This is a genomic window from Agrobacterium sp., from assembly GCF_059499945.1.
Window position 1 is genome coordinate 109771 of record NZ_JCABZP010000002.1, and the last position, 53175, is coordinate 162945.

At 56.5% G+C, this 53175-nt stretch carries 74 protein-coding genes (2 of these 74 cut by a window edge); 42 read left to right on the forward strand and 32 right to left on the reverse strand.

Features of this window, described 5'->3' with window-relative positions:
* Window positions 1–892, reverse strand: partial view of an efflux RND transporter periplasmic adaptor subunit gene (locus AC5I5B_RS01555; protein WP_060723292.1) — the 5' portion only. It extends 407 nt beyond the left edge of the window; the window shows 892 of its 1299 coding nt (coding positions 1–892); the start codon lies at window positions 890–892; the stop codon falls past the left edge of the window.
* A gap of 237 nt (window positions 893–1129) precedes the next feature.
* On the opposite strand from AC5I5B_RS01555, the gene AC5I5B_RS01560 reads away from it, so the two are divergent.
* On the forward strand, window positions 1130–1285 hold the full coding sequence (locus tag AC5I5B_RS01560) for a hypothetical protein (protein ID WP_003507979.1): 156 nt from the start codon (window positions 1130–1132) through the stop codon (window positions 1283–1285).
* A gap of 71 nt (window positions 1286–1356) precedes the next feature.
* On the forward strand, window positions 1357–1854 hold the full coding sequence (locus tag AC5I5B_RS01565) for a VOC family protein (protein ID WP_236775570.1): 498 nt from the start codon (window positions 1357–1359) through the stop codon (window positions 1852–1854).
* Window positions 1855–1995: 141 nt separating this feature from the next.
* Here AC5I5B_RS01565 and AC5I5B_RS01570 read toward each other — a convergent pair whose 3' ends face one another.
* From AC5I5B_RS01570 to AC5I5B_RS01610, 9 genes are all read right to left on the reverse strand, one after another.
* Window positions 1996–3840: a TniQ family protein gene (locus AC5I5B_RS01570; RefSeq protein WP_111834495.1), complete on the reverse strand. Its 1845-nt coding sequence runs from the start codon at window positions 3838–3840 to the stop codon at window positions 1996–1998.
* On the reverse strand, window positions 3840–4829 hold the full coding sequence (locus AC5I5B_RS01575) for an ATP-binding protein (RefSeq protein WP_111834494.1): 990 nt from the start codon (window positions 4827–4829) through the stop codon (window positions 3840–3842). The genes AC5I5B_RS01570 and AC5I5B_RS01575 overlap by 1 nt, the downstream gene beginning before the upstream one ends.
* Window position 4830: 1 nt before the next feature.
* On the reverse strand, window positions 4831–7056 hold the full coding sequence (locus AC5I5B_RS01580; protein WP_111834493.1) for a TnsB C-terminal domain-containing protein: 2226 nt from the start codon (window positions 7054–7056) through the stop codon (window positions 4831–4833).
* Window positions 7057–7102: 46 nt separating this feature from the next.
* A complete protein-coding gene (locus AC5I5B_RS01585; protein ID WP_111785026.1) occupies window positions 7103–7741 on the reverse strand; it encodes a hypothetical protein in 639 nt (212 codons plus the stop codon).
* Window positions 7742–7778: 37 nt separating this feature from the next.
* Window positions 7779–7958: a hypothetical protein gene (locus AC5I5B_RS01590; protein WP_080834807.1), complete on the reverse strand. Its 180-nt coding sequence runs from the start codon at window positions 7956–7958 to the stop codon at window positions 7779–7781.
* Between the two features lie 293 nt (window positions 7959–8251).
* Window positions 8252–9949 (reverse strand): COG3904 family protein, encoded by a 1698-nt coding sequence (locus AC5I5B_RS01595; RefSeq protein WP_236775569.1) that lies wholly within the window; start codon window positions 9947–9949, stop codon window positions 8252–8254.
* A 369-nt stretch (window positions 9950–10318) separates the two neighbouring features.
* Window positions 10319–10957: a CatB-related O-acetyltransferase gene (locus tag AC5I5B_RS01600; RefSeq protein WP_111834491.1), complete on the reverse strand. Its 639-nt coding sequence runs from the start codon at window positions 10955–10957 to the stop codon at window positions 10319–10321.
* Window positions 10958–11242: 285 nt separating this feature from the next.
* Window positions 11243–12232, reverse strand: a complete 990-nt coding sequence (locus tag AC5I5B_RS01605; RefSeq protein ID WP_111834490.1) for a carbon-nitrogen hydrolase family protein — start codon at window positions 12230–12232, stop codon at window positions 11243–11245.
* Window positions 12233–12567: 335 nt separating this feature from the next.
* Entirely contained in the window at window positions 12568–13092 is a 525-nt protein-coding gene (locus tag AC5I5B_RS01610) for a GNAT family N-acetyltransferase (protein ID WP_111834489.1), read from the reverse strand.
* 680 nt (window positions 13093–13772) lie between these two features.
* Here AC5I5B_RS01610 and AC5I5B_RS01615 point away from each other — a divergent pair.
* The 6 genes from AC5I5B_RS01615 to AC5I5B_RS01640 all read left to right on the forward strand — a co-directional run bounded on the left by AC5I5B_RS01615 (window position 13773) and on the right by AC5I5B_RS01640 (window position 20627).
* A complete protein-coding gene (locus AC5I5B_RS01615) occupies window positions 13773–14264 on the forward strand; it encodes a hypothetical protein (protein ID WP_111834488.1) in 492 nt (163 codons plus the stop codon).
* 322 nt (window positions 14265–14586) lie between these two features.
* Window positions 14587–15909 (forward strand): DUF4365 domain-containing protein, encoded by a 1323-nt coding sequence (locus AC5I5B_RS01620; protein ID WP_111834543.1) that lies wholly within the window; start codon window positions 14587–14589, stop codon window positions 15907–15909.
* Window positions 15906–17360 (forward strand): argonaute/piwi family protein, encoded by a 1455-nt coding sequence (locus AC5I5B_RS01625; RefSeq protein ID WP_111834487.1) that lies wholly within the window; start codon window positions 15906–15908, stop codon window positions 17358–17360. The genes AC5I5B_RS01620 and AC5I5B_RS01625 overlap by 4 nt, the downstream gene beginning before the upstream one ends.
* 45 nt (window positions 17361–17405) lie before the next feature.
* Window positions 17406–17600: a phosphotransferase-like protein gene (locus tag AC5I5B_RS01630; RefSeq protein WP_111834486.1), complete on the forward strand. Its 195-nt coding sequence runs from the start codon at window positions 17406–17408 to the stop codon at window positions 17598–17600.
* Window positions 17601–17991: 391 nt separating this feature from the next.
* Complete coding sequence (locus AC5I5B_RS01635) at window positions 17992–18609, forward strand: hypothetical protein (protein ID WP_111834485.1); 618 nt, start codon at window positions 17992–17994, stop codon at window positions 18607–18609.
* Window positions 18610–18653: 44 nt separating this feature from the next.
* Window positions 18654–20627 carry an AAA family ATPase gene (locus AC5I5B_RS01640; RefSeq protein WP_111834484.1) on the forward strand — a complete coding sequence of 658 codons (1974 nt, stop codon included), beginning with the start codon at window positions 18654–18656 and terminating at the stop codon, window positions 20625–20627.
* On the opposite strand, the gene AC5I5B_RS01645 is transcribed toward AC5I5B_RS01640, so the two are convergent.
* Window positions 20583–21158 carry a PIN domain-containing protein gene (locus AC5I5B_RS01645; protein ID WP_162695536.1) on the reverse strand — a complete coding sequence of 192 codons (576 nt, stop codon included), beginning with the start codon at window positions 21156–21158 and terminating at the stop codon, window positions 20583–20585. The genes AC5I5B_RS01640 and AC5I5B_RS01645 overlap by 45 nt on opposite strands.
* A gap of 108 nt (window positions 21159–21266) precedes the next feature.
* On the opposite strand from AC5I5B_RS01645, the gene AC5I5B_RS01650 reads away from it, so the two are divergent.
* From AC5I5B_RS01650 to AC5I5B_RS01690, 9 genes are all read left to right on the forward strand, one after another.
* A complete protein-coding gene (locus AC5I5B_RS01650) occupies window positions 21267–21470 on the forward strand; it encodes a hypothetical protein (protein WP_162695535.1) in 204 nt (67 codons plus the stop codon).
* A gap of 587 nt (window positions 21471–22057) precedes the next feature.
* The gene (locus tag AC5I5B_RS01655; protein WP_111834481.1) at window positions 22058–22900 is read left to right on the forward strand and encodes a glycoside hydrolase family protein; all 843 of its coding nucleotides are present in this window, start codon (window positions 22058–22060) and stop codon (window positions 22898–22900) included.
* Window positions 22901–23096: 196 nt separating this feature from the next.
* The gene (locus AC5I5B_RS01660; protein WP_111834480.1) at window positions 23097–24236 is read left to right on the forward strand and encodes a RelA/SpoT-related domain-containing protein; all 1140 of its coding nucleotides are present in this window, start codon (window positions 23097–23099) and stop codon (window positions 24234–24236) included.
* A gap of 29 nt (window positions 24237–24265) precedes the next feature.
* Window positions 24266–25036 carry a hypothetical protein gene (locus tag AC5I5B_RS01665; RefSeq protein ID WP_162695533.1) on the forward strand — a complete coding sequence of 257 codons (771 nt, stop codon included), beginning with the start codon at window positions 24266–24268 and terminating at the stop codon, window positions 25034–25036.
* 55 nt (window positions 25037–25091) lie between these two features.
* Window positions 25092–25727 (forward strand): hypothetical protein, encoded by a 636-nt coding sequence (locus tag AC5I5B_RS01670; RefSeq protein WP_111834478.1) that lies wholly within the window; start codon window positions 25092–25094, stop codon window positions 25725–25727.
* Between the two features lie 12 nt (window positions 25728–25739).
* Window positions 25740–26426: a DUF2971 domain-containing protein gene (locus AC5I5B_RS01675; RefSeq protein ID WP_111834477.1), complete on the forward strand. Its 687-nt coding sequence runs from the start codon at window positions 25740–25742 to the stop codon at window positions 26424–26426.
* Between the two features lie 169 nt (window positions 26427–26595).
* Complete coding sequence (locus tag AC5I5B_RS01680; protein WP_336377077.1) at window positions 26596–26754, forward strand: LexA family protein; 159 nt, start codon at window positions 26596–26598, stop codon at window positions 26752–26754.
* 144 nt (window positions 26755–26898) lie between these two features.
* Window positions 26899–27063, forward strand: a complete 165-nt coding sequence (locus tag AC5I5B_RS01685; RefSeq protein ID WP_423753528.1) for a Y-family DNA polymerase — start codon at window positions 26899–26901, stop codon at window positions 27061–27063.
* The gene (locus tag AC5I5B_RS01690; protein ID WP_111834476.1) at window positions 27056–27409 is read left to right on the forward strand and encodes a Y-family DNA polymerase; all 354 of its coding nucleotides are present in this window, start codon (window positions 27056–27058) and stop codon (window positions 27407–27409) included. Before AC5I5B_RS01685 ends, AC5I5B_RS01690 begins: the two co-directional genes overlap by 8 nt.
* A 247-nt stretch (window positions 27410–27656) precedes the next feature.
* On the opposite strand, the gene AC5I5B_RS01695 is transcribed toward AC5I5B_RS01690, so the two are convergent.
* The 20 genes from AC5I5B_RS01695 to AC5I5B_RS01790 form a co-directional block, all read right to left on the reverse strand.
* Complete coding sequence (locus AC5I5B_RS01695) at window positions 27657–28706, reverse strand: tyrosine-type recombinase/integrase (RefSeq protein ID WP_495752201.1); 1050 nt, start codon at window positions 28704–28706, stop codon at window positions 27657–27659.
* A gap of 333 nt (window positions 28707–29039) precedes the next feature.
* A complete protein-coding gene (locus tag AC5I5B_RS01700) occupies window positions 29040–29390 on the reverse strand; it encodes a hypothetical protein (protein WP_495752202.1) in 351 nt (116 codons plus the stop codon).
* Window positions 29383–30174 (reverse strand): hypothetical protein, encoded by a 792-nt coding sequence (locus AC5I5B_RS01705; RefSeq protein ID WP_495752203.1) that lies wholly within the window; start codon window positions 30172–30174, stop codon window positions 29383–29385. The genes AC5I5B_RS01700 and AC5I5B_RS01705 overlap by 8 nt, the downstream gene beginning before the upstream one ends.
* On the reverse strand, window positions 30164–30682 hold the full coding sequence (locus tag AC5I5B_RS01710; RefSeq protein WP_495752204.1) for a hypothetical protein: 519 nt from the start codon (window positions 30680–30682) through the stop codon (window positions 30164–30166). The genes AC5I5B_RS01705 and AC5I5B_RS01710 overlap by 11 nt, the downstream gene beginning before the upstream one ends.
* Window positions 30679–31074, reverse strand: coding sequence for an HNH endonuclease (locus AC5I5B_RS01715; RefSeq protein ID WP_495752205.1), 396 nt, complete (start codon window positions 31072–31074; stop codon window positions 30679–30681). The genes AC5I5B_RS01710 and AC5I5B_RS01715 overlap by 4 nt, the downstream gene beginning before the upstream one ends.
* Window positions 31071–31247, reverse strand: coding sequence for a hypothetical protein (locus AC5I5B_RS01720; RefSeq protein WP_495752206.1), 177 nt, complete (start codon window positions 31245–31247; stop codon window positions 31071–31073). The genes AC5I5B_RS01715 and AC5I5B_RS01720 overlap by 4 nt, the downstream gene beginning before the upstream one ends.
* Window positions 31247–31450, reverse strand: a complete 204-nt coding sequence (locus AC5I5B_RS01725) for a hypothetical protein (RefSeq protein WP_495752207.1) — start codon at window positions 31448–31450, stop codon at window positions 31247–31249. Before AC5I5B_RS01725 ends, AC5I5B_RS01720 begins: the two co-directional genes overlap by 1 nt.
* Window positions 31447–31662: a hypothetical protein gene (locus tag AC5I5B_RS01730; RefSeq protein WP_495752208.1), complete on the reverse strand. Its 216-nt coding sequence runs from the start codon at window positions 31660–31662 to the stop codon at window positions 31447–31449. The genes AC5I5B_RS01725 and AC5I5B_RS01730 overlap by 4 nt, the downstream gene beginning before the upstream one ends.
* Complete coding sequence (locus AC5I5B_RS01735; protein WP_495752209.1) at window positions 31659–31856, reverse strand: hypothetical protein; 198 nt, start codon at window positions 31854–31856, stop codon at window positions 31659–31661. Before AC5I5B_RS01735 ends, AC5I5B_RS01730 begins: the two co-directional genes overlap by 4 nt.
* Entirely contained in the window at window positions 31853–33076 is a 1224-nt protein-coding gene (locus tag AC5I5B_RS01740) for a recombinase family protein (RefSeq protein WP_495752210.1), read from the reverse strand. Before AC5I5B_RS01740 ends, AC5I5B_RS01735 begins: the two co-directional genes overlap by 4 nt.
* A gap of 2 nt (window positions 33077–33078) precedes the next feature.
* Entirely contained in the window at window positions 33079–34182 is a 1104-nt protein-coding gene (locus AC5I5B_RS01745; RefSeq protein ID WP_495752211.1) for a PD-(D/E)XK nuclease-like domain-containing protein, read from the reverse strand.
* On the reverse strand, window positions 34170–34400 hold the full coding sequence (locus tag AC5I5B_RS01750) for a hypothetical protein (RefSeq protein ID WP_495752212.1): 231 nt from the start codon (window positions 34398–34400) through the stop codon (window positions 34170–34172). The genes AC5I5B_RS01745 and AC5I5B_RS01750 overlap by 13 nt, the downstream gene beginning before the upstream one ends.
* Window positions 34400–34666, reverse strand: coding sequence for a hypothetical protein (locus tag AC5I5B_RS01755; protein WP_495752213.1), 267 nt, complete (start codon window positions 34664–34666; stop codon window positions 34400–34402). The genes AC5I5B_RS01750 and AC5I5B_RS01755 overlap by 1 nt, the downstream gene beginning before the upstream one ends.
* A 23-nt stretch (window positions 34667–34689) precedes the next feature.
* Window positions 34690–34947 (reverse strand): transcriptional regulator, encoded by a 258-nt coding sequence (locus tag AC5I5B_RS01760; RefSeq protein WP_495752214.1) that lies wholly within the window; start codon window positions 34945–34947, stop codon window positions 34690–34692.
* Between the two features lies 1 nt (window position 34948).
* Entirely contained in the window at window positions 34949–35287 is a 339-nt protein-coding gene (locus tag AC5I5B_RS01765) for a DUF551 domain-containing protein (protein WP_495752215.1), read from the reverse strand.
* A 23-nt stretch (window positions 35288–35310) separates the two neighbouring features.
* The gene (locus tag AC5I5B_RS01770) at window positions 35311–36117 is read right to left on the reverse strand and encodes a hypothetical protein (RefSeq protein WP_495752216.1); all 807 of its coding nucleotides are present in this window, start codon (window positions 36115–36117) and stop codon (window positions 35311–35313) included.
* A gap of 152 nt (window positions 36118–36269) precedes the next feature.
* Window positions 36270–36548 (reverse strand): hypothetical protein, encoded by a 279-nt coding sequence (locus AC5I5B_RS01775; protein ID WP_495752217.1) that lies wholly within the window; start codon window positions 36546–36548, stop codon window positions 36270–36272.
* Between the two features lie 56 nt (window positions 36549–36604).
* Entirely contained in the window at window positions 36605–37120 is a 516-nt protein-coding gene (locus AC5I5B_RS01780) for a hypothetical protein (protein WP_495752218.1), read from the reverse strand.
* A gap of 420 nt (window positions 37121–37540) precedes the next feature.
* Entirely contained in the window at window positions 37541–37768 is a 228-nt protein-coding gene (locus AC5I5B_RS01785; protein WP_495752219.1) for a hypothetical protein, read from the reverse strand.
* Between the two features lie 9 nt (window positions 37769–37777).
* Entirely contained in the window at window positions 37778–38479 is a 702-nt protein-coding gene (locus AC5I5B_RS01790; RefSeq protein WP_495752220.1) for a helix-turn-helix domain-containing protein, read from the reverse strand.
* 138 nt (window positions 38480–38617) lie between these two features.
* Between AC5I5B_RS01790 and AC5I5B_RS01795 the strand changes: the two genes are divergently transcribed.
* From AC5I5B_RS01795 to AC5I5B_RS01845, 11 genes are all read left to right on the forward strand, one after another.
* The gene (locus AC5I5B_RS01795; protein ID WP_495752221.1) at window positions 38618–38803 is read left to right on the forward strand and encodes a YdaS family helix-turn-helix protein; all 186 of its coding nucleotides are present in this window, start codon (window positions 38618–38620) and stop codon (window positions 38801–38803) included.
* A complete protein-coding gene (locus tag AC5I5B_RS01800) occupies window positions 38803–39756 on the forward strand; it encodes a DUF3102 domain-containing protein (protein ID WP_495752270.1) in 954 nt (317 codons plus the stop codon). Before AC5I5B_RS01795 ends, AC5I5B_RS01800 begins: the two co-directional genes overlap by 1 nt.
* The gene (locus tag AC5I5B_RS01805; RefSeq protein ID WP_495752222.1) at window positions 39749–40324 is read left to right on the forward strand and encodes a hypothetical protein; all 576 of its coding nucleotides are present in this window, start codon (window positions 39749–39751) and stop codon (window positions 40322–40324) included. The genes AC5I5B_RS01800 and AC5I5B_RS01805 overlap by 8 nt, the downstream gene beginning before the upstream one ends.
* A gap of 223 nt (window positions 40325–40547) precedes the next feature.
* The gene (locus AC5I5B_RS01810) at window positions 40548–40868 is read left to right on the forward strand and encodes a hypothetical protein (RefSeq protein ID WP_495752223.1); all 321 of its coding nucleotides are present in this window, start codon (window positions 40548–40550) and stop codon (window positions 40866–40868) included.
* A complete protein-coding gene (locus tag AC5I5B_RS01815; protein WP_495752224.1) occupies window positions 40865–41032 on the forward strand; it encodes a hypothetical protein in 168 nt (55 codons plus the stop codon). The genes AC5I5B_RS01810 and AC5I5B_RS01815 overlap by 4 nt, the downstream gene beginning before the upstream one ends.
* Window positions 41029–41265, forward strand: coding sequence for an acyl carrier protein (gene acpP / locus AC5I5B_RS01820; protein ID WP_495752225.1), 237 nt, complete (start codon window positions 41029–41031; stop codon window positions 41263–41265). Before AC5I5B_RS01815 ends, acpP begins: the two co-directional genes overlap by 4 nt.
* Before the next feature lie 112 nt (window positions 41266–41377).
* Window positions 41378–41671 (forward strand): hypothetical protein, encoded by a 294-nt coding sequence (locus tag AC5I5B_RS01825; RefSeq protein ID WP_495752226.1) that lies wholly within the window; start codon window positions 41378–41380, stop codon window positions 41669–41671.
* A 60-nt stretch (window positions 41672–41731) separates the two neighbouring features.
* The gene (locus tag AC5I5B_RS01830; protein ID WP_495752227.1) at window positions 41732–42106 is read left to right on the forward strand and encodes a hypothetical protein; all 375 of its coding nucleotides are present in this window, start codon (window positions 41732–41734) and stop codon (window positions 42104–42106) included.
* 92 nt (window positions 42107–42198) lie between these two features.
* Window positions 42199–42753 (forward strand): hypothetical protein, encoded by a 555-nt coding sequence (locus AC5I5B_RS01835; RefSeq protein WP_495752228.1) that lies wholly within the window; start codon window positions 42199–42201, stop codon window positions 42751–42753.
* Between the two features lie 101 nt (window positions 42754–42854).
* On the forward strand, window positions 42855–43208 hold the full coding sequence (locus AC5I5B_RS01840) for a winged helix-turn-helix domain-containing protein (RefSeq protein WP_495752229.1): 354 nt from the start codon (window positions 42855–42857) through the stop codon (window positions 43206–43208).
* Window positions 43205–43804: a hypothetical protein gene (locus AC5I5B_RS01845; protein ID WP_111791173.1), complete on the forward strand. Its 600-nt coding sequence runs from the start codon at window positions 43205–43207 to the stop codon at window positions 43802–43804. Before AC5I5B_RS01840 ends, AC5I5B_RS01845 begins: the two co-directional genes overlap by 4 nt.
* A gap of 2 nt (window positions 43805–43806) precedes the next feature.
* Here the strand turns inward: AC5I5B_RS01845 and AC5I5B_RS01850 are convergent, their stop codons facing one another.
* Window positions 43807–44058, reverse strand: a complete 252-nt coding sequence (locus AC5I5B_RS01850) for a DUF982 domain-containing protein (RefSeq protein ID WP_262512228.1) — start codon at window positions 44056–44058, stop codon at window positions 43807–43809.
* Window positions 44059–44122: 64 nt separating this feature from the next.
* Between AC5I5B_RS01850 and AC5I5B_RS01855 the strand changes: the two genes are divergently transcribed.
* From AC5I5B_RS01855 to AC5I5B_RS01920, 14 genes are all read left to right on the forward strand, one after another.
* Window positions 44123–44644 (forward strand): hypothetical protein, encoded by a 522-nt coding sequence (locus AC5I5B_RS01855; protein ID WP_495752230.1) that lies wholly within the window; start codon window positions 44123–44125, stop codon window positions 44642–44644.
* A gap of 5 nt (window positions 44645–44649) precedes the next feature.
* The gene (locus AC5I5B_RS01860) at window positions 44650–46089 is read left to right on the forward strand and encodes a DnaB-like helicase C-terminal domain-containing protein (RefSeq protein WP_495752231.1); all 1440 of its coding nucleotides are present in this window, start codon (window positions 44650–44652) and stop codon (window positions 46087–46089) included.
* Entirely contained in the window at window positions 46089–47138 is a 1050-nt protein-coding gene (locus AC5I5B_RS01865) for a DNA cytosine methyltransferase (protein WP_495752232.1), read from the forward strand. Before AC5I5B_RS01860 ends, AC5I5B_RS01865 begins: the two co-directional genes overlap by 1 nt.
* Window positions 47135–47488: a hypothetical protein gene (locus AC5I5B_RS01870; protein ID WP_495752233.1), complete on the forward strand. Its 354-nt coding sequence runs from the start codon at window positions 47135–47137 to the stop codon at window positions 47486–47488. Before AC5I5B_RS01865 ends, AC5I5B_RS01870 begins: the two co-directional genes overlap by 4 nt.
* Complete coding sequence (locus AC5I5B_RS01875) at window positions 47485–47823, forward strand: hypothetical protein (protein ID WP_495752234.1); 339 nt, start codon at window positions 47485–47487, stop codon at window positions 47821–47823. The genes AC5I5B_RS01870 and AC5I5B_RS01875 overlap by 4 nt, the downstream gene beginning before the upstream one ends.
* A gap of 35 nt (window positions 47824–47858) precedes the next feature.
* Window positions 47859–48308: a 5' nucleotidase, NT5C type gene (locus tag AC5I5B_RS01880; protein WP_495752235.1), complete on the forward strand. Its 450-nt coding sequence runs from the start codon at window positions 47859–47861 to the stop codon at window positions 48306–48308.
* Window positions 48305–48637, forward strand: a complete 333-nt coding sequence (locus AC5I5B_RS01885; RefSeq protein ID WP_495752236.1) for a GcrA cell cycle regulator — start codon at window positions 48305–48307, stop codon at window positions 48635–48637. The genes AC5I5B_RS01880 and AC5I5B_RS01885 overlap by 4 nt, the downstream gene beginning before the upstream one ends.
* Complete coding sequence (locus AC5I5B_RS01890; protein ID WP_495752237.1) at window positions 48634–49143, forward strand: hypothetical protein; 510 nt, start codon at window positions 48634–48636, stop codon at window positions 49141–49143. The genes AC5I5B_RS01885 and AC5I5B_RS01890 overlap by 4 nt, the downstream gene beginning before the upstream one ends.
* On the forward strand, window positions 49140–49589 hold the full coding sequence (locus AC5I5B_RS01895; RefSeq protein WP_495752238.1) for a hypothetical protein: 450 nt from the start codon (window positions 49140–49142) through the stop codon (window positions 49587–49589). Before AC5I5B_RS01890 ends, AC5I5B_RS01895 begins: the two co-directional genes overlap by 4 nt.
* Window positions 49586–50212 (forward strand): hypothetical protein, encoded by a 627-nt coding sequence (locus tag AC5I5B_RS01900; protein ID WP_495752239.1) that lies wholly within the window; start codon window positions 49586–49588, stop codon window positions 50210–50212. The genes AC5I5B_RS01895 and AC5I5B_RS01900 overlap by 4 nt, the downstream gene beginning before the upstream one ends.
* 454 nt (window positions 50213–50666) lie before the next feature.
* A complete protein-coding gene (locus tag AC5I5B_RS01905; RefSeq protein ID WP_495752240.1) occupies window positions 50667–50921 on the forward strand; it encodes a hypothetical protein in 255 nt (84 codons plus the stop codon).
* A 9-nt stretch (window positions 50922–50930) separates the two neighbouring features.
* The gene (locus tag AC5I5B_RS01910) at window positions 50931–51425 is read left to right on the forward strand and encodes a hypothetical protein (RefSeq protein ID WP_495752241.1); all 495 of its coding nucleotides are present in this window, start codon (window positions 50931–50933) and stop codon (window positions 51423–51425) included.
* Window positions 51316–52983, forward strand: a complete 1668-nt coding sequence (terL, locus tag AC5I5B_RS01915; RefSeq protein ID WP_495752242.1) for a phage terminase large subunit — start codon at window positions 51316–51318, stop codon at window positions 52981–52983. Before AC5I5B_RS01910 ends, terL begins: the two co-directional genes overlap by 110 nt.
* A 9-nt stretch (window positions 52984–52992) precedes the next feature.
* Window positions 52993–53175 carry the 5' portion of an anti-CBASS protein Acb1 family protein gene (locus AC5I5B_RS01920; RefSeq protein WP_495752243.1) on the forward strand. It continues 1188 nt past the right edge of the window, so only the first 183 of its 1371 coding nucleotides appear in the window; it begins with the start codon at window positions 52993–52995; its stop codon lies beyond the right edge, outside the window.

Genomic DNA, 53175 nt, shown 5'->3' on the forward strand with positions numbered 1-53175 from the left:
TTTCGGACGCGAAGCGCACGGTCTCGATCTCGGCCGGGAAACTGCGGTCGGGATAGGCATCGACGTTAAAATTGGCCTTCTGGCCGGTTTCGACCTTGCCGACATCGGCCTCATCCACTGAGACCTGCAATTCCATGTGGCGCAGATCACCGGCGATGGTGAAGAGAACAGGGGCGTTGAGCGAGGAGGCGACGGTGGCGCCGGGATCGACGCTGCGGGTGAGGATGACGCCATCGATGGGCGAGACGATCTTTGCCTTGCCGAGATTGACCTCGGCGAGCCTCAGATCCGCCTCCGCTGACAGCACCGTTGCCTCGTTGACCTGCAGCGTGGCGGCGGCGGCATCATGGGTGAACTGCGCCGCATCCAGATCCTGCTGGCTGGACACCCGGTTCTGCACCAGCGATCTCAGGCGCTCCATCGAGGTTTTTGCCGAGCCGAGATCGGCGCGCGCCTTCAGCACATTGGCCTTGGCGGAGGCAAGCTTGGCGCGGGCGCTCTGCACATCGGCCTCCAGCTTGTTGGTATCCAGTTCCGCCAACACGTCTCCGGCCTTGACCGGCGTATTATAGGTGACGTTGACCTTGCGCACCGTGCCGGACAGTTCGCTCGATATATCGACCTGATCCGTCGGCTGAACCGAGCCCGTGGAGGTGACGATGACCGAGAGATCGCCCTGACGCGCGGCCTCCGTGGTGTAGCTATAGGCGACGCCGGCTGCGCGTGACTGGTAATAATAACCAAGGCCCCCGCCAATCAGCACAATGGCTGCTGCGGCATAGAGATATCGGCGCGACTTTTTCTTGCGGCCGTTTCTGTTTGTTCCCAGAATCTCGCGCAGATCGGGCTGGCTGTTTTTTGTATCGCTGCCACTCGTATTGGCGTCATTCATTCTCATCACCCGCAAAGTTCAAAATACCACAGAGGGTTGTTTCCGCTCTCCGGTTTGTCCGTCCATCTGTCGCCGTTGTATTCCTCTGATTGTGGGAAGTGACATAGCTTGCCCTGAGGGTGAAGTGAAAACTTGGTAATATTTATGATAGTTCTGGTCTGTTAGAGATAAATCCGGAAATATCGATGCCATAAACGCGGCTGAGCTTTCAGCGGCGACATTCAGGACGATGATGAAATGAACGACAATGTGGTGAAGTTCCGCAAACCGGTGCCGCCGAAGAAGCCACGCGAACCGCTGGGGCCGAAAGCCAGGAAGGCCTTGACGATTGCGGCTGTCATCGCGTTTTTTGTGGCGGTGTGGGGGTATTTCACACTGTTTGGGCAGGGGTAGGGCTGTGAGGGCCTGTTTATGACGGCTATGGCCTAAGCGGACTTTGTTCGGTGAGCGTGGGAAGCCTCGGAATGGTCACCCTGGAGACGAGGACGCCGAATGCCATGAGACTTGCTCACATCAATCTTGTTGCCCGCAATGTGGAAGCACTTGCCACGTTTTACGTGAACGTCATGAAATGCGATGTTCTTCGCGAACCGAGGACATTATCCGGCGAAAAGGTTTCCCGGGGAAACGGGCTTTCAAACTCAGAAATTCGTACAGTCTGGCTTAGATTCCCAGAACTGGAGCAGCCTTTTCTGGAGATTCACGAACACAGGGTCACCCATCCCCGTGAACAGCCAAGGGTTAATGAACCCGGCTTTGGGCACTTAGCTTTCCAGATGGAAGATATTAGTGCGACCCTCTCCAGCATCATCGAAGCCGGCGGCGCACAGATCGGGCAGATTACTGATTTCGGGACGCCGGAGATGCCCTATCTGATCGCTTATGCACGCGATCCGGAAGGAAATGTGCTTGAGCTTGAACAGACTGATTACGCGGTCTTGGTTTGTCCATTTTGCAAATAGACCCATTGAATTCACATGGGAATTTTTTGACCTTCCAAACAGATGCGGGCATTCCGCTGCGTTTGATTTGGGCACATTTCCAGATAGGGCGCAAAAAAGCCCGCCGGAGCGGGCCTCAAAGAGTCAAAATGTAAGACTTCGCTAGAGACGAATGCCAGCCTGGATCAGGTCCGACCTTCTGTAGAAACGGGCGATGAATCCTTCGGGTTCGAAGATCGGCGAAAGGCCGACGTCCTCCAATTCAACCTTGATTGCGGCCCTGTAACCTTGGCGAGATTTGGCGATCTCCGTCAGGGAAGCATGCGCCGCATGGAACTCTGCCAAGGACTGCCGCTCAATGAACTTCACAACATGCCCCGTTTTCCGGCGGACGGTCCGCTGACGGAGGTAACCGCGCTTGATGAGGTCCGCGACCGTGATGGTCGTTGTGCCGAGCGCGAGTTCAGCCTCCTTGAGCCGCATCAGTTCGGCGTCGCCTCCCGCCAGGGGGGTGCCTTTTTTCTGCTCTTTTCGGGCCTCTGCGGACGCGGGCGTCGGTGAAGCAATATGGACCCGTTCGAAGACTGGTCCGTCGCCGGAAACGATGAACGCCTCGACACCCCCGTCCAAGACCATTTCCACAAGTCGGTTGAACGGCTGACGAAATGCAGGAGCCGCTGAGGCAAGCGACACCAAACCCTCCGTGAATGCTACAACGGTCGATTTGTTCTCGAGAGATTGAACCAGAGCGTCCAACGCACCAATTTCGATTCTGACGAAGGCTCGCTCGCCGTCGACCCGCTTCTCGACTTGCGTCAGGACACCGACGCTCAAAAGACCGTGTACCATTTCTTCGCTGACACCCAACACGTCTCCTGCCTCCCTGCTGTTCAGCGTGTCGCGTGCCGCTTGAAGGATCGGCCGCAAGGTGGCAGCATCGAAGTATGTAGAGGCGTCAGAGAGGCCGTCACGAAAGCTAGGATCGTTTGCCTTCATCAAGGCCCTGATCCGATCGTGGGGAAGACCATACTCGGCGTGTGCGGAGCTCACACTGTGAAAGTGTCTGGTCCGCACGGGCTTGAAGATGGTCTGCCCCTCACCGAATGGCATGTTGCGCTCGAGGATATCCTGCATGAGATCGATTACAGGCCCATACGCTTCTTTGACGAGGTTGCGGCGCAGCCACCTCACCATCGGCCCGAGAACCAACTCGACATACTGCATTTTCGGGCGCTTATCATCGATGACTTTCCCGATGACGCGACGGATTTCACCTTCGCCCGATACTGCGAGATTGAATCCCCATTCGCGAAGGTCGGTCTCGTCGTGCATCCACGCCTTGATGTCGTGAAGGACCAGGAAGTCACCGAGATAGCGGGTGAACTCGGCAGCGACATGTGCGTCGAGCCTGCCGAGGAAGCCATCCCCTCCAACCAGGAACACCCTGTCGCGCATATACGCATCCAGTCGAGGCTGGCGGCTCGGCGCATAAGCCGCCGCGGCGTCCTCGATAAATTCGAGATTGGCATTCACGAATTGCGGGAAATCGTGAATGCCGCCAGCGGCATCCACTGCCACTTCCGTTAGCCGGCAGCCGTGAACTGGACATCCTTCGATCCCGCGAATGGTCCACCACGCACGGCGATAGGCACGGGACGCCAAACGTCCCGCCTCCCTTTCTCGGTCTTCCAGCACGCATTGGGCACAGAAGCGATGCATTCGGCCCGGACGCATGTCCTTGCTGAGGGTTGCACATCCCATCTGCCAGGTGCCGCCAGCCCCAGACGCCCTCGCGGTCAGTTTTCCCAGCGCAGCGACGGGCACCCCAGACCACTCGCTGACCAACGACAGGGCATCCATCTCTCCGTGGACGATGGCATTGGCCGTGGTGTCCGTGTGTGCGAGAAACTCCCGCAGAGACGGATATCCGTTGGCGGCGGCAAGACGGGCGACCAGATCGATCGCCGCCTCGTCCTCGTGATGGGCAAGCGTTACGGGCAGAACCATCACTTGCCTCCCTTGCCAGCGGTGGCCAAGTCGGCCAGCGCGTTGCCAGGATCGATTTCGCTCCAGCGCGCGGCGGTGAACACGTTATCGCTCGGAAGGCAACCGGTGTCCCGCTGGTAGTTGTAAGCGAAGGCGCGGCGATCTACTGTACCCTTGCCCTTGTGCATGACGAGGAAGCACGCCGCTTGGACTGCCTCGATGATCTTCCCGTAGCACCCGCTGTTGGCGGCGCACAGACGGCCGAGGAAATCGTCGGTACGGAGTTCCTCGGGGAGGCTCAGGCCGCACTTGCCTTCAACGATGTCGGCCAACACCTGCACGATGCTGGCCTTGTCTCCGTGCAGGCTCAGCGGGATGAAGCGCATGACCATTGAACGGTTGGCCAGTTGCTGATCGCCCGTAAGCAGCTCCGCGAGCTCCGGCATTCCGGAATAGATCGTGTGCAACGGCCAGTCATCGATCTGCATCAGGCTCTTGAGACGATCCTGGACGTCGAGGATCGCGCGGCTGCGGCTGTGGCGCAGCAGGTGCTGTGCTTCGTCCACGTGGAGATAGATGATCCCGCGCTCGCGCAACTGGGCCTTCACGGTCGCGAAGAGCTGGCCTTCCGTCATCCTCGCCTTAGACGGTACTCCGATGGCATCCAGGATCGCCATGGCGAAGTCTTTCGTCGTGCACGGCTTCGGTGCCTCGATGCTCAGCAGCGGCCGCACGGTCTCACCGAACTCGTTCTTCCGCGGCTGGAATTCGGGAATGCGGCTGAAGTGATGACGGAGCGCGAAGGACTTACCGCTGCCCGAGGCCCCGATGAGGAACAGAGCGCGCCGGCGCGATCCTACGCCGCGACGGCAAGCTTCTACATTGTCGGCTAGGTCGTGCAGCATCGTGTCCAGCCGCGTGTCGCGTGCGTGTTCGATGTAGCCGCTGTAGACTTCGGCCTTCTTGTCGTTGATCGCGTCGAAAGCGATGACGTTCGTAGCGTTTTCCATATCAGTACTCCTCATAGTAGTTGTCAGTGGTTTCGGCAGGAGTCGGCGTTTCGGCCGGCGTCTGCTCAACGGCGGCGGCACGCTTCTTCTTCCGCGCATCGCGTTCGCGTTCTGCGTGGAATTCGGGGATCAAACGGGAATCGGAGACCGATCCGTCACGGAGAGGGTCCGAGGGAAGCGCGAAGGCAGTCGTAAGGGTTGGTGTGTCCGCCGACTTCACGGCGACCCACGCGCCGAACAACTCGGCCTCGAGGGCTTCATAGTGTTCGGCCGTCATGTTGCGCGGGGTCAGGTTCGCGCGGAGCGCTGCGGCCCTTCCGCTCTCGGCAAGGCGGTTGATAGTTCGGTTCATCGCAGCGAGACCAGCCTCCGCCTCGGCGGCGTGCTGTGTCCGGAGGTCATGGCGGGCGACAATCCACTCTGCCAGAGACAGGTTGCGCGCGATATCGACCTTGTTCTCGACGACGAACCACCCCTTGTCACCCCGGACCGCGATGTGCTCCAGATTCTCGGGATCGACCTTGATCTCGAATTCCATCTGTCCGTACTTCTTGCGCTGGCGGTCCAGCTCCTCGTTGGCGTACGGGATGCCCATGAATGGTATGCCGTATTGCCCGATGCGGCGCTTGAACTTCGTACCGAAGACATGCAGCATGAATTCGGGGTCTTGGCTCGGGAACTCGATGTCGTGTTCTTGGGTGGCGCGAACCCAGGCGTTATGCGGAGACGCCCCACCAAGGCCACTGTGCGGCTTGTTGTGGTAGATGTCGCAGATCGCCAGGGTGAAGAGCTGGATCATCTCGTCGACCTGCAGACTGATCTGATGTTCCGGGTTGTAATCACCCTTCTCGGCGATCGACCCGAACGTTCTGCCGTCGAAGAACGACGCGATCAGCGGGCCGATCGAGTGGAACAGGCTCTCGATGAAGGGACGAGCTTTGGGATTGCCCGCCTGCGGCCGGTTAAACGTGATCTTCGCCGCGCGCATGATGCCTTCGACAAGCGCGTTGGCGAATTCCGTGCCGTTGTCGCTGAAGATGTTGCGCGGCTGGACCATCCCGATCCACGGCGTCTCCGCCCCGACGAAGTCGGAAATGTGCCGCTTGTCGGACATGATCATACGGATGGCCGCCGCTGCCGAAACGGCGTTCGGGTTGACGCTCGCCCTGAACGCAAGAATGTAGCGTGTGGCAACATCGATCGCCGCCACAAACCAGATGCGCTTACCGACCATCGCCTCTTTGTACGATGGCGGAAGGATGTCCCACATCCCGGTTTCAACGAAGAGGGCCATGAGATCGACGTTCCAGAAGTCGATCTCGATGCGCTCGCCGACGAACAACGCGGGGATGCCACCTCTCTTCGACATCCCGAAGCGCTTGAGCGCCGAGGCACGACCGTGGCGGCCGTCCCATTTGTCGAACTCGTCGAATTTCGAGATCATAGTCTCGAACTTGTGGCGGGTGACCTTCAGGAGCGGCGTGGTGCGCTCTGCATTCACCTTCTCCAGTGCTGCCAGATAGTCACGGTAGACCTGCGCCATTGTGGGCTTACGGTCCGTCATGTAATTGAGGGCTTGCTTGTGGGCGAACGCCGTTGAATCCGCGTCAACCTTGCGAAGGTGCAGGCCAGGACCGTGATGGCGGTGGACGATTCCGAGGGTATCGCCACCGCAGGCGTGATAACGCTTGTAGTCGCGGCGGAACGTCTTCACCGACGGTGTCGGAAAGGTCTTTACTTCGACCATCGCGTCGGCGCGGACGTCTGTATCCTCGTCATCGAGACCTAGCATCTCGGCGATGATTTCTCTGCGCCAGGCTCTGAGCTTGGCCTCGAACATCTCCTTCGACCATCGCGGCTTTTTGCCGAGAGTCAGCCATTCTGCATCGAAGCGCTTGATGAGCTTTTCGCGAAACAACGCGAGGTCACGGCGCTTGCCGACAATGTCTGAGAACGTGTTGTCGCCGAAAATCGCGCGCAGACGCTGGTTTTCAGGATCGTTGTAGCCATAGCGGATTTTGGCAACTCCGCCGGCGAGTTTCGAATAGACCTCACCGTGCAACACGAAGCGTTCGTCGCTGACGTTCGCCTCGTTGCTAAAGGTCCACCCGTCGGCGTCTCGTTTCTTGGGTTTCCAGTTAACGTCGTCATCGGTGAAGCGATCGGCGTGACGCATTCTGACGATGGCGTGGCGGAAGAGGCTGGGTCTCTGGAAGTCGGTCAGCATCGCAGGCTCCTTTTAGGGCGATCGGAAGTCGGGTGATGGGTGGGGGTTATCGGCGGACCATCAGCATGGTCAGATCGTCGATCCGGCCGGGTGTCTCGGTCAGAAGGACACACTCGTCGATCAGCAACAGGAGTGCCGTGCGACGAGCTGCCCGGTTCTCACACCCGCGGAGAAGTTCACCGAAGCGAAAGGGGCCATGAAACTTCTGGACGGCTTCAAAAGCTCGGTCGTATTCGGCGTCGACACGCATTCGACGGGCGCGCAGGATGCGTTCCGCGTTTTCATAAGCACCGTATGTCGCCTCCCGTTCGGTCATGAGACGGATGCCGTGGACCGCGCCAAGCGTCGTCGAGCCGTTCCGGTTCTTCCGGAGGAAGCCTTCCGCCTTGATACGCTTCAGCAAGTCCGCCATCGCATCCGACTTGCGGGCGTGCTTCACCGCGACGGCTACAATCTCGCCATCGTCGAAAACCACGCAGAAGTCACAGATATGCTCGCGCCATACTCCGTCGGCATCGCGATACAGCAGCACCGGGAATTGCGAGTAGATAGCCTTTACGTCTTTGCGGAGCTGGAGGACCTTCGAGACGCGGCGCTCGAGATCGCTCTCGTGATAGACCACCGTTTCCTTGAAGACCGAGAAACCGCGCAGAGTCTTGGCGTGCGTAGCCGGCGGCTTGCGCACGGCACGTTCGGCTACCGGCTCGTTCCAGAACTTGGTTTCAGTCGTCGTTCCGACGACGATTCCGCGTTATTCCGCATTCCACGGCATCGGATGGCCCGTTCTCGGCCATACGGTTGGCATAACCGAAGGTGCGCGGCTGGATTGGAGGCATGCTCAGGAAGCCGAGACCTGCCTTGTGAAGCGCAATGTGTTTGGAAACCTGACGTGCAAAATGCATGAAGCCCTCCTTAGGCTCGAACAAGATGACGACATACGGTGCCTCCAGACGGAATTGTCCGCCCGAATGATCACTTTGTTCGTATGCCTATCTCGTTCATGCTTGGCTCCTTGCGTCAGCGATTTCCCAATACCGATTTTTTCGGCACTGCATAGAGTATCAGAGCCGGATCGGGGCATTTTGTGCCCCGGATTGGTGCACTTCTTTGATCTTGGTTAATGGGGTCCTTCGAAAAAATCCTTACTTTTAACCTCTAAGATGACCTAAGGCCCATACCGAATCCGCCATCCTATTTATTTCAGGTTTTCAGCGATCGTCCGAGTACAGGTTTCATCGTTTCCGACGTTAGTTGTAGCAACCGGCTTCCACGTGTCTCGATCAAAATCGAAGAACTCGACGACGCAGGTGTTGGTTTCGTAGTTCAACCATTGGGCAGCGACCAGTCGGCTATCGCGACGAAAGTCCAAACTCAGATACATGTGCTCTTCCCCGCCACGGGGGAATGAACCCGGGCGGCCCGTTTGATTGTTGGCGACGATAACGAATGAGCACCCCGTACCGCACCCGATCTGGATAAGGGTATATTGGCCAGCGAAATTTGGCCCTTGACGCATACCGTCGCGAATACGAGTTCTGAAACTGTTGAATTCGCGATCACGCCCCTTGAAGTCGGGCATGACGGTCTTTCCGGAAAGACGACCTCGAGCAGGATAGCTGGAAAGGTCTGGCCTCCTGAACGTCGCGCTTGGAGCAATCCCTACGGCCCTTTCCTGTTTATAGGATGTTACTTCACACGCGTGCCAGCGCATTTGATAGCCGTATTCCCCCTCACGACCGTAACACCATCCTACGGCCTCAAGCTTGTTGCCAATGGCTTCGCGCCGTTCACAGGCCACATTTGTTTCTGGCAAATCACCGCGGTCTCCGCGGCAGGCAGAATTCTGTTCCGCCCACTGGGATATTAGACGTACGGGTTGAGAGACCCCCTTGTCGGTCTGGATAACCTTGCCCATTTCCGAGAGGATTACGCCCGCCCTCTGGTCCCAAACCAGAGAAAACTCGGCGGAGCCGGATGAGGTCCGGTTCCCGACATCACGTTTCGTGAACCAGTCAACGATGCCGTCAACCTTGCAGGTTTCCGCGCAAGTCACCTTCGTTGCACTCGCATTCACGCTGTATGCGCGGACCGGCCATCTATTCGCGAAGTTCCGTTTTTCGTTAACGACAGCGGATTTCGGCGTGGCTTTACCGTAGAAATCGACGGTCTCCGCGTAAGCCTTTTCCATAAAGCTCAACGCTTCCTCATTCCCCCTGGACCAGGCATCATGGTACGCCGTTATGAACGCCAATGCCTTTTCCTCAGTTGTGGCCGGAGATGCGTCAGTGGTTTGCGCGGTTGCAGGCACCGCCGCTGGGGCGACCTTGGACGCATCAACGGATTTAGTCAGATCGGCCATACTTCCCCAGGTCACTTTATAGCTCTGCATCTCGCTAGCCGTGAGATACCGCATGTCGTCACTGGGAACCGACAGGCTAAGTTGGAGCAGTTTGGGGTCGACGTCCATTTCGACAAGGTACGTCATGATCTGGGCGGTCAGCGCTTGAACCGCTGCGACCGCAGTATGTCCCTCGATAGTGGTTTCCGGAGAGAAGGAAGACTGGTGTACACCGATCGCGCCGGGCTCTGCTTGGCGATTCACGCCTCCGACAAAAGCGAGTGCGCAAGCCGAAGCGCATTCGGCAGACCGAAGCTGGAGCGTCGATAGCCCGAGCGACCTGATCATCCTCCCATAAGCCATCGCCGTCATGACGTTGCCGCCGTTGCTGTTGAAGGTGATCAGTTTGGCACCGCTTGCGGCGACTTCACGTGCAAGTTGGTCAGGATGGTCCGATGTGGTGAACTCACCCTTGAGTAGGAGAACAGGCGAAGAGTTGTCGATTGGAACACGCTCAAGGGTGATGTCCGCAAGTGCGGCTCCGACCCAGGTCATCGACACTGTTGTCGATACCAATAGTATACGCTGAAACACGACTTCTGCCCCCGTTCGCCTCGAGACGCATGCTATCGTGTCAATCACTACGTGCAATATCGAAAGCGGCTAAACTGCGCTCAATGACGGCCTCGAGTAGATCAGGCGAGCCGAAATGTCGGCGAAGCAGTCAGGATAGGCGAGCAGGCCGCCGTCGTTCAATATTCTTGCCATCATCGAAGCTCCAGTTTCAGCCAGTTTGCAACCTGAACCCGTCTTGAGGTCAATAGGTATGGGTAGTTTGAATCGCTGTCGCCGCAACGTCTGGTGTACGGCGCAATCCAGTCGGGACAGAATGAGCCGTTTGCGGGTGGTGGAAATGCCGAACATTCACCCGTAGGCCAGCCGGAGCGCAGCCATGTCACCGCTGCTGAGCGCCGCCAGGTTGGCTTCGATTTTCTCGATAGGCCAGTCCCACCAGGCGAGACGAAGCAGTTCGTCGATGACTTCGCTGGGATAACGCATTCGGATAATAGATGCTGGATTTCCGCCGACAACTGCGTAGGGCGGTACATCTCGTGCGACGACCGAAGCGGCAGCGACAATCGCACCCGTTCCTATGTGAACGCCTGGCATGATTGCCGCGTTCTGGCCAATCCAGACGTCGTGGTCCACGATCGTGTCCTTGACGGGCAGGTCTTTGTAACCAAAGGTCTCCGGCTTGAAGATACGAAACGGGTAGGTGGTGAAGCCGGTCATCGGGTGGTTCGCCGAACTGGTAATGAAGTAGCTTCCTCTCGCGATCTGCACGAACTTGCCGATTACCAGTCGTTCGCGCACACCGTGACCGAGATAAGGAGCTAGGATCAGGGCAGTGTCTTCGGGCTTTCCGGCATGCGTATAATAGCTGAAATCACCGATCTCCATCCGCGGATGATCTATGACGTTCTTCAGGTACACCGTGTCCCGATAGATAGTCCCGTCGGGCAGCGTAATCGGATGGATGGCATTTGCGTCGAGAAGAGCCATACAGAACCTTTCGAATGCCAGCCGGCCAGAAACGGCATCCTGTTTAACCTCGTGGGTGATTTTGTCGCTGTCAGGCTATTTTCTCCCGACCGAGAAATCCATCACGGGTGGTGTATCGTTCCAATGAATAGTTTTGATGGCCAACGTCGGGGTTGAACACATCTACCTTCTACGACGTCTCCGATAGGGCGCTTCCGTGCAAGCGAGTATATGGAAGCCCGGAGGTGATCCGATGTGATTATCTGTGTGGTCAGTGGCGGGTGTTCCGTTGACCACACAAAGTCTTCAGAACAGATTGCGAGTGTCGCTCCTCGGGTCGTTTGCCACCTGATGAGGAACGTAAAGTTGGGCACGCGCCTTTCGCCGCCACGGTCGAGCCGGATTTTCCGGGTCAATCACAATGTCCGCAACAGTGATCGCGGCTCCGCCATCTGCCGTGCACAGTGCTTTCCATTGACCATTCGGCGCAGCAATTCCCGAAGGGGCCAGCATGCTTTGCGGCGCGTGAGCGGCATAGCTGATCCAGTACGTATTGCTGGCCGCATGTCCCAATACCTCGGCGGCAAAACCTGATGCAGCGGACGGCGTTTCGCCCGTGGTCGAAAACAGGACGCAATCTACCTCAAGCCGCTCATATTCGGTGAATATCTCTGGATAATGCGTTTCCATTCCAAGCGCGCAGCCGAAGCGGACGCCACCAACGTCAAATGTCACAGGAGTTCTTCCTGGCGAATACATGAATGAGACTTTTGTGTTCGACAACATTCGCTCGTCGTAACGTGTCACCAGTTCCCCCTGATCAGAGATGACGTACAGACTGTTATGTGGCCGATGTGGAGCGGTGAGCTGATGAACTGAACCAAACACCGTCCATAGCTGAAGCTCCTTCGCGAGCTGGCTGGTCAGATTGAGTTCGTCACGCAAGGTCGCCCATTCGAATTTGGCCCAGGCAGAAGGACCAATTTCTCTAGGTCCATTTGCGGACATGATCCGCTTATTGGGCGAGCAGATTGCCCCCTCAGGGAAATGCACAAGACGCGCACCCGCGTTATGCGCCTCTTCCATCAGGCTGCGCATTTCCCGCCCACCGGCCCGAAGCGCCGAAATGTCACGGGGATCATCGAACAACGATGTTTGCCCGACAGCTAATCGTATCGAACGGATCGCGGAGGTATCCGTTGGCTGCCGAATATGTCGGAGTGCTGAGGTATAGGATTCGCCGGTTTTCGCGGCACGAGCACGCACACGGCGCTTGAGATTACCGTTTTTCGTCATCTTGGAGCCTTCCACGTCCCGGACCCAGTTCCCCAGCAACCCGCCCGAAACGCTCGGACCAAGATAATGACCTGAGACGGAAGTCCCTTTGCCTCCGTTCAAGACCCTGCTGGGGAGAGTCTGGGAGGTTTGGCGCAGGTCACGCCAAGACCAGGATGGTAGCGGAATGATGATTCGTCAATGTGGTTCGATGCCAGGGTGAGCGAGATGCCGATGGCGATTGGAAATTTTACACGGGTGGAAAATCGGAGTTCGCTGCTCGTGCTGTTGAACAGGCGGCTGCCCAAGCAGCGGCGAGAGCTTGCAATTCGATGAGTGTTCTTCTGCTGAACCAATCACCGTTTCTCGCTGATGTAGAGGTAACGGTCGACAAAGACGCCGCTTTCCCGGAGCTGTTTCCGATAAACTTCTTTTCTGTCGTGCACTTGTTGTGCGACTTTTTGCGATGGTGTGTTTTCGGGGCTGGTGATGCTGACCACTCTCGGTAAACCGAGGCTGTGAAATGCATAGTCGCGGCACGCAATTGCTGCCTCGGTTGCGAAACCGTTTCCCCAGAAATCACGCCACAGATGGTAACCTATTTCAGGCTCGGGACCCGCGGGGGTTTCCTGTAGTGTAATACCACAATCGCCAATGACTTCTCCTGAGGACGCATCGATGACGGCCCAAAGGCCGAAGCCATGTCGGTCGTAGGTATCGAACGCGAGTTTTTGAAACCATGTGCGGATTTCTGAGGGTGACTTGGTACCCGGATAAAACCGCATACATTCGGGGTCGGCGTATATCCTCCCAAGCGAAACGAGATCGGTCTCCTCGATCCTGCGTAGACACAGTCGCTCCGTTGTCAGAATGATCGACACGCTACCTCCATTTCTCCTGCCCATATTACCCCCTTGGTGGACAGAACGCGGCATTGACCAGGGTTTCAAATCGGAACGAACGCAAACGTTCATTTACCACGAGGTGGATTGCCAGATTCGACGGCGCGTATATGTCGTCTTTGCCATTATGTATCCGACGAGAACAACAACCGATGAGGTGACATGATGTCAATCAACTCGGGTCATGCCAGACATTTCCCGCGACCCACACCAACTACCGTTAGCCCATTGGAACGGGCTATCCTGCAGCTAGAGACGATGATCGATGAGCAAAGACTGAGTGCGCTACCGGCACCGTTTGCACTTCACAAAGCTAAACGCATTCTCGAACGATGCCACCAAAGTAAGCCGTCGCCAGACGTTGACAACAACATTGGTAGCATCGGTTTCGATGACGGCCGCAAATCCACTTGATGGTCAGCGTGGAGGTTTGAACCAGTACAACTCGTCCCGAGCCTCGCCAATGTATACATATCTGCTTAGGATAAGTGGTCACGCACCCTGTCACGGCCCAGAAGTGATACACGGTGATGGCGGAGTCAAGGTTTTCTCAGGCTGACGCTCACGACCGTAGGGTGATCACTGATTCGTTCTACATCCCAACGGCTTGTTAGGATTTCTGCGATACTGCACCACCGTCAGAGAATTTGGTGCTTGGAATGAACATAGACGAAGTTATGGAGTTCGCTCCGTACATTCAGATCATGCTGGATCGGTATGCCGAGAATAATCCGGTCGCAACTCAGTGTCTTGTTGTTTCGGCGAAACTCGCTTCTGGCGTCGAAATGCTGATCAAAGAGCGATTGCCTCGGTTCAGAGCTAACTCCTTAACTCTCGAAATTGGCAACCTGCTTGTGGATGGCGTCTTGCAATTCGATGAAGGTGTCGCGAGGAGGCATGCAGAAGACCTTCCTCCCCCAGCTTTGACCCCAGAACACGTGGAGGCCTACCACGCTTGGCTTCAGTTCGATCGGGCAATTATTGACCTCACGATCATCTACACGGCGTTCGCCGCGAAGGACATAACTCACCTCGAGCCAGGTGCTGTCTTCATATCTTCCGATGGGGTATGGGCACCGCAGGACTACGGCTTCCAGTATCGGTCTTACCGAAGCTGGTCCTTGGAGGAACTTAGGGTGATAGGATACTGACTGCCATGGCTCTGTGTGTGTTCAGCTGCACGCACAATTCGATCCAATAGCGCGGTGTATTCAGGGCCGATGAAGTTCGATCCCTGAGCTCGACACCGCAGGCTTTTATTTCCTGTGACATGCGGTTCCTTGAGGGAGTCATATGGGTCCGTATGCACGGGGACGGTGGTTTCTGTGGCTAGCAAAGGCGACTCCAAACTGTTCGTTAATCGTGCGATCTAAACGTTGTCGGCGCAATAGTCAGGCCGATTGAAGTAAAAATAACCGGTATACTCGGTTGCAAGCATTGGCATTCTACAGTTTGTCTGCCTATGATTCCGATATGGCGAAGAACGTTACGCAGAATCAGCTTGTTGGCGAGATCGGTGAAACGGCCGCGAAGCTGCAGTTTCTAAAGATTGGCTTCCAATTCGACCCCCGGTCGCGGCTCGAGGCGGGTATCGATGCTATTGTTGAAGTCATGGATCACGGCAAGCCGCTGGCTAAGATGATCGCGGTCCAGGTAAAGACAACGGCGGCAGGAAAGTATGCCGGCGAGGACGACAACGGCTTCCACTATCTTTTGAAGAGCGAAGACCTTGCTTACTGGCGGGGCAGCAATCTACCGATCATCATTGTCCTGCACCGACAGGCGGACAACTCGTTCTTCTGGAAAGAAATCCCACGTGGCGAAGAGTTCCAAGATCGGCGCTTGAATTTTAGTAAGCGGGACGACGTGCTCGACACGGACGCCGTTGATCGCTTGGCGGCACTCACAGTTCCAAAAGCGGGCTTCGGATATTATGTTCCGCCTTTAGGGGGAGGCGAGGAGGCCCTGGTTAACATCCTTCCCGTCAAGCTGCCGTCCGAGGTTTATGTCTCCACCACTTCGTATTCGCGAAGGCAGGCCGTAGCGATATTGCTGGATGCGGATGAGCCGGCGCGATTCGACTGGGTCATCAAGGGCGATGCGTTCTGGTCATTTCATGACCCGAGGACTTCCGTCTGCAGGCACATCGTCGATCTCGATCAAGTCGAAGCGATCGATGTCGAATCCCTAGCGTTTCACGATGACGTCGATGAACGCAACAACTTTGCCTACCTACTGAAGCAGGCGCTGTCCCACCAAGTCCGACAGGACCTTTCCTGGGACAAAGAGAAAAAGCTCTATTACTTCAAGGCCAAGGCCCAGAACACAGCGCGCACCTTTAAATACGAATCCGCGAAAAAGGCCACCGAAGCCGACGTCGTAAACGTGGTGACCAGCAAGAGCGAGAAGGGCAGGGTCGAGTTCGTTCGGCATCATTCCTTCGTCCCTCGGTTCGAAAGCTTCTACGACGAATGGTTCCTGGTCATCGAGCCGACCTATCACTTCACGACCGATGGGTTCACGCCGCACACCTATCCCGATGCGCTTTTGGCCGGGAAGAAGCGATTGGACAAGAGTGCGGCGCTGCGAGGTCAGGTCATCATGTGGCATCGTTTTCTGGCCAGCATCGAGCCGAAGTCCGACGATCTCTTCGCGGTCACTTCGGGCGACCCTTGGCTCGCTTTTGGGCCTCCGCCGACGCTGGAACTGCCTACAAGAGTTCCCGAAGATGTCTGGGGATCGCCGAAGAAGGACGACCACACCGACGAAGAGAGGGACTTGCTGAACTGGGCATGAAGTTTACATCCACCATCTTCAAAGAGCCTCAGCTCGAGTTCGGCGACAAGCATCAGGACCCCGATCCCCGGCGGGGCCTCTTCCTCGCTGGTCCGTTGCAGACTGCGAGCGGCGACGCCATCAAGATTGCGGTTGTCGGAAGTGCGAAGACCGTCGAAGACACGGAGAAGTTTCTCGCTGCCGCATCAGTCGGTTTCCTCGGCAAGTCCGAAAAGCATCCGAACATGCATCCTGATTTCCCGGGCCTCGGCAATCAGAACCCATATCGGTGCAAGTTCGAGATTGCCCAGGATGCGACGGCCGCCATCCCACAGGCAAAGATAGAAAAGATCAGGAAGGAGCCTCACCACGGCAAGGCCGTGGAGATGGCAGTCGACGAAGTCATGGAACTGCTTACCGCTATCGAGGAAGGCAGTAGCCGCCCCGACGTTGCAATCGTCGCGCTTCCCGTCGCCCTGATTGAACGAGTCTGGAATGCCAAAGTCGATTCCGACGGCACGGTCGAAAAAGAGGACGACGGCGGCTCCGATGCGCCGAACTTCCGTGGATTGCTAAAGGCGAGGGCAATGCACCTGAGGTTCCCGATCCAGATCGTGTGGGAAGACGTCCTCGACGAGAGGGCCGTCATCCCACGTAAGGTGAAGGAAAGCAGCGCGCGTAAAATCCAGGACGAGGCAGGCCGAAGCTGGAACATTATGACGTCGCTCTACTACAAGGGGTCTGGACGCATTCCGTGGCGGCGGATGCCTCAGGAAGGCGAATTCTCTGCGTGTTACATCGGCATCAGTTTTTACCGTGAAGTAGGCGGGCAACAACTGTTCACCAGCGCCGCCCAAATGTTCGACGAGCGCGGGCGCGGCTTCATCCTAAAGGGACGGCGAGCCCAAACCGAAACAAGGGGCCGCCACCCCTACATGATTCAGGACGACGCCAAGGCGCTGGTTGCCGAAGTCCTCGCCGCTTACAAGAGCCATCATAAGCACTTTCCTGCGCGCGTCATCGTTCTGAAGACGTCACGGTTCCGGGACGACGAAGCTGACGGCATCATGGAGGCCCTTGAAGAAGTCGGCACCGAGATGAAGGACCTCGTGTGGGTGCAGGAAACGTCATCCATCAAAGTACTGCGGGACGGCAATTATCCCGTGCTGCGCGGGACTTTCGTCGAACTGGATGGAAAAGGGCTTCTCTACACCAACGGCAGCATCCCCTACTACGGTACATATCCCGGGATGTACGATCCTCGGCCATTGCTGCTGTGTCCGCACAAGACCAGCGATAGCACCGTTGCGCAGATCGCCAAGGAGGTCTTGTCGATGACGAAAATCAATTGGAACTCGACCCAGATGAACCAGAAGCTGCCAATCCCGATCCGGGCCGCGCGCAAGGTGGGGGAAGTCCTGAAGTATGTAGGCGACGGCAAGGTGAGTTCCGATTACACGCGGTACATGTAACCCGTCATCTCGGCAACCGCCTCGATTCTAGTCTAACGATCGTCGATTGAGCGCGAAACCGCGCGTGGAGACAGGCCGGTCGGCAGTGCCCAGCGGGATTATGAGACGATACACGTCGGCAAGACGTATGACATCGAGTTGGAATCCACGGATGGCGCTGATGTGAACGTGGAAAGGCTGCTCTGCGCTTGGCGAAGCTGTTGTCGCTCCTCAAGTTTCGTTGTCTCGACCGCTGATTGAAGTCCGGTCGGGCCAAATTGCTGCCCCTCCGCTGGTGGTGATTGCTCCTTAACTCCGAAAACATCTGTGGACCAATCGACCATTGCTGCGTCCTGACGGGACATACCCTGGCGAATCTGACCTGCTTCAGAGCTGTTGAGTCCTGGGCCCTCTGCGGCCACTGGACCGCTTTTACTTCGATTTGGGAATAGAGTTTCATCTCCTGCGGTGACATGGTCGATTTTTGGAGAAAGCAGTGTTTAAAAAAGGATCAAATTCGTCGTTGACAGCACTGAATTTGTTCTCTATTTGTTCGATCATGAAAAATTCGGCCCGCCTCATACGAATAGGATGATCCCGACCTGCCGCGACGCTCGCGGTCACGATCATCCGTGTTTCTTTGAGGTTTCAAATGGGTATCGCACAGCGCGCGAAGTCTCTTCGCGCAAGCCGCAGTTCAGCATCTATTCGCACATTTTATCCAACGGCCACCGTCAAATGCGACGGTCCGCCAATCTACCGCTCCCAGATGGCTCGAGATGCAGCGTGCCTGTTTGACTTCAACCCTTCGATCTCTTTGTGGCACTGCATGCCACTCTCACTTGATTACGGGGAAGGTGTCCACGTCCCTGATTTTGGTGTCCTGGATGATGAGGGTACACGGCTATTGGTCGACGCACCGGATCGAGTAGTGTCAGCCCAAGCCGACGAAATTGAAGTCATCGCTTCTCGGCAAGGGTACAGATATCGACGTCTGGTCGCCGATGAAGTCTACGACGGTCCGCGTCTTCAGAATGCCAAAGACCTGCTTCGGTATGGCGGTACGGTTCTAGCGCTCGGTGACCGTTTGCGGTTACTCGCCGTCTTGGAAGAGCACGGCACTCTAACGGTCGCCGAATGCCTGACAGTTTTTACCGAAACCAAGCCAGTCGCCGGACTGGCCCAGATGATCTTGCGCGGTTTCGTCGAAGTCGATCTCGATACGGAATTACTCGGCCCCGAGACAATGGTGCGGCGGATACGGACCTGAACGGCCGTCAGCGTCATCATCATTCCCCGTGTTCCGAGGCATACATGCAGTCTTATAGCGATAACCTGATCGCCAATCGCGATCCGTTCCATAGCTCGAAGTACGAGCTTACCTTGCCAACCCATCTAGCCATCATCGCAATGTCGAGATCGATCCGCCAGTTGCTGAAAAGGCGATCTTCGTTCGTCGCGGCTTTCGTCATGCCGCCGAAGGCAGACATCTACGCCCACAAGATGGCCGCCAAATGGTTGCTTGAGGGGACTGTGCCGGTTGGTGGCGAACAAGGCAACAACTACGTTGTCGTCATCGGCGAAGAGACTGAACTTGCCGACGATTTCCAGGCGTTCAGGAAACTTCGAGAACTCAAGCGGGCGATCATTCTTCTCCAGGACGAGGAGCTTCTATCTGACGAGGTCCGCATCGTCGCCGATATCGTGGTCTCTTTGGCCCTACCGGCTCCGAACGATTATCGGATCGCGGCGCAGCGGATGAGGCTCGGGACTATCACGAATGCCGATGCCGATTTTTTGGCGCACCAATCTCCCAAACGGGTCGAACTCGGTTGGCGGCGCGGACGATCCGTAGCTGTGAGCATCGGGCGTCTCCGTCGGTATCCCCATATCGAAAAAGGAAAACGTCCCTCCAACCCCTCGTCGGCGGGGCCGGCACTGCACGACCTGTCCGGATATGGTGAGGCCAAAGCCTGGGGTCTCGAACTTGCCGAGGACATCACGGCATGGAAGGCGGGAGTTCTCACGTGGGATGATGTCGATTGCGGCGTCCTGCTTTCCGGCCCTCCGGGGTCGGGTAAGACATCTTACGCAGCTGCGTTGGCGAGGACCTGCGACGTACCGCTCGTATTAGGTTCGGCAGCACGTTGGCAGGCGACGGGCCACCTCGGCGATATGCTGAAGGCAATGCGCAAGGCGTTTGTCGAGGCTGCGCGGCAGGCACCGTCGATCCTCCTGATTGATGAATTCGACAGTTTCACTAGCCGCGACGACAGAACCGGCAGTAGCAACGACAACTACCATCGTCAGGTGATCAACGGTCTTCTGGAACTTTTGGACGGGGCACAATCACACGAAGGCGTTATTGTGATCGGTGCGACGAACCACCCGGAGATTATCGATCCGGCGCTTCTTCGAGCAGGACGCCTAGAGCGCCATTTCTGCATTCCTCTCCCGGATGACACAGCGCGCCACGACATCTACCGTTTCTATCTCCGGGGAGACCTTGCAGACGAAGCGCTGGACGACGTGGTGTCGGCGAGCGAGGGCTGGTCTGGTGCCGACATCGAACGATGTGTCCGTGATGCCCGACGCCATGCGAGAAGAGCAAAACGCTCGATGTTGCTCAGTGATCTCGCCACTGCCATGCCACCAGTCATCCCAGTTCCAATGGCCGTACAGCGCTGTGTCGCTGCCCACGAACTCGGACATGCCATTCTCGGTGTTTTGCTCGAGGCCGATCCGTTGGTGTCGGTTTCGATTCAGAGAAGCATTCAAGTCGGCCGGTCCTCGCAATCTCTGGGCCACACGGAATTCGAAGAGCGGCTGTTTAGTCGGAAGACTTCGACGCACCTCCGAAACAAGATTGCTACATTGCTTGGCGGTATCGCCGCAGAAGAGCTGCTATTCGGCGAATTTGGGAATGGAGCCGGTGGCGATCCCTCCGCAGACCTCAATCGCGCGACAGACTTGGCAACAATGGTGGAAATCAAGTGGGGTCTTGGGAAAACCCTGTCTGTCGAGCCTGGCGACAGTCCACGTGAATTGTCGGCATTCCGTCACCGCCGCAAGGCTCTCAGCAAATCAGTCGAGGCGACATTACAAGCGGAGTTTCGGCGCGCGAAATCCCTGCTCGAAGAACATAGGGATTCCCTTCTCGATCTTCATGCCGGTCTTTTGCGGGAGGGCAGTTTGGCCGCCGCGGAGGTGAGAGCTGCCGTAGAAAGGAACGAGAGCGCCGGTCTACCTCATAAAGCCAAAACCGCTGGATACGAACTCGGGCAATGAAGGCAGCGTCATTCCGTAATCGTCGTCGTGTATCACAGCGCGGCATGGAACGTGCCATTGAACTTCAACAGGATGAAAAACGCCCGGTAAGGGGAAATACTTGTCGATCAGGATGAAATCTTTCACGTTGAACGACGCAATCGGCATTTGATGGGCGATCGACAGGGCCGCGAACAGGAGATCATGCCCAATCTTATCCTTCTTCTGCTCCGGGCTTGGTACATAGAGATGTCGGAGGGGTCCGACGGTGGTCATTTCGGCATAGAGATTGGCGGCTTTGGCTGTGAGTTCGGCGAACTGGAAGTCGACGGAGAGGATGTCATCAATCCAGTTGTGGAGTCGTTGCGCTTTTTGTGGATCGTGTTTCGAGGCCAGATGGGCACCCCGCCTCAACTCTGCTATAGCGGGGAAGGAGATGGCGAGTGAATCCGCTCCCATGGCTTTCATCCAGGCACGCAACCCTGGCGGAGGTCGTTGCAAACCGGCATTGCTCAGGATGTTCGTATCCAGCAAAAAAATGGGGCCTGCCATTTCGAAACCCTCGGATGTAAACGGAATCACCAAAGGTCGTAGCCGGCATGTGCCGGTTTTCCGTAAACGTCGACGTATAGAAGTCGTAATTCGAAAATTGGAGAGACGGTGACGATGTCACGAACCTGGACGATCGATGAAGCATCTGCCGACCTGCCGAGCCTTCTGGAAGCGGCACGCACGTCGTCGCAATACATCATTGTCCCCGATGGCAAGTTCGAGGTGTCGTTCAGACAAACAGGGCGGAAATCCCTAGACGATATCTTGGATAATGACGGGCCGCTGAAAGCAAGCGATATTCGCGACCTGTGAACAAGCAACTCCTCACCAAACGCATACACTTGGAGGAGGGAAAACTCGTGTGGACGGCCGACATGGCGGGGAAGCAGTTTTAGCTTCTCGACAACCTCATTCTGGCCAAAGCATTGTTTTCCAGCAAGCCGACTCTTGAGGACAATCCAAGTCCGTGCTTCAGACCCAATAGGCACTCAAGAACGATGTATGGAAGTTCGTCCTCAACTAGGTACTGTGGACGGCGCTCATCTACGGCGGAAACGGCATCCGATTTGGTAGAGAGTTACTGTGCCGGGGGCATGGGAGAGCTTCCCAGTGTTGATCTCGACTACGAATTACTCTCCGACATTGCCGAACATTTGCGTGCGCGCATGTGTCTGGGTGACTTTGTCGATATTGAATAGATCGTCGATCATGTTTCCGTACGGCCTCAATCCGATACGGAAATAGTAGAAACAGGCGCTGCAAAAGGGAAATACGTAGGTTCCGGATACCTGCAAGGCTTCCATGTCGACAGCCAGACCATAGTGCTCTGAACGACGCCATGAAACTCGATATTAACTTCCAGTTGCGATAGCGGACGTGGGCGAAGTAGGGGAATTCCAATGACATTGTTGCTTCTATGGAAGAACGGAGACGAGATCACCGTTATTGCGGACACGCTGTTTGGCGGCGGACACGGTGAAGGCTCCGCGATCGGCCCAAAGATTTTCCCTGTCCCGATCGCGATCTCTGACCTTGGTGAGGCAAAAAAGGAAACGCTACCCAATATGGGATTTGCGTTTGCCGGCAACGTCCTCTCAGGCCAATTCGCGCACGCGCTTGCGTCAACCTGCCTCCAAAACCTTGCCGCGCCAACCACGACTATGAAGCCGGACGTGGCCGATGTCGCGCGATACTACGCCGACTGTGGACTGCGAATCGTCGAAGAGAGAAGACGGCACAAGGCTTTGGATGGATATGGTTTCGAGGGCGTTGTGTTCGGCTACTCCGACAAGAACTCGACTTCAAAAGCCTATCATTTCAACGTTCACGTTAATTCAGAAGGCAACTGTGTTGCTCCTCTTGACGAACTCTCGCTGCCAGAAGGAAAAGTCCATCCATTTGGTAGCGGGGCCTCGTACGCGCGCGAGGTAATCGCACACCTAGAGAAGAACGATGCGCCGATAGACCCCTGGGAACTCATGGATTTCATCATAGCGAGCGAAGAAGTTCCGTCTGTTGGTGGTGAAATCCAGGCGGCAACGTCACAGACTGATGGAGTCGAGCTTCGCCCTGTGCAACGGTTCTTTCGCAAGAGAGATTCGGGCGAACTCGACGTCGATTTCGCGGTAATGGGAATTAATATCCACCGCATGGGGATGGTGGCCGGCTATGTCCCGATCGGCACTCCTTTACAGGGTGACTCCGCGGAGCGGCTGAATCGAATGATGAACGATATCGAGTAATTCCGATCGCAGTCGCATCGAGATAATGCCGGACACCGAGGCGTCGCCAAATAGCCGGCCGACCATCCCGTCAATCAACGGGGGATCGCTTGGAAGCCGAGTTGTAAAACGATCCTGAACTCTACTATTGTCTGCGTGAACAAAATCAGATTCACGGTGACGAACGTTGTCGAGTTATCCGGTCTATGAATACAGCATGCATGATGTAGCGAGGGCGGGACAGCGTCTGAAAGACGTTATTCCTTGGGAGGACTATGATGATGAGGTTCGTCGGGTCTTCTCAGTAGCGAATAGTTGGCGTGACAGTCACGTGCTTCCGATGAAAAGCATTCGTCTTTCCATCGCGCACCGGATGCGTCATCTCAAGCTTTCGGGCGACGTAGTGGCGCGCGCGAAGAGAATGTCGTCAATCCGTGGAAAGCTGAGACGGCATCCAGGTAAGCTGGACCAAATGCAGGACCTGGGAGGGTGCCGCGCGATTATGGACGATATCAACGGCGTCAACGCGCTTGTGGCCGAGTGCCAGCGGATGCCTCACGAGGTTCGCAACCACAAGAATTATGTCGATCATGCCAAGGCGGACGGATACCGCAGTCATCACGTTATCTTCCGGTTCGATGGCGAGGCGGATCGAGCTATGTACCGTGGGCGTCGCGTGGAACTCCAAATCCGCACGAAGCTCCAGCATTCTTGGGCCACAGCTGTCGAAGTTGTCGGTCAAACGCGGCTCGAGGAACTGAAGTCCGGTAAGGGCAGCGCCGAGTGGTTACGCTTCTTTCGCTTGATGTCCGACGAGTTTTCCTTTGAGGAAGGTTGTGAGCTTGACCGCGTCGCACCCGAACGACGACACAGGCTTACTGAAATCCGAGAATGCAATAACGCTCTTCGTGCAATGGAAGTGCTTGAGAATCACCGCACAACGACGCGGTACATAAAATCCTACATACTCTCGGGCGATGCGCGGGTCTTCCTTATCCGATACGACAACGTCAACCACACTGTCAGCGTGGAAGGTTACTCAGACCCGTCCGTGGGAGCTATTGCCCTACAACATGAAGAAATGGCGATGGAAGAGGCCGGGCTGGCCGAGAACAGTGTCGTCCTCGTGGACGCGAAGGAGGCTGCGTCAATCGTCTCGGCATTTCCGAACTACTTTGGTGACGTCTCGCTGTTTCTTGGCCGTCTGAAAGCGATTTGCGGGAAGGCTCAGGATGCCGAATATCAGTTGCCTAAGCAGGAAGCTGTAGCTCCGAAGGCTCGCGAGGTGCCGGACCTAAGCTGGTTCAAGCAACGCCATCGACGCTGGACCGAAGGCGGCAGAGGCAACAAAAAATAGGAGCTGTGATGTTGAGGAAGGACGAATTCGTGATCCTGAACATCTGGGAGGACAGCCGCGCGCAACTAATTGAGCGGTTAGACTTCTACCACGAGCAGGCGAAGAAGCGCGTACTTGAGCAGTTCCGAGATATTGAAGGCGAAGCAGAGCGGTACGCAGAGGAGTCGTATGACCGTCGCGGACACTGGTTCAATCCCGACACGGACGATCCAGCCTCATCGGCGGAGGCCGCGTGGGATGATGGTATCATGCACTACGGTCTTCTTGAAGACCTAAGGAAGCAGATGATCCTTAGCATAGCGGCCGGAATGTACCACGAGTGGGACAAGCAGTTCCGTGACTGGCTGGACCGCGAGCTAGGTCATAATTTCAGTCTGGATAAATTAAGGCCTGACCTATGGAAGCAGGACGTCGGCACGCTTTTCGACATGCTTGAAATGTGGGGATGGGACCTTAGGGCGCAACCGTTTCATGAAATCATTGATTCCTGCCGTCTGATCGTGAACGTGTATAAGCATGGTCATGGTCCATCGTTGAGCCAGTTGAAGGAAAAGTATCCGCAATATCTTCCTAGTTCCGGGAGGCGTACTTCCTTCGGATCAAGCTATCTGCACTACAACCAGCTTGAGGTCGAAGAAGACGCCTTGTCGCTGTTCCATGAGGCATTCGGTGATTTCTGGAAGTACGTCCCTAGTAGGACTGTTGTACGAAAGAATACTACGCTGCCGGCGTGGTTTGAAAAGGCTCTGACGCGGAAGCCTCGATCCAAGGAACCGCCGAAAGCGAGGACATCATCGTGAGCAAAAACGAGTGCCGCAGTACGATGCCTCTTCCTCACTATCGAGGCCGTGGGAAATGACATCCTCAAACAGCCCTCATGATTTTCACCCTGTCTACCAGGTCGGTAGGGCTGACGACTTGGATGAGGCTTGGGGAATCGATTTGATCACAGGGCAGAAGGTCGCATCTCTAGTCGCCCTGTTTGGCGCGGTAGAGTTCCATCTGGAACGTGCGATATGGAAGCTGAAAGGTATCGATCCCAAGGGCATCCGTCCCGAAACCGATGGCAAGAGGATTTCGGCGATGATCGACATGGTCGAGCAGATTGCGGTTGCTCTTCCGTCCGATATCGAGAAAGGCATGTTGGCGACATGGTGTGCGGCGTGTCGGTCGGGCTTCACTATCCGGAACAACATTTCGCATGGGGTACCGTCAAGGCTTGGGACGACTCTTGTCTTTTCGAGGAATCCTCAGTGGCATGGAGAACAGCGGAAAAAGGTCTTTGGTGACTTTTGGGCGGACGTACACACTCTCGACCTTGTGCGTCAGTCCTTTGCCACCCTTCTGCGGGTGATAGTTCACGTGGAGAAATGCGAGACATCCCTCGAGAGCATCGGGACAAAGATTGTCCTACGTGCGCTTGGCGAGGCTCGATCAATCCTCGGTGAGTTTGCGAGTCAGACCTATGATCCTAGTTTCGAAAAGTACTGAGGTGGAGGAACGATGAGGCTCTACTATTTCACGAAGGCCGAATACGGGCTCGAGAACATCCGCCGCCGCCGGATCAAAATCGCCCGTATCAAGGACCTCAACGACCCATACGAATTTATCCCTCTCATGGGAGACCGGGCGCTGCGCACAGGGATGCGAGAGATGAAGCGTCTGGCGGACGCTGAGTATGGCATCGTGTGCTTCACGACCGATTGGACGCATCCGATGATGTGGTCGCACTATGCGGATCGACATCGCGGCGTCTGCCTCGGGTTCGACGTCGTAAACGCCCGCCCGATTATTCCCATCGAGTACACGCCGAACCTGCTCGCCGAGAAGGACTTCAAGGTCAAAGAAATCGACGACATCAACACGCTCGACTATATGCGGACCTGGTTTGTCAAATACGAGGCGTGGGCCTACGAGGCCGAGGCGCGGATGGTCTTCCAGCTCTCCCAGGAAGAGGAAGAGAACGGCCTCTACTTTCATCAGTTCGAACCCGCTCTTCGTCTGTCCGAGGTTGTCGTCGGCCCCGAGAGCGACATCAACCGAAACCAGGTTGAGGCGGCCATCGGCGACCTTCAAAATGTCGAGTTGACCAAGGCAAGGCTGGCTTTCCAGAGGTTCGCGGTCGTGAAGCAACACAAGGAATCGATGTGGAAGAAGACCGAGGACCTCGACCCCGAAAATCTAATGTGACTTGACTCCACCCGAAAACGAGAACGGTTGGAGAACAAAATCCGAGGTTCTATATGATCACGTATTTCGACGTCACATGTACTCGGAAATCGGTTACTCTGGCACCGTGTCCTGTGCCAGCTGGTTTCCCGTCGCCTGCGGGCGATGACGTCGAAGAAGTCTGGACTTCGTGTCATGGATCGTCAGGCACGAGGCATCGACGTTCTGGTGGAAGGTCAGCGGCGACGGCCTTCATGACATCGGAATCCAGGACGGCGACTGGATCGGGGTAGACCGCACCGGAAAGGCTCGCCCTGGTCGCGTCGTCCTCGCCGTTCACGAGGGCTAGTTATCATCAAGATTATCGACAAGCGTGACGGCCGGCTCTGGCTCGAGGCCTTCCGGAACTATTCTCCGATCCTCGTAGGCGAGGACACGACGATCTGGGGTGTAATGGCGGGCCTGGCGCACAAAATGCCCATCGAGTGATGCGATGCCAGAGCCAATCGCCCTAATCGACGGCAACAATTTCCACGTTTCCTGCGAGCGGATTTTCGATCCCCGCCTTCACAACATTCCTGTCGTTGTGCTGAGCAACAACGACAGCTGTACCGTCGCCCGCACGCCAAGGCCAAGGCGCGGGCGTTGGGATGGTTGAGCCTCTCCATTTTTTCAAAGACAAGGTGAAACGCCACGGGATCAAGGTCCTGTCGTCGAACTATTCGCTCTACGGAGATATCTCTCGTCGTGTCGTCAGTACCGTCCAGCAATTCAGCCCGGCATTGGAAGTTTACAGCATAGATGATAATTTCTTCGGCATGAGCGGGTTCGGTGATCCGTGTCCGAGCACGAGCCTGAACGGGGCTTTGGCTATTCGCTGGCTCTACCGTCAAAGAATCGCCGAGGCGGGCTTTCATGGGTTTCCACTCGCGGCATGTGAGCGCTCTGAACCGCGCTCTATGGTGGTTCAAGCTGAATACACCGCGACATCTGGGACGCAATGATTGAGTCAAACCGCCAAAACCAGTCCAAAAACGGACATGCCCAAATCAAATGCCGCGAGTAGCCCCAATCAGCCAGCGCAGGGACAAACCAAACCCGCGAAATCACCTCGACGGTCATTCATCTGAAATTGTGAGAAGCGGTGGCGACCCCTGCAGAACTGGCAGTTTTGCCGCAATATATATGTATTTCAGATATTTAGACAAAAGGTGAGGGGAGTTTCGTGACGATTGATTTCGTTATCGAATTTTAGCCACTCCCCTCACCATAGTCTCTCGAAACCGAGAGCTTTTCCGCAGCAGCCTGCGCCAGCCTTCGCTTGTCCGCACCCTTCGTGTAAAGTGCAGCCATGGCATCCGAGTTCCATCCGAACAGCGCCTTCAGCTCTGCATTACTTCCCCCAGCTTCTGCCAGCTTTTGAGCTACCTGCTTGCGTATGCCATGCGCTCTACCCGACACGCCAGCGGCTGTGCACGCTTCCCCAAACCAGTTCCCGAATGATGCTGCGCTTTTGAACGGTCGACCCTGTTTTGGCGTCACAATATACGCCAGATGGCCGGATTTTACGCTCTGAAGCGTTGCCGAAAGAATAGGGTGAAGCGGGATAAACAAATCTTCCCCGTTCTTCGTCGCCTTAATCTCGATCACGTCGTTCCTGATATGCTGCGGGCCAAGCCGATAAGCATCCGATCGCCGGAGGCCAGTGAACAGCATGATCTCGAGCGCGAGCCGCTCCTGCGTGCCTGCCTCGTGCTTACGGTAAAACGCAATGACGTCTTCCTCCGTCCAGGGCGTAAAGCCGGAGGATTTGACCTTTGGCCGCTTCACGTCCTTGACGGGGTTGCTCTTGGCATATCCGGCGTCAACGGCCCACTCGAAGAGATATCCCATAACCTTCATGAAATTGATTGCCGCGTGAGGCGTGTCTGCTCGTCGGTCGCGGCCAGCGGCGATGGTGGCTCTGGTGATTGCCGAGATCAGCATCTTCCCGCCGTTCTCGCATGCCTTCTTCATGATGTTGCGGCGGTTTGCCTGCGTGGACGGCTTCAGGCCGCGGAAGGCGGCGCTCTGTTGGTATTTATCGACCAGCCATTGCAGCGTGTGTTTGCCCGCTGGCTGCTGCGCTATTGTCTCGCCAGCTATCAGGGATTTCCAAGCTTTCACAAACTCGTCGGAGCCGTATTCACCCGGCAGGCGCGTTCTTTGCCCATCACCAATGCGAAAATACCAGACGACCTTTCCGTGCCTGGTAATCTGTCGCTGAACATATTGGTATCTTGGCTTCGGCATAACCTCCATCAGAGATACCCCGAAGCGCTTTCTTCAAAGTCCTTTTCTGAATAACCCCCACTATCCCCGTTAATCACAACCGATCCATCAGGCTCGACGCGGATAGACTTGACTTCCACGCCGGCCTTCTTCACGGCGCGAATAGCTCGCGACACGGAATCCTCAGTGAAGGCAACGGCACGTCTTCCCATTATCCCTCGCTCCTTTCAAGCGCCGCTCGGCCGGCAGACAAAGCAGCATTGATCGCTTCCACAAAGGCAGGTCCGGGACCAAGTTTGCCGCCGTGGCGCTTATGCCAAGTGGCCCAAGCAGCGGCGATCATCTCGGGGCTGGCTCTTTCCATCACCGCTCCTCCGATTGCAGGGCGCGGAGGCAGTGCGATAGGGCCAACAATGCATCCACCTCAGAAACCAATTGAGCCGCACGCGTATAGTCTTTGACGTTCCGCAGCTCGTCTGCTTCTTTCCTTGCCATACCGGCGTGGTGGTCTGCCAAGATAGCAGCCTCCTCCAGCGCCTTCGCCCTTGCCTCCTTCTCTCGCTTTCCTGCTTCGGATAGGAGTTGGCGGGAACGTTCGCGCTCGGTAAGAATGGCGCGGGCGACAAACATGTGCCAGCGATTGTCGTTGTTCCAACGGAATTCAGACACGCATTCGTTTGCAGCCTGCATGATGTCGTCGGGGATATCAGTCATTGCCGCCCTCCTGCTTTGCGGGTGCTGCGGGCAGAGGCATCCAGTGGGTTGGTGGATTTTCCCGATACCATCGGATTCCCAAAGACCGCTCATGAGGTCCACCCCAATACGGCTTAGGATTTCTCGCGAACCTGTCATTCTTAAAGTAGCCGGTGCTTATTGAGGCCCAGTGCTTTTCATCGGCGCGGAAAAGCATAATTATGCTTTCATCCTTCGGCGCTGTCTCAATCGGCCTCCACCCCGCCACGTCCTGCACCTGTGCGGAGAGCGCGGAGCGAATGCGTGACCGGCACGAAGCCACGTCTTTTGCATCGGCGATACGCCGGATTTGCTCGTCCGATAGATTTTCAATCGCAACCGATATCGTTGGCGGAGTGGTGTATAGAGGCTGGATGGCGCAACCCGTATTGCTCTGGTACTCTCGCGCTGACCGTTCGCTGTGGTCCAATATCCAGCCGCCCGCAAAATCTTTGCACCGCCATGCAACTGGTCCCGCTTCCTTCACTGCCACGGATGGCGCGGGAGGGGCTGCGTACAGCGGTTCGATCCAGATTTCGTACTCGCTCATGTCATCGTCGGATATCGATGGCTTATGCTTGAAATAACGTCCATCGGGATTGTCTTTATCGTGAATAAGGTAGCCTCGCGGCTCCGCAGCGGACAGGGCGGCTTCGAGGGCGGCGCGGATTGCAGGCTCGATCCAGCCCTCAAGCTGAAAACCTTCTGCGCCTGTGTCCTTCGCGTAAGCTTCAATGGCCCGCTTCATCATCTCATCAGTTACCATGGTGTTCGCCTCCTGTGCTGGCGAGGGCGGTGCGGGCGCGTCGGAAGTCTGCGTGCGTCAGGTAAATCCAGCCGACGCCTAGATCATCAGGCAGAGGGTTGCCGTGGTTGTCCTTGTCGAAATGGTCGCCCATGTATTCGGCGAAAGGCTTCAATGCCTCTTCAAGAGACTTCACGCGCTCCTCAATCTGTCGGCGGGAATATACGGGCTTGGACAGCGCCAATTCTGTCTCGAGGCGCATGATTTCGCCCTTGGCTGCGTCGACGTATTCCCGGACGGGCTTGGAGCCACGCCAGTTTCCCGGCTCTCCTTTGCCCCCGCTGATGATCTGGTATATTTCGGCAACCGTGGAGTTGGCGCTGCGCGCCTCCATAGCGTGCGTCTGCGCTTGGAGCTTCAAATCCGATGTCAGGGTGAGCAAGCGGTCATTCTCGCTCTCTAAGGCGCCGATGCGCTCAGTGAGCGCCACGATTACGTCTGCGACCTTCTTTTCCTCGTCATATGTCATGGCGTATCCTCGCGATAGAACGTGACGGGCCGGTAGACGACGGCCTTTTTGGGCTTTTCGGATTTTTGGAACCCCGGCGATTTGATCTTGCCCGCCGGACGGATGACGCCAGACGCCTTATCGCGCTGCCGGTTCGACTTAGCGATCTGCTTCACATCGTTCTTCGTCTTGAAGCGATGGCACTGGACGCAAATCGCCAAGCAATTCTCCAGGCTGTTATCGCCGCCCAAAGCATCCGGCACGGCGTGGTCGTACTGGACGCCGAGTGATAGGCTGCAATTACAACGCTGGCCTTCCTCGAAGCCGTAGCGGGTGCCTGTGGCCTCGCAGCGAATGCCGGAACGCTGCAATGCTTCCTGCTTGGTCTTGCGGGTAAACTCGGTCCGGCTCATGACACCACCTGCAAAGTAGCTGCCATCACGAAAAAGATCGCCGTTAAGCTGGCAACAAACCTGCCGTGAAATTTGGTGACTTGGCCACGTTTATCCATCTCGGCCATCGTGCCAAACATAGCCGCGAAGCAAAGAGAGATGGCGTACAGGACGATTGATATTGCACTGACCATCACCTCTGCCCTCCCAGCGCGCGTGTCATCATGTCCCGCTTGCGGCGCTCCAGATCGCGTACTCGTCCTGTCTTTCCGTGGGATTGCTTTGCCTGTCGGATCTCGGCGTCGATCTCTGTTTGCCAGTTGTATTCACGGGCAAGGTTCTGTCTCGACTTCCAAGTGAGCCAGTGGTGGATGGCGCGGCGGATAAAGCGGTTCATGGTTTTTCTCCTTTGCCTGCCGCTGCGGCTTTGAAGAAGTTCAGCACGTCCTTCGGCTTTTCAAAGCTGATGCCTGTCTCGACAAGCCGCGTGGTCGAGTCCTGGCCGAACGGAGCCCATCGGCCATTTGCAAGCTCAATAGCAAAGCCGATTATTCCTCCGTCATCGTTGACGATGGCCTTCGAGTGGCGATCCGCTGCGCGCATCTTCATGCCGCACCTGTCTTTTCACACGCCGCTGGCGCCGTCCACTTCGTGTAGGCCATTGCCGCCACAGTGCCGGGCCAGACCATTATGGCCATGTAGAGATTGCGATCATCGGTTCGCCTGCCGCTTCGCGCTTCTGCCGCAGCAGTGATGCCAATGCCGATGGTGACGTAGAAGAGGCCGAAGATGACGTGTCTCATTCGACGGCCCCCAAGATTTTCGACACCTCACAGCCAAGACCTTCCGCATGGAACTCGGCGGCGGATTCCAGACTGGTCTGGTTGTTGGCAATAGCGCGGATGGACATGCTGATCGATCGCGCCTTCTCCTTGCCGGCGGGCGACAGGTGCTTGATCTCAGCCTCAGCCCAGCCGCTTTCGATCTCTTTCAGAACAGACGGCGACACGCTGGTATTGGCAGCCATCGGCAGCATCTCGCGAGCGAACCGGATCAGCACGTCGCGCTCTGGATCGGTAGAGGCCGGAGCGTCGGAGGGGGATTCCGCTCCGGCCTCATCTACTGGCGTCATGCCAGCGTTATCCGACGACGGGGCAGGGAGTTCATCGTCGGAATTGGTGTTGGGCAGTATCTCTCCCGTGAGAGCGTCGTGGTCCTCGTCGGCGGTGATAGAGGCCGTGAATCCTTCGCGCTCGTCACTCGGCTGCTGTGTGGCTTCCCGCGATACTGCAAGCCGTTCAGACAGTGATGGCTTCGGCGTTATGTCACGCGCCGCTCGGGATCGGGTCGTATCTTCCATGTCGACCATCTCGTCATCGGTATAGACGCCGAGCATGGTGGCTGGTTCATAGATGCGGCACCAGTCGCGAGTTCCGCGGTAGATGAGCATGCGGGGGAAATTCTTTGGTGACCAAGGCGAATTGGTGCCGGTTGTCTTCCACTCGCCTACGGACCCGTCGAAGAGACGAACGCCGGGGATGCGAATGCCTGGCTTCAGAAACGAGACGAGCGGGCCGGTGCTGTCACCAACGGTGAATTCTTCATTGAAAGGCCTGTCGCTCATGTAGATGCGGGTATCGTCACCAGAGCCGGTAATGTGGTGATGGAGGTTCATGCCGAGCTTGGCTTGGAGAACGGCGGCGACCAACTTCCCTTCGTAGCAGAGCTTTCCATGAACAACAGAAACGCACTGCGCGACCGCGAAAGGATCGAGCCCCCAGCGAACGGCTTGGTTCACAACCAGAAAGCAGTTCGAAATGATCGTGTCGTAGGGAAGAAGCTTCTTATCGTTCGCCTTGCCTTCCATGTAGAGGCTTTCCGGCATCAGCGTGGACCGCGCCATAACAGTCGCTACGCGCTGCATGTGCTCGAAACGAGAGGTATCAAACAGAGGAACAGCGTCGATCACCTCAATGCGCTCACGGACTGCGGTAGGCTGTTTCTGGTCAATGATGGCATTCATGGTTATGCGGCCTCCTGCTCATCTGACGGAGGAGGAACATCGCCCTCGATGCCGTTCAGGAATCTGGTGATTTTGCTCTTTTGGAAAGGGAGCATGGTGATCTTGCGCTCGCCGCCTTGGAACGGTTCGCGTCCGGGCCAATGGCCATCATCGAGGCACTTGCGGATCGTGCGCAGCGCCCAGCGGATCATCGCCTCGCCGTGGTCAAGCTCGCTCGGGATCTCCTCGCCGCCGGGAAGAAGGATCGACTGATCGTTCATCTCGACATGCGCCGTGTCGGGAATGTCGTCGTTCAGGACATAGACGAGCACGAAGGTTTCGAATGGGATTTTCAGGAGCCGGCAGACCATGCGTGTCATCGCCGCCTGCAGGTAATATCCCGCGTCGAAAATCTGGCGCTGCATGAAGTCTTCATCCAGACTGCCAATCGTTTTCAGGTCGGCAAACACGCCATCGGCGTTCGGCATCGCGTCGGGGCGAACCTTCAGCCAAATCCCCGTCTCCGGGTCTTTAGCTGCCAGTGTGCGCTCTACGCGGCCATTAAGGATGCCTTGCTGAACGAGCGGGTATGTGGCGGCGTCGGCACGAATGCGCTGGATCGTCTCCATCTGCTTGCTCGTGAGGACCATCAGGCGCTTGTCCTTCTGCTCCTTCATGTAGTCGCGGCAGACATTGGCGTTGTTGTTCCAAACCTTCACCACGCCTTTTTCATCCTGATATTTTTCAGGACGCACGACGAAGTTCTCTTCAAACACCTCATCTCCCAGCAGCAGGCAGTGAGCGGCCTTGCCGAAGATCAGCGCCTCAGTAGGGTCTTTAGGGTCGATACGATCCTTGTTCCAGTTCCACCGGCCCCAGAATTGCTTTGGGCTGCCGCCGTGGACCGGCAGAATTTCCTTGATGATGGACTTCGATACGGCCGGACCGTCAAACAGATCGCGGTCGTGGTGGTAGCGCTCAATCGGAACATTCCGGTATGCGCCAGGCTGGGAGATAACGCCGCCGTCATACTGCACTTCGCCCTTGACCGGCTTTACGCGCTTCAGGATCGCATCGATCGGGCTGGTGATATGCTCGAACTGGTCTTTGTCGATTATCTTTTCCACGCGATGATCTCCTGATTTTCGAGCGCATCCGCCTTGAGGTAGCTTTCCGAAGCCAGCGAGATGGCGAGCATGAGCGTGCAGGTCACGAGAACCAGCGTTACAAACTCGATGAATTTGATTTTGCGGAAGTTCGATGCAGCTCGCTTGTTGAGCGCTTCGAGGTAAGCTTCCCGATCATCCACTTCTTGTGTATTGGTGGTGGAGAAAGCGGAGGGCATCACGCACCTGCCTTCAGACCGGCGATGAGCAAGTCTGCGTAGCTGATTGCTTCGCGAACCACTTCGTCAGGAGCATTGGTCGGAGAACCGTAAGCGATTGCATATCCCTGGATTAGAGCGGCCAAAGCTTGGCTTGCATAATGCTCTCGCTTCGTAAGCCCTGTGAACACATCGTTTTCGATTACATTGCCACGACCGTCCAATTTCTTAGGGAGGATCAGCGGCGATGCTGGGCCGGTATCATCAATTCTGCGATCTGCGGTCATTTCCTGCCCCTTTATATCTCGGGTTACTCTGACAAAGCCGGTGGGTTGGTGGGATTGCGGAGGTCTTGACCAAATCCGGGGCCAATGAAGTCTATGGCCCTCTGCGTATCTCCGCTAAGCATGATCCGCTCGCCTTTCATGGCGCGCTTGTGGAGATACTGGTATGTCCTGAGCGCTTGCCGAACGACGGCTGTTTTCGACATCTGATGCTCAAGGCAAAGTTGCTCAAGCGCCTGCATCTCTACTGGCGAAAGGTTAAGCGTCATGGTTCCGGCGCTCATCTTATTCTTCCTGCTCTGAGGCTGACGGTGTGGGCCGATAAGCGGAGGGAGCTTCTGGTAAATGCATCCAGTGGGTCGGATTAAGACGATCAGAATCGTCACGATCCCGCCAACCTCCGAAGCTCCAACACCCAACGAGGACATCTCCGAACCAGCCTGTGGATGATAGTAAGATATCGGTGCCATCTCTTGGTGCGGTTTCAATAGGCTGCCACTGCGTCAAGCTAGCGGTTCTGTCGGAAGACGGATCGATTTGTCGGTTTTCAATCGCTCGCTCAAGAACGCGATCTACTTCGTCCAACAGACCATTTTGCGTTCCATGCTTTTGCATATCGCTCATCTTCTTCTCCCGCTGTGCTGTGGTTACTTGGTGGGGGTGGCGGAGGAGGCCTCAAGTGCGAGACGCAACATTTCGGCGCATTCTTTGAACGCTTTGTTGCGTGCGCTCCACGTCGGGCCGAAGCCGTTTCCTTCATCGACAGCATCTTTTTGCTTGCTTTTCAGGATGGCTAGAACGCGCTCCATGCCTCGCTTTTCGTTCTCGCTCTGAGGCGTCAGAGCGGCCCATGCGGTTCGAAACTGTCGGTAGAAGTGGTCGCGCTGCTTAGTAACTTCCTTCAAGGTGTCTCGAAGGTATGTCACCTCGTCTCCCTCATAGAATTCTTCCACGCTTCCAGTTGGACCAAATGGTTCTTTATGACGCGTATTGATCAGAAGCGGATCGGAACCGTGGCGGGCTATATGCCGTTCCTTGGCGATGTCGTCGTAGACAACGTAGCCAATGCCCTCATGCCAATCGCAAATGGGGTTTCCGTCACCGCCGAGTTCTCGCCACTCATCAATGCTGACCTGCCGGAAAGCCCCGCCGTTGATGTGCTGTGCAGTGTAGCCCAAATCAGGAAGGAAGCGCTGAAACCGACTTACAAGTTCACGGATGAAGGTTTCCGAACGCTGGCAGCAAACCTCGCTGTCACTGTCAAAATCCATGCTGCCGAAGGCTGATAGTTCTTTGTCACAAAATTCCAGAGATTCCTTCACCAACTCGGCGTCAGAAATCCCACTTGCGTATTCTGGGTGTTTAAGGACCATTTCCCTATCCATTGTCTGAAGCCCTATGCGGGGCGGCTCAAAATGGCCGATCGTCAAAATACGGGTCGAAATCATCGTCATAGCTGGCATCAATCCAGCCTTCGCCGCCGCACTCGAAACACGGCTCCTCGTCGTGACCGCAGATGCAGTCACCGGGCCAGAAGTCGCAGCGGAAGTATCCAAGTCCACTGCAAGCTGGGCATGGTTTGATTTCTGGATCAGCGCTCATCGCCTTACTCCGCGGCTTCCAGACGACCGATGACGGCGCCGTGGACGATGGGGTTGCGATCAAACCGGGGAAGAACAATCTCGCCGGGACGGGCATGGCGCTTGAACTCAAACACCTCGCCGCCGTAGCGCTGGGCGTCTGCGTCAGCCTCATCAACATCGTCGTACTCAAAGGCGTCATCGCCGTTCGATGTCCACTCCATCCCGTCGCCGTACTGGCAAAGGTAGATGGACCTGCCGCTGCGGGTATGCATTTCGACGTTGAAGCGCGTTACCTGTGGCATTTGCTCATCCTCAGTGGTTGAGATCGAATTGGAGATCCGCCCGGAGACGGATGCGGTCAGTTGTCGAACCAGAAAATCAATCGAGCTTTGTCGCCGTTGCCATCGATGGCTTTCATCGAAGCGAGTATCGCGACCCACTCAGCCGGGGCCTTTCCATCGAAAAGCTCTTTGTACCTCTCGACGCACTGCTCAAGCTCATTGGAGCTAAGCCAACTGTGGCTGTGGTGATCCGGGTTTGTTACGCGCTCCAGAACGTCGTCTTTGAATTCCGGCGTGGAGTAACCATCAGCAACCCAGCGCTCCGCCGAGCCTTTTGATGTCCAGCCATCGCTGTCTGCCCACTCTGGATGATTCTCAGGGACGATCCTCAGCCAATGGTCTTTTTCGACGGCGAAGCTAACCGGGCCTTCCGGCATTCCCTTCGCTTCGAAAAGCTTGATGCCGTCGTAGTCGCGAACACCTGCCATTATGGCAAACATGCGGTAATTGCGGTTGCCGCCGTTTTCTACGAGATCGAACCAGTGCGTTCCGTTTGTTGAGTATTCGACGTAGGCGTGGATATCGCATCCCATGCTGGCTCATCTCCGGTTCTTGTGGTGGCAGCGAGATCGGCGGGTGTGCTTCTTCGTCGCTGCTGATGACTTCTTGTACAGTTAAACTATACATAGCGCAAGTGGGGCTGAGAAAAAAGTTTAGGCGGACTAGACAGTATAGGCGAGCACAGGATATCTCTGTCGCCAGATGACGGGCGACCGGGTGCAATTCCCGAGCTGGTGAAGCCCGAAGCGCGGGGAGCGTAAGTCCTACTGTGCTGCCAGAAAATGAGGACGGATTAGCCGAGAGGCGTCCTGCAAATCGACCGACCGACCTGACGGTTCAAGTCGAGCAAACGCTCTCCCTGCCTTTTGGGATCGATTCGGTCCTGAGGGGTAGGGGGAGCTTTGCTGTCTCCCTCCCTCTCATCAAGTTCAATATCGAAGAAAACCAGATATCTAATGTTTCTCTGGTGAATGGAATCTGTCGAGAATGTCTCCGACAAGAGCAGCTATCTCGTGATTGTTACGCTTATGCATCGCGTTGATGCTAGTTTCCATGACGTGAACGAAATCTTCGCGTTTCAAGGCGCCTGACATCTCAAGAGATTTCACGAGCGCCATCAGCGAGACGACGTGAGCCATATGCACATGGGCAACTAATTCACTCACTTCCTCGCGCTTCATAGCGAACTCCTATCGGAATGGATCCCGGTCTCGTGGCACCAAGCTACGCCGAGGGATGGGCGACCACTTCGCTATAACGATGTCCGTCACCTTGATCTCGGTATCGTCGTCACCGTCGAGTTCTATATCGTCCTGCCAGTTTTCGTTGTCGCTCAATGGGCGCAATACCCAGCGGCCGTCTTTCCAGATCATCTGCTTCGCTGTGTATTCAGCCAGCCCGTGCTGCATCCGCTGGACGATAACCAAATCACCGTGTTCAGGCTGCATGCCGCCGGCGTGCAATTCGACGCAGTGCAGATACTCGCCATTGTCAGCAATCCGGTTGATGCTGTCTCCCGCGACTCGGTAGAGACGTTGGCCGTATCCGGGATATTCCGGGGAAGCTGCGACGGGTTCATATTTGCGTTCATAGCGGAATGACCCTTCGCGCCAGACGCCTGCAGAAACCTCACCGACGACCGGAAGGCCGGCAAGCGGCCTTGATTCCTGCGGCCCCAGATCAGCAAAAGCTTCATCCCCGCCGCGCTCCAGCCAGAAGATACTGACCTTTGTCGCCTTGGCGATTGCCTCAAGCGTCGATCTCCTTGGAACAACATCGCCTTTTTCCCACTGGGCAACGGCTCCGCGCGTCTTCCCGACGGCGTCGGCAAGCTGTTGCTGGGTCATCTTCGCTTTGTCGCGAGCGGTGAAAATTCGCTGATTCAGTTCCATGGCGGCAACATATTCCGTCCCGCTATACAAATCTTCGATAGTCTCACTATCAGGGGTGCTTGACGGAATGTTAGTTAAACTGTACATGTTGCATATTCTCGCTAAACAGGGAGTGCGGAAGTGCAGAAGCTGACTGGAATGGATGCAGTACGAGACAGGATGCCGCTGGCACGCCTGGCGCGCGAACTTGGCATCACCCGCGGCGCTGTAGCGCAGTGGGACAAGGTTCCTGCCGAGCGCCTCGGTGCTGTTAACCGAGTGACGGGCATTCCGCAGGATGTCCTTCGCCCCGATCTGTTCGCGAGTGCGGAGGCAGCTGAGTGATGCTCAAAGTAATCGAAAACGAACAGATGTCGTTCAATTACGACGCAGTGCCGGCTCCGGTAGCAATTCAAGCGCGTGAAGCAGCCGAGCGTATTAAGCTCCGGCTTCGCCGTTCCGCAGAAGACATCATCGAGATTGGTCGTGATCTCAACGCGGTAAAGGCGTCGATTGGCCACGGAAAATTTCTGCCATGGATCGAAGCCGAATTTGGAATGGGGCGAACAACCGCTTGGAAGTTCATGGCGGTGGCAGATGCATATGGAGCAAAAGTTCACCAAGTGAACAAGTTGGACCCGTCTGCCCTCTATGAACTCGCAGCGCCAAAAACACCGATCGAAGTCCGCGAAGAAATCGAGAAGATGATTGAGGCCGGTGAGGTTGTCACCAAAGCTACCGTCGCAAAACTCACCGCTGAGATCGAGTCCGCAAAAAAAGGCCGCGACCTTGCAGACCATGATGCGACTGTCGCGGAGGAAAAGGCAGAGGCGCTTAAGACAGGTCTCGACACTCTCAACAAGTCGATTGACGAGAGAGTTTCTGCTGAGGTCGCCAAGGCGTCTGAAAACATCCGTTCCGGTTATGAAGATGAGATCGAGAGGCTCAAGGCCCAGATTGAAGACCTTCGGAAGCCGAAGAATATCACCACTATTGATAACGAGACCGGCAACATCATCCAGTTCCATCGCGAGCTGTCCGAAGATGAAGCGGTAGAAATAGACGCCTCCGGCGATGAAATGATTGGTGCCGACTTCAATGAGGTCGCTACCGATACCGAGCGGGCTGTTGCCTTCTTTGGTTCTGTTCGCGCCATGGCAAGCGCGAAAGCCGACCCCTCTGCCGTCTACGCTTACATCGTGAAGCGATCCTCCAAAACTCTCATCGCTGAATACATGGGCATGGTCGATGCCGTGATGTCTCAGCTCAAATCTGTGAAGGACATGCACAATGGCTAATCGCATAGTGAGTGAGAAAGAGTTCCGTTCTGCTTTCCGGTCTGAGGCAATCGGCATGGCCGATTTCTCGCAGAAGAAGAACAAGCACGTTTTGGGCATCGGCCCGAGACAGGTGAGCGTCAGCGTTGGCGCCCAGATCGTCAAGGCTTTGATCGACCGATTTGCTGCTGACGGACGCACGCTCGACAAGGACATGGTCCACGTCATGAACCCGAAGGGAGCGAGAGCGTACAGCTCGCTGCAATTCAACCAGATCGGCAAAATGAAACTGGTCCATGGGGCGAATGCCATCGAGACAGTTTGGAAGTCTCTCGGGGATCTCATTCCTGTTGCGCGCAAGGGCGTCACCAATGTCTACGTCTCCAAAAACGGCGCAACGGACATGGAGCTCGCCGCAATGCGCGATCTGCGCACCGGAAAGCTCAATGCCCGCGTTCTTGCGAATGAACAGCTTGTAGAAGCGATCGATGAAGCTCGATCAGTACTCGACGGCCGCAACCTGGGAGAAATGTACGCTGCTTCTTGCACGGAGTATTTCCACACCCTGCCGCTAGAAGCTGCTGAGTAAGCGATATGATGGCCGTTCTCCCCATCAATCATGTTCCTCTCACCAGAGCAAAAGGCGCGTTCAAGCCTTGCCTTTGGTGTGGTGGGGAGACGGCGACCTTTGAAGAAGCGCCAGAAATCAAGCCAGCCAATCATGCCGCTCGCGTTAAGTGCGAAGGCTGCGGTCGCCAGATCGCTTGGGCTTCGGCTCGGCAGGTGCGCAAGGCTGAAAGGCTCGTAGCAGCATGATGGACACATTACTCCAATCCCCCAACCGATTCATCCCCGACCGCAGCGCGATCAACGCAATGCAGGAAGACTGGATTGCCAAGAACGGCGAGCCTCGGAAATTCGAGCGCGGATTCTCCAGCGACTGGGGATTTCTTCAAAACCTCATGGCTCGATACGGCTTCAAGCTGACCTATCACGGTCGATGCCTCTACTCGATGCACAAGGAAGACTTCCGGGGCGTGCCGAAGCGCATCAGCCGGGAAGAACTCATCAGGCATGTTGACGCCGTGCTGATCGAGAATGGCAAGCAGCCTTTCGGATGGAGGAAACCATGACCTCCGCCCGCCTCGAAGCGGCCATACAATCGCACCGCGCTGAATATCGCCCAGCAATCCGCTGTGACGAGTGCGATCACGTCCTGTCGATTGCCGAGCAGATCGAACACTTCTGCGACCGCTGCAAGAAGCGGCCGGTCGAAATTCGTGAGGGGAAGCAATGACTATGATTTTCGACAGGTTTGCCACGATCATTTCTGACTGCTTGGGAGTGCCGCTTGACAGCATAACCATGGCGTCAAACCTCGAAGCGGATTTGGATGCGGACAGCTTGGACAGCATCGAAATCCTTATGGCTGTTGAGGATGAGTTTTCCATCCAGCTTGAGGATGAAGAAGCTGAGAAAGTTGAAACCGTTGCGGACGCCGTTCTCCTCATTGAGAGGGCGCTGGCATGATCGCCTCCATGCACGCTGATCAGCAACAGTTCCTCGTCTATGTGGCATGGTTCTTCTCGGCATTCATCGTGTCGGCGGTGCTGGCGCACCTGGCTTTCTCGGGGCGGAAGTGATGGCAGCTCTCAAGCAATATCCACTCCCGGCACTGGTCACTCATACGACGGACACCCGCGCCGGCTCTGTCTTCAAAGCCTTATGCGCGGTTTATCCGGGTCAAATTTCTGCAGAGCATCTTATGGCAAGAGCGGGTCTGTCTTGGCGGGCCGAACCGATCTGGTCTTTCGTGTCGCTCTGCAACGACTTCATCAAAATCAACGAGGCAATCGAACCTTTCGGCTGGCGGGCTGAACGGTCGGGCGGAACGCCTCGTGACAACTACTGGCTTTCGCCAATCGCGGGTCAGTGAACCTTTCGTTTCAATCATCACCCTGTCGACACCGGATTAATCGCACAGGGAAAATCGAAAATGTCCGAAAATCAGTTGGGAAAATCCGAAATGTCTAGCGTCGATTTTGCGTCAACAGCTTTGCAACGATACGTCGCGCCGAAGGGCAGCGGCCACAATGTCAAGGACAGGATCACTCGCGCGGCAAGGCGTCTCGGATGGTCTGTCTCTCGCACAAAGGATGTTTGGTACGCGGACCCGCGCGTGTCGATCTCTGCCGAAGAACTGCGGGTCATCGAGGAGGCAGCAGGTGTCAAATACGGCCGAGCAGAAGCCAGAACTATCGAAGAGCTCATTTCCAAAGCGGACGCCCTCTTGGCTGGACCTGAGGCGGATTTCTATCGCCCGCTGGTCGATGGCTTCCGCGCATTCATTCGCGCGCTGGATCGCTCCTGAATTGTTCGACTGACCGGCGGCGCTTCGGCGTCTCCGGTTTTTATTTGCCTGAAACCTTCGGAAAAATCCGACGATCGAGAGGAAAATTCAGAATGGCAGCAGCAGTAGGACACAACACCGAAAAGGCTGAACGCGAGCGCCGCGTTCTCTTCGCCTTCTACCACAAGAAGGACCGCGATGTCGCGGCCCAGATCAAGGCTCTGCAGGCCGAGAAGTCATCGAACCGGCAGAACGCCAAGGCTTCCGGCTTCCCGGCGCAGAAGCTCGACCACTACCTCAAATCCTTCAATGCCGAGGATCACCAGAAGCCGGTCGACAAGCTCAAGAGCGAGCGCGAGAACCTTGAATGGCTCGGCTACATCCCGGCGACGTCCGGCGGCGACTTGCTGGCCCAGATCGACCGTGTCGACAATGAGCAGATGATCCAGGCCAAAGGCTTCCATGCTGGTTTGACTGGCCTCGATCGCGTCTCGGGCTACGACGGCGGCTCGGTTGACGACAAGCTCTGGCTCGAATCCTACGACGCCGGCAAGGCCGAATACGACACTGAAATTCCCGACATCATGGCGCGCATCACTGCGGCGCAGTCGAAGGAGGAAGCGCCGGCGACTGGCGATGATCCCTTCGAGCTCGATCAGACGAACTGAGTTCCCCCGGCCAGCAGACCTCCCAAGCGCTGGCCCAACTAACCCGGTGCGAGAATGTAAAGCGGACCCCGCACCGGGTTCTTTCTTCCACGAGGATGGCAATGAACCACATACCTCAGACAAGCCAGTTCTCTTGCCCGTGCTGCGGAAACACCATCGCTACGGCGGCTCCCGTCGACATGGTCAAGGACAAGATTTCCCGCGGGCATAACGAACGCATCTTCTCCCTGCTTGCTTCACGCCTAGGTCGCTTCGTTTCCAAGGATGCGATTGTCGAGCACATCTATGGTGACGACCCCGACGGCGGCCCAGATCGCGCGGACCACGTTGTCTCGGTGCTGGTCAACAAGCTGAAAAACTCCATCGAGCCTTACGGCTGGACGATCAAGAGCATCGGTCGTGGTTCTGGCAACAAGGCGCATTACAGCCTGGCGCCGATCGAGGTGACGCCATGAGGGTTCTCGGTCTCGACGTTTCAAAACACGCTGGCTGGGCTCTTTGGGAAACAAAGAATGCTCTCGCATCGATCCGCTGCGACGTGATGGAATTCCCGGCAAAGGCATCCATCGAATACTGTGCCGATCAGATGGGGCTTAAGGTGACGAAGCTCATCAAGGACGAGAAGCCGGATTTCATCGTTCTCGAAACCGCGCTCAAGATGAGCCCCAAGGGTTCGGCCGCAACGGTATCCTCCTGCATGCTGCACGGCGCGGTCTATGCCACGCTCGGAAATTGGGGGAAGCCATGGGGAACGATCAGTGCGGCTACCTGGCGCAAGATGTTCTTCGGCGCTGGCTACAAGCCGCCACTCGACAATCACGGCAAGAACGACTGGAAGCGCGCCGCTATTGAGCAGTGCGAACTGGAAGGCATCATCTTGCCGGCGAAGAAGGCCACCCGAGACAATGCGGCAGAAGCTGCTGCGCTCGCTGTGTGCTGGCGCGGCGTCGAGATCCATGCGGGCCGGTACCGTCCGGCATTCCAAGACTTCCTGCAGCAGCGCAACGAGCGCGCTCCGTCTGGAGATCTGTTCGCGGGAGTGGGCGCATGACCTCACTTGTCGCGAACAAACACATGCGCCTCTTCTGCAGCCTTCAGGAAGGCATTGCGGGCCTTATCGGGTTCCTCTCGGCCTTCCAGCACAGCAAGGCAAATCATCTTCGCGCGGGTCAGTTTCTCCCCGCTGTCCGTCGGCCATTGGTTCATCAGCGTAAATGCGGCCTCGCTGGTGCTATCAATCGTACGGTACTGGCCGATCTTGCCGGTCTGAAATGTAACCGGCTTGTTCCATCGTTTCGGGTCCATGACGCGATACCTCCCGGTGCGATTCAACTGATTTCCAATCTCGTTGTTCCAGGAGGTGCGCATAGTGGGCAAGCGATCTGATTTCGAGCGTCGGAAAAACGACGCGTACCAGACACCATCGCCAGCAGTCCTTCCGCTCATCCCTCATCTTCGCGGCATCAAGACCTTTGCAGAGCCTTGCTCCGGAGAAGGAAAGCTTGTGAGGGCGCTGGAGAGCTATGGCCTCGTCTGCAATTTCTTCGATGACATCGAGAACGGTTTTGATGCTCTTACTGACGACAGTCTGGAGCTTGCCCGCTTCGATGCTATTATCACTAACCCGCCATGGACGCGCGAAATACTGCACCCAATGATTCTACGCTTCCAGTCAATCGCGCCGACGTGGTTGCTCTTTGACGCCGATTGGGTTCATACGCGCCAAGCTCTGCCGTTCCTCGACCAGTGCAGCCACATCGTCAGCGTTGGACGGGTGAAATGGATCGAGGACTCTAAGTTCACCGGCAAAGACAATGCAGCATGGCACCGTTTCCATAGCCAGCATGTCGGCGGCCCTCGGTTCTTCGCCAGAGAGGCGGTGGCAGCATGAACGCCATGCCACAAGAATTCGCTGCCATACCGGCGAACATCGACGCTGAACAGCAATTGATCGGAGCCTTGCTGATCAACAACGAAGCGCTGGAAGCTCTTCCGAGCTCGTTTGACGATCGGCATTTCTTCGAGCCGTTTCACCAGTCTGTGTTTCGGGAAATAAAGCGCCTTGTGGAATTGGGGAAGAGCGCAAACCCTGTGACGGTGAAGGCGGGCGTTGATACCGGCGCCATGATCGGAGACCTCACAACTTCTCAATATCTGGCGCGCATGGCGTCCGAGGCCGTTTCCATCATCAACGTTCCCGGATTTGCCCAAGCGATCACATTCGATGCCATGCGCCGCGGTCTCATTTCCGTTGGTGAGCAGGCGGGGGAGCTTGGCTTTCAATGCGGCGACGAACTGACGTTCATCGAACAGGCAGACGCTCTTAGAGAACAATTTGAGCGCATCGTGCGCGGTCTGGAATCGGATGATGAACTGACCTTGGCGGATGCGGCCGATCGCGCCCTGAGCGCTACCAACAACGCTTTCCGTGGCAATGGGCATACAGGTGTCGATTATGGCTTCTCGCCTCTGTCGGGCCTGATCGGGCCAGCAATGCCAGGACAGCTTATCGTGATCGGCGGCGGCACCAAGCAGGGCAAGTCAACGCTCATCGAGCAGATCGTCATGGGTGCCGCGATGAACGGCCACCCGGTCTGGGTTTATTCCGGGGAAATGCAGGGTGAAGAGCTTGCCCACCGCGCGCTGTCCCGCATCACCGACATTCAGGCGTGGCGCCAGATACGCGGAAAGGTTTCGGAATCCGAAGTCGAGAAGCTCATGATCGCCAAGACCAACGCCATGACATGGCAGGAGCGGGTAATCATCCGCGACAAACCGATGACGCTGACACAGATAGAGCGATCCGTCACCAACTTCACCGCCCGTCATCCCGGGGGCATGGCTATAGTCGACCATATCGGCCTCGTGGAGCGCGACAAGAGCAACATGCGGCTCACCGATCAGGATTTCGGCCCGCTCGTCACACGCACGCTCAAGATGCTGGCGAACAAGGCCTCGCTACCGATCTTCGCGGCGGCACAGCTAAAGAAGAACACCTTCGCGATCGAGGACCGCACCATCACCCGCAAGACCTTCGAGCAGGCCATCAACCGCCGGCCGAAATATGCGGACATCCTTGGTTCCGTCGAGAAAGACGCCAACCACGTCATCATTCCATTCCGAGCCGAGCCGATCCTGCAGGAGCTTGAGCCGGTCGAAGGCTCCATCAACTACGGAGATTGGGAAGCCGTCATGAGCCAAGTGAAAGACAAGGCAGAAATTATCCTAGCCCTGTCCCGCCATACCCGCTGGCCACAGCGAAAGGAGGTTGGCTGGAACGGCGGCAAGACCATGTTCACCGAACTCAATCCCCACGATCAGGGGAGGATGTTCTGATGGAAGTCCTAGACCTTTTCAGCGCGGCGGCCGGTGGCTGGTCGCTCGGAATGCACAGGGCCGGGTTCAAAACCATTGCGGCCTGCGAAAACGTCGCGTGGCGCCGCGCAATCTATCAGGAGAACAACCCGGATGTCCTTATCTATGACGATGTCTGCACACTCACAGCAGATCGAATTATTCGAGATACCGGACGTTTCCCACCCATCGTCGTCGGAAGCCCCCCGTGCCAGGACATCTCCAGCGCCAACACAAAAGGCAAAGGCGTCGAAGGGGAAAGAAGCGGCCTCTACTTTGAAGCCATCCGCATCATCGGAGAGGGCCGACCTCGTTGGTTCGCTCTTGAAAACAGCTCTAATCTCCGAACTCGGGGAGCTGACGCCGTCCTCGCTGCACTGGAAGCACTCGGCTACACCTGCTGGACGTTCGTGGTACGTGCTGGGGACATCGGAGCCAATCACGAGCGGCCCAGAAGTTGGATCATTGGCTGCGATCCAGAGCAAGTTGCCGACGCCGATGGCTTCAGACGGGATGAAGGATGGAGCCGGGGGTGGTGCGGGTTTGACTTATCCATTTCGAATGATTCTTTCCACGCCGCGGGCCTCAGACATGAAAGCTGGCGGTCACGGAGCGCCAGGACGGACCGGTACAGTGAGACACATGTTGCACGAATCGTACCTACCGACTCCTCGGGCTTCGGAGGCCTACCACGGGCCAGATATGACGTCGCACAGCCCGAACATCAAGGCGCGTCTCCAGAACAACGATCCGAGGTGGCTGGGAGCAATGGCTTTGGCCGAAATTCTTCAGAACCATGGGCTTCGTGGAACGGCGGCATTACCAATCACATACGGCTGGATGATGGGCTTTCCACCTGGCTGGCTGGCACGCGCATTGCAGTCGGCGGTCCGCGCGGGACATCTGCAGCAAGTCTTATCGTTGAAGCGTTCGGTGACGCAGTCGTCCCGCAAATCCCGGAAGCAATAGGGAAAGCCATCTTGCGCACGGAAAGAGCCTTGGCGGCAATTTATGAAAGGGCGTCGGCATGACCAACCAGTACGCGGCATACGTTCAAGAAGTGCCAGGCGGATATAGAGCCATGATCCGGGTATGCCGGGAAGCCAAGCCGAACCCCGTGATGGACAAGGGCGACAAGCCGAAGATCTATCCAACCAGAGCCGCCGCCCTGACAGAACTGCTGTCTCACGTCGTCGGCTTCATGAACGGCCGTCCGATCCGCGGCGAGCATTTCAACGATGAACCAGCCACCAGCACTGCCGACGCCCATTTCAACCTCAAGCCATTCGTCAAAGCCAAGGGCAGCAATAAGCGAACCATTGTCGAGAAGGCACGACGCAAGGGCAAAGAGACCAGCGTGGAAAGGAGGGAAATGGCATGAAGAAGTACGCCACTATCCATTTCGCTTGCAACGATGGCGACGACGGTTCTTTCGCTGGGAAAGTGTGTGCGGCCTCCTACGGGGAGAATGAACTTGAGACGATCGGCATGGGCGACATCAAGTTCACCGCCGGCGAAGACTTCATCCGCATTCATCGTCGGACCTTCAAGGTTATTGGCCGGTCGTATTGGGTTGGCAACTGGTGCTGGGACTCGTTCCGCATGACGCGCAGCGAGGCGAAGAAGCTTTTGGCTTGTCTTCGCAAGAACGGATGGAGGTGTACGCACGGCCGTGTCCACTTCGGCAGATGGATGGATAAGGAACAAGCAGCATGAAGCGACCAAACGTATACCTCGACCTTGACGGCGTCATGGCTGACTTCGACGCTCACTTTCCGGCCCTGTTCGGTGTCGATCACCGTACGATGCTTGATGACGACATGTGGGCGACAATCAATGCCCACCCTTCGTATTTCCGAGACATGCCGCAGTGCCCCGGCGCAAAAGAGTTCTTCGACCGGATATCCTGGCTGAACCCGATCATCCTGACGGCGTGCCCAAAGTCCAATTACGCCCACGTAGCGCGGCAGAAGCGCGAATGGGTGAGGGAACACCTTTCCAGCACCTGCCATATCCTCCCGGTCATGGGTGGGCGCAATAAGCCTCTCTTCATGCACTCGCGTGGTGACATCCTCATCGATGACTTTGAGCGCAATATCAAGGCTTGGCGCGAGGAGGGCGGCTTTGGCATCCTTCACACGGATTTTGCAACGTCTCGCGATATGCTGGAGCGTGAAATGGTGCGGAGCGCCGCAGCATGACCCACCACCGCTCCCTATACACCAAGGAACAGATAGCCGCTGCTGCTGCGCTATGGCGTGACGGCTACACGATGTACGACATGGCGGAAAAGCTCGGCATGACCTGGAGCGCGGTCAAGAACATGACCAGCACGCGCCGCGGCACATTCCCGTACCGCAAGAGGAATACCCGACGCGCAGACCCGATCGTCAAACAGGTGGATGAAGCGCCGGCGCCAGCGCCTCTCAAGGCTGGCTGCGTGGTCAGAACCACATTCACCGGTGCCAAGGTCACTTTGCCGCGTGTCGCGTTCATCGACGGCCCAGAGCCGGAAAGCGAGGCAGCATGAACCAGATGGTGACAATCTCCTATGAGGAGCAGTTGAAAGCGAAAGCCAAGGCTGTCCGTCAACGATTGATGGGCAAGGGGAAGATCGTCAACATTCTGACCGAGGTTCACTCATCCGAGGTTGATGGTGACATCAAACACCTTCCTCCAACAGCATTGATGAGAATGCGAGAGCCGCGAGAGCACGTTAACACCTGGTTTCTCCACCAGCGCGCTATACGAGATGCAGAGCGCGACCCTAATCAGGTTCGGAAGTTCATTAAACTCCGCTGCATCGCCTATGGGATGACATATGAACGGTTCCAGTCCGATAAACGTGACCGGGAAACCTCTATGACCAGCCGGCAGATCATTCTCGACACGGATGCGCAATTCCCCGGTCTGGAAGCAACTCTCCTCGGTCGATTGGCTCGCAAGAACCACACCACGATCCTTTACATGCGAGGCACGGTCAAAAAGGGCTTTGTCTCAAAGTGGAGGAAGCAGCAAGAGGCGAGGGCACAATGAAGCACCACGCCCACCGATGCGACATCTATAAGATTGCCCGTCAGTGTGGCGTGAAGCTCTTTGACGGGCATCTGCATAGCCCAACCAGCCGGAAGCCATTCGAGTGCTACTGCAAGCCCACTGTGAGGGAAATCGGCACGGTGCATGGTGAAGAACACCTGAAGCTCGTCTTCATGCTGATGACCGGCAACAGAAACAATGCGGCCGAGCTGTATTCCGACATGATCAAGGCCGTTTCATCGGTCATAATTCGGAACCCTGATCTGGAAAAGCGTTCAACATTACTGAACGACTTTGATAAAATAGACCTCGGCAGCCTGCGCCGGAAGGCAAGGGCAATGAACTGCGGAATACCGACGAGCCATGTGCTGCGCGTACTCATCGGGATCAAGTTTTTTCAGCCCGTGCAGGGCGATCTAATCGACATGATAGGAGATGCGGCGTGAGCTATCAGGCATGGACATATGAGGCGGTGCGAGATCGGGTCATAGAGGCCGCACAGACGCTTTTGGCATCTCCTGCGGCACTTGGGCCACGGATGAGCCAAGGTGCATTCAGCGAGATGGTATCCGCCGTTATCGCGACTGAATACGACAGGGCACCATCCTATCGGCGGGTCATCTCGGCAGGCGCACTCAGCCGGATGGAACAGACCTGGACGTGGATCAATTCCTACCTCGATGAAGCAGATCGCAAGCTGGTCTACGATTATGGCTTCATCAAAAGCCGGAAAGGTGTTTACCTTGAGCGGTATCTTGAGAAAAACGACATGGTACGCCGAACTTTCGAACGGAAAATTCAGCGGGCTTGTCAACTAATTGCGAACAATCTCAACCGATTGTATTCGGTTCGGTTAACAATGACGCTGGACGACGTGTCGCAAAACGAGGTAGATATCGCGTCAACAACGGTATCGTCCGAAAGTCGCGACCGCAGGGAAACACACTGGATCGCACCGGACGGCAAGCCGCTCATCGATACCGCTCTTCCAGAAAAGAGATACATCGATCACCGGGATATCCGGGCGCGGCATTCTGAACGAAACAGGAGCCTTGGCGCAAAGGTGTAATTCGCCCAACAGGGCAACGGAATGCGAGGCGGCGCTGAAACGCAGAAGCGCATCAAGGTGTGATCGTAGGCCCGGGTCTCGGATGGGCAATTCATCTTGAATTCACCAGCCTAATTCCGATCAAGGGGGCGAGACCTCCTCGGTAGGCAGATGAACGGACGATCAAGCCACGGTAGCGTGGCCGGCATCCAGAAAAGCACGGCGGCCGGGTAGGGTGCAATAGCCATGACACCGACGACGCCCGCGAGCAAGCTTGCACCCGGTTCCTTGAACCAACCAACGCGGCATACATCGGCAAGATAAACGACAACGGCGATATCAGGTCAGCACTGTTTGACGATGAGGGCGAGCCACTCGCGATCGGTCCAGAAATGACGCTTCGCCAGGTCGCAATGACAAACGGCTTCGTGGTCGTATCCAGACATTGACCGTATTCGCCCACAGGAGCCCGCTGATGCGCTGGATCGTCAATCTTGGTCTACTGGCTGCTGTTGTTCTCTTTGCGCTGTGGCGGCCGTCTGACGCAAAGCAGGTCGCATATCTGCCGAGGCTCGATAGACCGGCGGAAGCGGAAGCCATCGCGATCCGACCGAACCGCCCGTGCATCGTGGATCGAGCGCCAGTCGTCATTCAATGGCAGGTGGTCGACCAGAGCGGCAAGCGAAAGACTGCGGGTGAGACGATAATCCGGCGCGGGTGTGTAAGGTAAAGAGGCATCATGCCAGTTCTGAAAAACCCAAGGCACGAGAGGATGGCGCAAGGTCTCGCCAAGGGTCTGTCGGCAGAGAAGGCGCACGTCGAAGCCGGGTTCAAGCAGAACAGGCACAACGCGGCCGCTTTAGCACGTGAGGAACACATTTCAACACGCGTGACCGAACTGCAGTCCAAGGCCGTCAAGAAGGTCGAGATCACCGTAGACAGCCTCGCACAGGAGCTTGAAGAGGCTCGCGCTATTGCCCTAGCCGAGAAGCAGTCGAGCGCGGCTGTGAGCGCCACAATGGGCAAGGCGAAGCTCTTTGGTTTGGGGGTAGAGAAGCGGCACCTTAGTGGGACTCTGCAGGTCATCAACATAACGGCAAAGCAACTGGAAGCGCTGAACGACGATGAACTTGCCGCTCTCGAAACAGCATATCCAGTTCTCCAGAAGCTCGGGCTTATCGCTGCAGGCGATCCGGGCGGAGAGACAGGCGAGGGAAGCGAACAAGAGGATTGAAGAAGAGGCGGCGCAGGCTGGCGTCTCCCTTGCATCCTTCATCCGCGGTGGCTGGCATGTACTGGAGCCGGGTAGGGCATTCGTCCACGGCTGGCACATCGACGCAATATCGGATCATCTGAAGTCGATCACTGATGGCGGGCTAAGCCGCCTCATCATCAACGTTCCGCCCGGCACGATGAAGTCTCTGACCGTCGGTGTGTTCTGGCCGGCGTGGGAGTGGGGGCCGCTGAACAAGCCTTGGCTTCGCACGATTGCGACGGCCTATAAGGAAGGTCTGGCCAAGCGAGACAACATCAAGGCTCGGCGCCTGGTGCAGTCGCAGTGGTTCAGGGATAGGTGGGGTAGCCAGTTCAGCCTCATGCCGGATCAGAACTCGACGCTCAAGTTTGAGAATGATCTGGCTGGGTTCAGAGCGGCCATGTCTTTCCAGTCTCTGACTGGCGAGCGCGGTGACCGGGTGATCATTGATGACCCTCTATCCGTCGACATGGCAAAATCTGACGCTGACAGGATCACAGCAAAGGAAACCTTTCTAGAGGCTGTGCCGTCTCGTCTGAGCGACCCTGAGACTTCGGCTATTGTCATTGTCATGCAGCGCCTGCACGAAGAAGACACGACCGGCGTAGCACTGTCAAAGAACCTTGGGTACGAGCACCTGATGCTCCCCATGGAATTCGAGCCAGAGCGGCGCTGTTACACTGTGGTGAAGCCTTCATTCCATGACGAGAAGCCGCGCTTGGGCCGGTACGACGCTGGAAAGCAGGTCTGGTACTTCGAAGGCGACGACATCCCCGAGAACCGGAGAGAGTATGTCGAAAAGTCGGAACGGAAAGCGGTTTACTCTCAAGATATTCGGACGGAAGAGGGCGAGCTTCTATTCACCAAGCGCTTCTCTCGTGAAGTGGTGGAGCGCGATAAGATATCGCTCGGCTCGGTAGGGCACGCGGGACAAAACCAGCAGCGACCGGCGCCACGCGGTGGTGGCATGTTCAAGCGGGCATACTTCAGCATCGTGAAGGCTATCCCGGCGGGGACGGAGTTTGTCCGAGGCTGGGACTTGGCGGCAACACAAGGCGGAGATGGCGCAAGAACGGCAGGTGTTAAGATCGGTCGCATGCCAGATGGCAGGTTCGTCATCGCCCACTGTGTGGCCGATAGACTTAGCCCTGCTGGAGTCAGGGCGCTGATAAAGAACACAGCTGAGCAAGATGACGCTGCGCATTCTGACGGGTGCAGGGTCTCCCTACCAAAAGACCCAGGGCAGGCAGGTAAGGACCAATCGCAGCAGATGATTGCCATGCTGGCCGGTCACAGCGCCTCCGCTACGCCTGAAAGCGGAGACAAGGTGACCAGAGCAGAGCCGTTCGCTGCACAGGCAGAGGCGGGCAACGTGGTTATGCTCGAAGGTCCGTGGAACGGAGACTACCTCGATGAGGTCGAAGTGTTCCCGGCTGGTAAGCAGAAAGACATCGTGGACGCATCGTCCCGAGCATTCAATGAACTGGTGCAGCCAACGGCGCAGGTCGCCATGTTCCTGACATCACGTCACCGATAAGAGGCACCGATGAACAATGTTGTGACGCTGGCGAACCGAGCAGTGCGCCAGCTGGGCGCTATGTTCCCCGGATTCTTTCCAGGTCAGAAGCACGATTACAACAAGGATTTCGGTTATCCCGACGCCATCACGTTCGATCTGCTCTACCGGATGTACCGCCGCAACGGCATCGCGACGGCAGCAGTAGACAAG

Coding starts and splice junctions, on each gene's coding strand:
- AC5I5B_RS01560 (WP_003507979.1), top strand. CDS start 1,130: ATGAACGACAATGTGGTGAAGTTCCGCAAACCGGTGCCGCCGAAGAAG.
- AC5I5B_RS01565 (WP_236775570.1), top strand. CDS start 1,357: ATGGTCACCCTGGAGACGAGGACGCCGAATGCCATGAGACTTGCTCAC.
- AC5I5B_RS01570 (WP_111834495.1), bottom strand. CDS start 3,840: ATGGTTCTGCCCGTAACGCTTGCCCATCACGAGGACGAGGCGGCGATC.
- AC5I5B_RS01575 (WP_111834494.1), bottom strand. CDS start 4,829: ATGGAAAACGCTACGAACGTCATCGCTTTCGACGCGATCAACGACAAG.
- AC5I5B_RS01580 (WP_111834493.1), bottom strand. CDS start 7,056: ATGCTGACCGACTTCCAGAGACCCAGCCTCTTCCGCCACGCCATCGTC.
- AC5I5B_RS01590 (WP_080834807.1), bottom strand. CDS start 7,958: ATGCATTTTGCACGTCAGGTTTCCAAACACATTGCGCTTCACAAGGCA.
- AC5I5B_RS01595 (WP_236775569.1), bottom strand. CDS start 9,949: ATGACCTGGGTCGGAGCCGCACTTGCGGACATCACCCTTGAGCGTGTT.
- AC5I5B_RS01600 (WP_111834491.1), bottom strand. CDS start 10,957: ATGGCTCTTCTCGACGCAAATGCCATCCATCCGATTACGCTGCCCGAC.
- AC5I5B_RS01605 (WP_111834490.1), bottom strand. CDS start 12,232: ATGACGAAAAACGGTAATCTCAAGCGCCGTGTGCGTGCTCGTGCCGCG.
- AC5I5B_RS01615 (WP_111834488.1), top strand. CDS start 13,773: ATGAACATAGACGAAGTTATGGAGTTCGCTCCGTACATTCAGATCATG.
- AC5I5B_RS01620 (WP_111834543.1), top strand. CDS start 14,587: ATGGCGAAGAACGTTACGCAGAATCAGCTTGTTGGCGAGATCGGTGAA.
- AC5I5B_RS01625 (WP_111834487.1), top strand. CDS start 15,906: ATGAAGTTTACATCCACCATCTTCAAAGAGCCTCAGCTCGAGTTCGGC.
- AC5I5B_RS01635 (WP_111834485.1), top strand. CDS start 17,992: ATGGGTATCGCACAGCGCGCGAAGTCTCTTCGCGCAAGCCGCAGTTCA.
- AC5I5B_RS01640 (WP_111834484.1), top strand. CDS start 18,654: ATGCAGTCTTATAGCGATAACCTGATCGCCAATCGCGATCCGTTCCAT.
- AC5I5B_RS01645 (WP_162695536.1), bottom strand. CDS start 21,158: ATGGCAGGCCCCATTTTTTTGCTGGATACGAACATCCTGAGCAATGCC.
- AC5I5B_RS01655 (WP_111834481.1), top strand. CDS start 22,058: ATGACATTGTTGCTTCTATGGAAGAACGGAGACGAGATCACCGTTATT.
- AC5I5B_RS01660 (WP_111834480.1), top strand. CDS start 23,097: ATGCATGATGTAGCGAGGGCGGGACAGCGTCTGAAAGACGTTATTCCT.
- AC5I5B_RS01670 (WP_111834478.1), top strand. CDS start 25,092: ATGACATCCTCAAACAGCCCTCATGATTTTCACCCTGTCTACCAGGTC.
- AC5I5B_RS01675 (WP_111834477.1), top strand. CDS start 25,740: ATGAGGCTCTACTATTTCACGAAGGCCGAATACGGGCTCGAGAACATC.
- AC5I5B_RS01685 (WP_423753528.1), top strand. CDS start 26,899: ATGCCAGAGCCAATCGCCCTAATCGACGGCAACAATTTCCACGTTTCC.
- AC5I5B_RS01690 (WP_111834476.1), top strand. CDS start 27,056: ATGGTTGAGCCTCTCCATTTTTTCAAAGACAAGGTGAAACGCCACGGG.
- AC5I5B_RS01695 (WP_495752201.1), bottom strand. CDS start 28,706: ATGGAGGTTATGCCGAAGCCAAGATACCAATATGTTCAGCGACAGATT.
- AC5I5B_RS01700 (WP_495752202.1), bottom strand. CDS start 29,390: ATGACTGATATCCCCGACGACATCATGCAGGCTGCAAACGAATGCGTG.
- AC5I5B_RS01705 (WP_495752203.1), bottom strand. CDS start 30,174: ATGGTAACTGATGAGATGATGAAGCGGGCCATTGAAGCTTACGCGAAG.
- AC5I5B_RS01710 (WP_495752204.1), bottom strand. CDS start 30,682: ATGACATATGACGAGGAAAAGAAGGTCGCAGACGTAATCGTGGCGCTC.
- AC5I5B_RS01715 (WP_495752205.1), bottom strand. CDS start 31,074: ATGAGCCGGACCGAGTTTACCCGCAAGACCAAGCAGGAAGCATTGCAG.
- AC5I5B_RS01720 (WP_495752206.1), bottom strand. CDS start 31,247: ATGGTCAGTGCAATATCAATCGTCCTGTACGCCATCTCTCTTTGCTTC.
- AC5I5B_RS01725 (WP_495752207.1), bottom strand. CDS start 31,450: ATGAACCGCTTTATCCGCCGCGCCATCCACCACTGGCTCACTTGGAAG.
- AC5I5B_RS01730 (WP_495752208.1), bottom strand. CDS start 31,662: ATGAAGATGCGCGCAGCGGATCGCCACTCGAAGGCCATCGTCAACGAT.
- AC5I5B_RS01735 (WP_495752209.1), bottom strand. CDS start 31,856: ATGAGACACGTCATCTTCGGCCTCTTCTACGTCACCATCGGCATTGGC.
- AC5I5B_RS01740 (WP_495752210.1), bottom strand. CDS start 33,076: ATGAATGCCATCATTGACCAGAAACAGCCTACCGCAGTCCGTGAGCGC.
- AC5I5B_RS01750 (WP_495752212.1), bottom strand. CDS start 34,400: ATGCCCTCCGCTTTCTCCACCACCAATACACAAGAAGTGGATGATCGG.
- AC5I5B_RS01755 (WP_495752213.1), bottom strand. CDS start 34,666: ATGACCGCAGATCGCAGAATTGATGATACCGGCCCAGCATCGCCGCTG.
- AC5I5B_RS01760 (WP_495752214.1), bottom strand. CDS start 34,947: ATGAGCGCCGGAACCATGACGCTTAACCTTTCGCCAGTAGAGATGCAG.
- AC5I5B_RS01765 (WP_495752215.1), bottom strand. CDS start 35,287: ATGAGCGATATGCAAAAGCATGGAACGCAAAATGGTCTGTTGGACGAA.
- AC5I5B_RS01770 (WP_495752216.1), bottom strand. CDS start 36,117: ATGACGATGATTTCGACCCGTATTTTGACGATCGGCCATTTTGAGCCG.
- AC5I5B_RS01775 (WP_495752217.1), bottom strand. CDS start 36,548: ATGCCACAGGTAACGCGCTTCAACGTCGAAATGCATACCCGCAGCGGC.
- AC5I5B_RS01780 (WP_495752218.1), bottom strand. CDS start 37,120: ATGGGATGCGATATCCACGCCTACGTCGAATACTCAACAAACGGAACG.
- AC5I5B_RS01785 (WP_495752219.1), bottom strand. CDS start 37,768: ATGAAGCGCGAGGAAGTGAGTGAATTAGTTGCCCATGTGCATATGGCT.
- AC5I5B_RS01790 (WP_495752220.1), bottom strand. CDS start 38,479: ATGGAACTGAATCAGCGAATTTTCACCGCTCGCGACAAAGCGAAGATG.
- AC5I5B_RS01795 (WP_495752221.1), top strand. CDS start 38,618: ATGGATGCAGTACGAGACAGGATGCCGCTGGCACGCCTGGCGCGCGAA.
- AC5I5B_RS01800 (WP_495752270.1), top strand. CDS start 38,803: ATGCTCAAAGTAATCGAAAACGAACAGATGTCGTTCAATTACGACGCA.
- AC5I5B_RS01805 (WP_495752222.1), top strand. CDS start 39,749: ATGGCTAATCGCATAGTGAGTGAGAAAGAGTTCCGTTCTGCTTTCCGG.
- AC5I5B_RS01810 (WP_495752223.1), top strand. CDS start 40,548: ATGATGGACACATTACTCCAATCCCCCAACCGATTCATCCCCGACCGC.
- AC5I5B_RS01815 (WP_495752224.1), top strand. CDS start 40,865: ATGACCTCCGCCCGCCTCGAAGCGGCCATACAATCGCACCGCGCTGAA.
- acpP (WP_495752225.1), top strand. CDS start 41,029: ATGACTATGATTTTCGACAGGTTTGCCACGATCATTTCTGACTGCTTG.
- AC5I5B_RS01825 (WP_495752226.1), top strand. CDS start 41,378: ATGGCAGCTCTCAAGCAATATCCACTCCCGGCACTGGTCACTCATACG.
- AC5I5B_RS01830 (WP_495752227.1), top strand. CDS start 41,732: ATGTCCGAAAATCAGTTGGGAAAATCCGAAATGTCTAGCGTCGATTTT.
- AC5I5B_RS01835 (WP_495752228.1), top strand. CDS start 42,199: ATGGCAGCAGCAGTAGGACACAACACCGAAAAGGCTGAACGCGAGCGC.
- AC5I5B_RS01840 (WP_495752229.1), top strand. CDS start 42,855: ATGAACCACATACCTCAGACAAGCCAGTTCTCTTGCCCGTGCTGCGGA.
- AC5I5B_RS01845 (WP_111791173.1), top strand. CDS start 43,205: ATGAGGGTTCTCGGTCTCGACGTTTCAAAACACGCTGGCTGGGCTCTT.
- AC5I5B_RS01850 (WP_262512228.1), bottom strand. CDS start 44,058: ATGGACCCGAAACGATGGAACAAGCCGGTTACATTTCAGACCGGCAAG.
- AC5I5B_RS01860 (WP_495752231.1), top strand. CDS start 44,650: ATGCCACAAGAATTCGCTGCCATACCGGCGAACATCGACGCTGAACAG.
- AC5I5B_RS01865 (WP_495752232.1), top strand. CDS start 46,089: ATGGAAGTCCTAGACCTTTTCAGCGCGGCGGCCGGTGGCTGGTCGCTC.
- AC5I5B_RS01870 (WP_495752233.1), top strand. CDS start 47,135: ATGACCAACCAGTACGCGGCATACGTTCAAGAAGTGCCAGGCGGATAT.
- AC5I5B_RS01875 (WP_495752234.1), top strand. CDS start 47,485: ATGAAGAAGTACGCCACTATCCATTTCGCTTGCAACGATGGCGACGAC.
- AC5I5B_RS01880 (WP_495752235.1), top strand. CDS start 47,859: ATGGCTGACTTCGACGCTCACTTTCCGGCCCTGTTCGGTGTCGATCAC.
- AC5I5B_RS01885 (WP_495752236.1), top strand. CDS start 48,305: ATGACCCACCACCGCTCCCTATACACCAAGGAACAGATAGCCGCTGCT.
- AC5I5B_RS01890 (WP_495752237.1), top strand. CDS start 48,634: ATGAACCAGATGGTGACAATCTCCTATGAGGAGCAGTTGAAAGCGAAA.
- AC5I5B_RS01895 (WP_495752238.1), top strand. CDS start 49,140: ATGAAGCACCACGCCCACCGATGCGACATCTATAAGATTGCCCGTCAG.
- AC5I5B_RS01905 (WP_495752240.1), top strand. CDS start 50,667: ATGCGCTGGATCGTCAATCTTGGTCTACTGGCTGCTGTTGTTCTCTTT.
- AC5I5B_RS01910 (WP_495752241.1), top strand. CDS start 50,931: ATGCCAGTTCTGAAAAACCCAAGGCACGAGAGGATGGCGCAAGGTCTC.
- terL (WP_495752242.1), top strand. CDS start 51,316: ATGAACTTGCCGCTCTCGAAACAGCATATCCAGTTCTCCAGAAGCTCG.